Origin of the sequence: Luteimonas changyuni (assembly GCF_039548395.1) — a bacterium.
Classification (GTDB): domain Bacteria; phylum Pseudomonadota; class Gammaproteobacteria; order Xanthomonadales; family Xanthomonadaceae; genus Luteimonas.
Genome location: NZ_JBCLUZ010000028.1, coordinates 1 through 57,671 on the forward strand (window position 1 = coordinate 1; position 57,671 = coordinate 57,671).

Here is a 57,671-nt window from a genome sequence, read left to right on the forward strand (position 1 = left end):
CGAACGCGAGCGATAACGCGGGCTTTGGCGATCGGGTCACGTAGTGCCTTAAGCCAAGCGTCGAACTCGGATGTGCGGAGAAACGTGATCATGGCGCACTGTATCCGATAGGATACATCACTGTCAAGTCACCGAGCAGCCTGGGAGGCAGGCCTAACGCCTAAGTTAAGCCGAGACGCGTAGTGGAGCGAAGCACATGGCAAGCTGTATCTGCCATGTGCTTTGCGGAACGAAGCGGCTTCGGCTTGAACGCATTGTTAGGCACCCAGATGCTAAGCAGAACGATGGTCTTCTGCAGTTCCAAAAAGCCGCTTTGCGAGCTCTAGCCCGCGCTCCACTCCCTCTTCCGTAAGCTGCACCGACTTCTGCTTGCCCACGGGATTGAACAGATATCCGGCGTCATGAAGGCGGTTCATGACATCGAAGTCATACCCCTTCCAGGAACTGTTCGTGTCGAAGAGGTGGGCGGCAAGGAGCGCCAAGACTGCCTCATCAATTCGGGACTGATCGTAAGCCATGTTCCAACACTAAGCCTGCATCAAAGGGCGCGCAACGTCTGCGGCCTAACGCCCGAATTAAGCCGAGCCGCGAAGCGGCTTCGGCTTGAATGAATTGTTAGGCCGCTCCCCGCGATGCTTCATGGCTCAATCCTCTTCGCTTCTTGGTCCCGCCCACCTTGATGAAGCACAAGGGCAACAACAGCTCCCTCTTCATCCCTGAGAAAAGTAATCTGGGCGTCGACGATCTCGAAAAAGAACTTTGACGCCGACTCAGGGAAGGCTGGGAAACGAGGCTGGCTACCCAGCTGGATTTCTAGATGGCCCCCAGACTGCTTCACATCAAACACCATCCCGGGAGATAACTCGTAGCGACCGACGTAACTAGCGAGAAGATGTTCCTTGATTTCTACTCGCGCGCGTCCGGCATCAATTATGTCCGATTCACGTCGCCCAGTCTGGCCATATAACTGGAGTAGCAGCTCCGCACCTTCACCATCGAAGCTGGCGCGTACTGCGGTATCAGGGTGGATGAACTCGCGCGGTCGACCTTGTATGGGCGTCATGGCATAACGGTCCCCGTTTTGAAATAGTAGGGCCAACGCTTGGTTCTCGTAGATCACGGAGACCTTCCATTCCTGTTCCGCAAATACATATTGGCCGGTCAGAGACTGCAAAACGTCGACCGGTTGCGTCGCGCGCGTAACCTGTACTTCGCGGAAGGTCGGCCAGTTATATGCGCGGGAGACTGCGCTGAAGAATTCGACGCCGAGGTTTGCTCCATTATCAGAATTGGTCAGGTACACCGCGCCATCACCGGTAAGCAAGTTTAACGTCATGCCTGCCCTGTAACCGACAGTGCCGCCATAGTGGGTAACAAAGACTTGATCGCCTTCACCAATTAATCTAAAGCCGTAAGCATGATCATCGATGGGCTTGGCAAGCATCTCGCGGACGCTGGCTTGGCTGAAGACGTTGCTCTTGCCCTCGTAGCCCTTACGAATTTCGAGAAGGAACATTGCCAAGTCGGTGGCCGTTGCCCACAGGCCGGCTGAGGCCTGATCGGGATGGTTACGCCAGCCCCCTGGCACGATAGTGCCGTCGACTTGATATCCGCGAGCGGTATATGGGTGGCTGGATGTGGGTAATGGCATGGTGAAATCAGCCTGCTTCATACCGGCCGGAGCGAGTAGCCACTCGCGCATGATTCTATCGAAAGGCTTGTTCAGTTGATCCTGCAGAGCGATCTCTATGATGGTGTAACCGTCGCCAGAATAAGCGAGCGATGCCCCCGGTGCGTCCACAACCTCTACCCTGCGTGAATTGCTCGGTGCTTCGCCGCGCACGGTCTGTTGGTCGGTTGGCATCGGTTGGTTCTGTGCATACCCGACGTGCCCCCCTGGCGTGACGCCTGCGGTATGTGTGAGCAGGTTGCGGAACGTGACCGGATTGGCGTCGGTTTGCCGGCCAGCCGGTAGGTGGTAGGACGACAGATAAGTTTCGATGTTCTTATCGAAATCGATCAGTCCTGCTGTCTTCATACGCATCGCAGCGAGCAAAGTTACTGGCTTGGCGATGGAGCCCGCTTGAAACAGGCTGTCACAATCGGCATCTGTGCCATCTGTTTGCAGCCGTCCCCAAGCTGCGCTCCAATCCAGTTTGCCGTTGTGAATTACTGCGACAGACAGCGCAGGCGTCTTGTAGGTGGCCATGCGTGACTCGACGCTAACGGATTTGCTTTCGCCAGCAAACACCACGCGGGGCAGCATGTCGTGCTCAACTTGCTGTTTTCGCGTTTGTGCGTCACTCGCTGTATAGCAACTCCAGTGTTGCTGCAGTTCAGCCTGCTTGCTGTCCCCGATCGTCGACATCTGCGATGTGCCGGCAATCGCTGAGCCGACGATGCCAATAAACAGCGGCACAAACATCACGAATCTGGACATGTATCGTTCCCGTAGTTTGTTGCTTGTTTTCGGTCAGCGGATGAAATTGAGAGCGGCCTAACACCAGAGTTAAGCCGTGCCGCGAAGCGGCATCGGCTTGAACGACTCGTTAGGCCGCCGTTCCCTGGCACCTGCGCCCGACGTGCGACAGCCCAACCCCTGAGGCGAACAGTACAACAAGCGCCGTGTTTGGTGCTGCCGAAGCGCACCACGCGCGCGGCCAAGAACTCTCACCGCGCACTGACCGAAGCCGATTCGGAAGGTCGAATCTTGCGAAGGGTCGCGCCTGTCCGAAGCCGAGGTGCTGCAGGGCTGACTGCCGATGCCTGCACCGCGCGTGCAAGGTGCAAAAACTGCGGGCAAGCGAGGCGTTACCGATTGCCTAGAACCAGGCAACAACAGTGCGGGAAACAAGGCCTAACACCAGAATTAAGCCGTGCCGCGAAGCGGCATCGGCTTGAATGACTCGTTAGGCCGCCGATTACTGGCACCTGGCCCAACCCCTGAGCCGAACACTACAGCAACTTGCCGAGCCTTGGCCGTGCCTGGGGCGGAGCTCAGGGCCGCAATGCGCGCGGCCAAGAAGCCTCAACGCCAACTATAACGAGGCCGACTCAGGATGATCATACTTGTGCCGAAGCTACGTCTGTCCGGAGCCGAGGTGCCTCAGGAATTACTGCCGATGCCTGTCATCGCGCGTGCGAGGTGCCGACGGCAACAGGCGAGCAGGATGCACCACGCAACCGAAAGTGCTGCCGCGACAGTGCGGGAAACAAGGCCTAACACCAGAATTAAGCCGTGCCGCGAAGCGGCATCGGCTTGAATGACTCGTTAGGCCGCCGATACCTGGCAACTGGCCCAACCCCTGAGCCGAACACTACAGCAACTTGCCAAGTCTTGGCCGTGCCTGGGCCGGAGCTGAGGGCCGCCATGCGCGTGGCCAAGAAGCCTCAGCGCCCACCGCGACGGAGCCGACTCAGGATGATCGTACTTGTACCGAGGTTGCGTCTGTCCGGAGCCGAGGTGCCACAGGAACTACTGCCGATGACATCACCGCGCGTGCGAGGAGCCAACAGCTACGGAAGAGCCGTACTTCGCAGGCGACGAACAGCCCTGCTCCGACGTGCGGAAAAACTAGGCCTAACACCAGAATTAAGCCGCGTCGCGAAGCGACGTCGGCTTGAATGACTCGTTAGGCCGCATAGCTCCGGCCGGATGCTCTCGTACCAGTCTGCCCGAGACAAGAAGGTTCTTTGCTGGAACGACCAAGCCTGACTCGAATGGGGTAAACAGAACCGTCATGATGATCATTGGAACGATCCCGATGGTCTTAGCGCTCGGGTCAATCGCTCGGCAAGTGCGGTGTACCGCCGCTGCGTAAGCGATGACTGGCGGAACCGTGATGAGCGCCAAGAAGATGGAACTGGCGACCACCGCTCTGGATGAATGTGTGATTGCGGTGACGATCATGGTGGCGAACCACGCAACGTGAACCAGGTAGCTTTGTAGCAGCCGCCGCCTTTGCTTGATCAGCTTGGGGATCAGAGATTCGTCCATTGCGGCCTAACACCTAAGTTAAGCCGCGCCGCAGCGGGGCGTGAGGCACATGGCAAGCTGCACCTGCCATGTGGTTTGCGCCCCGATGCGGTGTCGGCTTGAACGCATTGTTAGGCACTTCCGCGATCATGATTGCTCCCCTAGTTCCGGAGCTCTGCGTAGCGGCTGCGAAATGCCACCAGCAGAACGACCAGGGAAAAGGCCAAGCCAATTGCAGCGAATGCCCAAGCTACATACCACGGCCAGACGATGCCTGGATAAAGCCACGTTGCTACCCAAGCGAGGCTAAACCACAGCACGCACTTGAGCAAAGTCTTCACCAGCACCCGGCGTGAGATTGCGCCGAGCTGCTCGGATGGTGCGACTACGAGCTTCTCGTAATCAGACATGAGCGCCTAACACCAGAGTTAAGCCGCGCCGCGAAGCGGTGTCGGCTTGAACGAATCGTTAGGCCGCCGCGATGCCTGACAACTGTGCCCCGCCCGACGGCCCAACCCCTGAGCCGAACACTACAACAACTGGGCGGCGCTGGGCGGTACCTGCCGCAGCCGCAGCCGAGAGCCAAGGACGCGCAGCCTGGAACCCGCACCGCCAACCAGCACGAGGCCGATTCAGGGCGATCGTACTTGCGTTGAAGCTGCGTGTGTCCGGAGCCGAGGTGCGCCAGGCGCTGCTGCCGATGCCGCCACCGCGCGTGCGAAGAGCCAAACCACTGCTCCGGCTAAGCGGGAAACAACCCGCTTACGACGCTGCAGCTACAACGGTGCCGGGACTGCGGCCTAACACCAGAATTAAGCCGCGCCGCGAAGCGGCGTCGGCTTGAATGAATCGTTAGGCGCCAACTGTGTTACCGGAGACGCCACGGACCTGACTCAGAAACGCGCTCAACCTTACCTTCAGCCTCAAGCTCTCGGACCAAGGCAACCACCCAATACTGTTGGTTGGAAGACGTTGCCTTTGGGTAATCACCCCAGTCAAGACCGCAGTCTCGACTGATTCGCGCGAGCCTCATCCCCTCAGCACCCGGCTGGCAAACGTCGGAGGACTGCATGAAACCCAGGACAAGCTCCTTGGCATTGTTGCGGATGTTGCGACCGTCATCGACGAACTGCGACATGTCTTCTCCCCAATTGCGATGTGCCTGGTGTGGCGCCTAACACCAAGTAGGCCCCAAAAATGAGGCGGTAAAGTCCACTGGTCGGATTACAGCGCAGAAATGCACCGGTAATGCATACCGCCCCAAAAATGCCGGTATGCACCGCATCACGCCGATGCCGTCCCCTGCAGCCCCGCTCCGACCTCTTACCGTCGAATATCCCGCAACTCCACCTCGAACACCAGCGAGGCGCCAGGCGGTATCGCGCCGCCTGCACCCTTGGTGCCATATCCCAGGTCCGCCGGGATCAGCAGCTCCCGCTTTCCGCCGACCCGCATTCCGGCCACGCCCTCATCCCAGCCGCGGATCACCCGGCCCGCGCCCAGCATGAAGACAAACGGCTGCCCGCGATCCACCGAGCTGTCGAATTTTTCCCCGCGCCTGTCTGCGGCCGCCTGGTCGTACAGCCAGCCGGTGTAGTGCACGCTGACCTCGTCGCCGGCCTTGGCAACGTCGCCGCTGCCTTCGATGACATCGATGCGCTGGAACTCGCCAACGTCGCCCCCGGTATACGGCGGCGGGGTATTCCCGCAGGCGGCGATCAGGATCAGGGCGAAGAGGGCCGCGGCGGCGCGGCTGGGTCGGATCGGCATGCGGAGTGGCTCCGTGTGGACAATGCGTTGCGGCCGCGGGCGGCGTCGGCGGGTTCAGCGCTTGAGCGCGGCGGGGGGCACGTCCAGTTCGATCGACAGCGCCAGGTGGTCCGAGAACGCCGCCGGGAAGGCCTGCATGTCGCGGCAGCCCAGGCCGTCGCTCACCAGGATGTGGTCGATCGCCTTCTGCGGCTTCCAGCTGGGGAAGGTGTGCACCATGCACGCCGGCGGCTGCAGGCGGGTCTGGCGGAACAGCGCGGCCATCTCGGGCTGGTCTACGGTGCAGTTGAAGTCGCCCATCAGCACTGCGTGTGGGGTGTCGGCCAGCAGTTCTGCGATGAACGACAGCTGCGAGGCCCGCGACTGCGCGCCCAGCGAGAGGTGCGCCACTGCGATGGTCAGGCCGTCGTCGCCTTCGCCGAACCGCGCCACCAGCACGCCGCGGCCGGTGATGCGGCCGGGCAGCGCGTGCACGGCGATGTCGAGCGGCTCGAACTTGCTCAGCAGGCCGTTGGCGCTGGAGGCGAACTGGCCCACGCGCCGGTTGGGCTGGTGGGTCCAGTAGTCGAAGCCGCCGCGCTCGGCCAGGTAGTGGGTCTGGTTGGTGAAGCCGGAGCGCCAGCTGCCGGGGTCGGCTTCCTGCAGGCCCACGATGTCGTGGCGGCCGGCCAGCTTGGCGATGGTGTCGAGCATGCCGCGCTTGTTGCCCATCGGCAGCACGTGCGACCAGCTGCGGGTGGCGTAGTCGCTGTAGCGGCGTGTGCTGGAGCCCGCCTGGATGTTGGCGCTGAGCAGCTTGAGCCGCTGCGGTCCGGAAGAGGCTTCCGGCTCGCCCTCGGCGCCCGACGCTGCATCGGGCACCGGTGGAGTCTGGCTGGCGATGTCAGTCCGAGCCACCGGCCCGGGTCGCCGCGCGTTCGCGCGCGATCAGCTGGTCGGTGATGCGCAGGACGTCTTCAAGGCTGCGACCGCGAACGCGGTACTTGCCGTTCACCACCACGGTGGGCGTGGAGTCGATGCCGCTGCGGACGATGAACTGCTTGGTGCGCGCGACCTTTGCGTTCACGGCAAAGCTGTCGACGGTGCCCTTCAGCTGGCCCGCGTCGGCGCCCTGCTTGGCCATCCAGGCGATGATGTCGTCGCTGCTGGCGTCCGGACGCAGGCTGCGCTCGATGTGCATGGCGTTGAACAGCTTCGAGTGCACGCGGTCCAGCACGCCCACGGACTCGGCCGCGAAGAACGCCTTCGGGAAGTTGTCCTGTTCGTAGAACACGGCCGGGAGGTAGGTGAAGCGGACGTCGCCGGGCAGGCGCTTCTTCCATGCCCCCACCAGCGGGTCGAAGGCGGCGCAGTGGGCGCAGGAGTAGGCGAAGACCTCGACCACTTCAATCTTGCCCTCCAGCGGGGCGAAGGGCTGGCCGCCGGGGATCTCGATGTAGTCGGTGCCCGGGACCAGGGCCGGGCCCTGCGTGGCCGCCTGTGTCGCCGCGGCCACGGCGGCGTCTGCCGCGGGGTCGGCGGAGGTGGTGTCGGCGGGCGGGTTGGCGCCGGTGTCCGCGGGCGCGTCGGCGGCGGCGGCGGACGGGTCGACCGCCGGTTCGTCGGTGATCGCGGACTCGCCGGCGGCGGGCGCCGTGGCCTCGGCGGGCGTGGTCACGGCGGCATCGGCGGGTGCGGGCGTCTCTCCGCCGCCGCAGGCGACGAGCAGCACGCTCAGGAGCAGGGGGGCGAACAGCAGGCGCTTGTTGGTCATGGTGTGGACTCGTCTGTTGCGGAAACGCTGGGATTGGATGCGGCCGCGCGCTCGCGCGCGACCAGCAGGTCGGTGATGCGCAGCATGTCGCCGAAGTTGCGGCCAAGCACGCGGTAGCGGCCGTTGACGATCATCGACGGCGTGCCCTGGATCCCCGTGGCGATGATGAAATCGCGCGAAGACTGCATGCCGGCATCGGCTTCGGGCGACCGCATCGCGGCAGTGGCCGCGCTGCGGTCGAGGCCGAGCTCACCCAGCAGCGTGGCGAACTCGTCCAGCGATGCGCCGCGCTGCGGCAGGGCCTGATCAACGTGGATGGCACGGAAGATGGCTTCATGCGTCCCTGCGGGCGCGTCCAGCGAGTCCAGGGCGAAGTATGCGCGGGCATAGGGGTCGCCGGACGTGAACGCGGCAGGCAGGTAGCGGAAGGCGACGTCGTCGGCAAGCGTGCGCTGCCAGCGGCTCACGTGCGGCTGGAAGTCGTTGCAGACGTGGCACCAGTAGGCGAACACCTCCACCACTTCGACCTTGCCGGGCTCGCTCCGGAGCGGCTGGCCGTTGCCGATGGCGACGTAGTCGCGGCCTTCGACCAGGCCGTCATCCGCGCGTGCGGTGGAGGGAAGCACCGTGCCGACGGCAAGCGCCAGCATGAGCAGGACGGGAGTCAGGCGTTCGATCATCGACATGGGTCCTCGAAACGGAAAGCGCCGGCACAGGGGCCTGGCCGGCGCTGGAACTCACCCGTGGCAGGCGCCGCTGGACCGCGACGGCCGGCCGGCGTCACGACGACTGCTGGACGTCCGTGGCGCTCGCTTCGGTCGCCTGGCCGGCGTCTTCGCCTTCGGTCGGCGCGCTGGCGTCCGCGCCCGCGTCCTCGGCCGGGACTGCTTCACCTTCCGCCGGGGCGGCGGGTGCGGCGTCGGCGGCCGCGGCCGGTGCCGGCGCCGGCATGTTCGCGATCGCCGCCAGGGTGGCCGCGTCGGGGCGGGTGTGCAGGCCCTGCATGTAGCTCGACAGCGCGCTGATCTCTTCGTCGCTCAGTTCGGCGGCGATCGACGCCATGATGTCGAACATGTCGGTTTCGCGCTGGTTGGTGGTGCCGGCGCGGTATTCCTCGAGGCGACGCGCCGTATACCAGGCCTGTTGGCCGCCGACGTGCGGGTAGGCCGGGCCCGGGTTGCCGGCGCCCGACGGGCCATGGCAGGCCATGCAGGCCGGGATGCCGCGCTCGAAGTCGCCGCGGCGGAACAGCTGCTGGCCGACCTCGTAGAACTTCATGCCCTCGTAGGGGCCTTCGGTGACCACGGTGTCGTCGGCGATGCCGGCCGAGGACCCCTGGCTGGCGTAATGGGCGCCGACATCGCGCATGTCCTGCGCCGAAAGCATCGAGGCGAAGGGCTGCATGATCGCGCTGGTGCGCTCGCCGCTCTTGAACAGCGCCAGCTGGCGGGCCATGTAGCGCTCGCTCTGGCCGCCGATGTTGGGGTAGATCTCGCCGATGGTGGCCTTGCCGTCCAGGCCGTGGCACGCGGCGCAGGTGCCGGCGAGCGTGGCGCCGTTCTGGGCGTTGCCGGGCGTGGTCGTGGCCAGTTCGGCCAGGGCGTTCACCGACTCCAGCGGCAGGGTCTCCACCGGCTCGGCCTCCTCCAGCGGGGCGACCGTGGTCTGGGCGAAAGCGACGGCACCGACCGCAAGGGCGGCGAATCCGGCGAGGAGGTAGCGGCGGGCGTGACGCATCTGGCTGGACTCCGGGAATCAGGATTGCGGGCAGCGGAAGCCCGCGGTCGCAAGGCCGGTCATTATCCAGTCGCCGGAGCAGGGTGGTCAAACCCGCCCTGGTCGCCCGCTCGTGCGATCCTGTGTCCCATGGCCAATCCCCTCGCTCGCGCCGAATACATGATGTCGGCGCATACCCCCCGCCAACTGCCTCCCGAGGGCGGTTTCGAAGTCGCGTTCGCCGGCCGTTCCAACGCCGGAAAATCCAGCGCGCTCAATGCCCTGTGCCAGCAGAACGCGCTGGCGCGGGTGTCCAAGACGCCCGGGCGCACCCAGCAGCTGGTGTTCTTCAACCTGCCCCAGTACGAGGGCAAGTACCTGGTGGACCTGCCCGGCTACGGCTACGCCAAGGTGCCCAAGGACCTGCAGGCCCACTGGCAGGCCTTCCTCGACGTCTACTTCAAGAAGCGCGAGGCCCTGCGCGGCCTGGTGGTGGTGATGGACATCCGCCACCCGCTGAAGGACTACGACCGCAACATGCTGGCCTATGCCGTGGGCCGCGGCCTGCCGGCGCATGCGCTGCTGACCAAGGCCGACAAGCTTTCGCGCAGCGCGGTCGGCAACGCGATGCAGGCCGTGAAGCGCGACCTGGCCAAGGAGTTCGGCGATAGCGTGGGCGTGCAGGCGTTTTCGGGCGAATCCAAGCTCGGCGTCGACCAGGCCCGCGGCGTGATCTGCAGCTGGCTGGAGATTCCGGCCAACTGAGGCCCGGCGCGACGGTATCCGGGAGGCGGCGCGGCGCGGCACCCCGGCTCGATTGCGTCGATGGCGGCGACGCTGCAATCCGGCAGCGGCCGCGGATGTTCGCGGGCCAGGGGATATAGTGGCTCACTCCGCGCATGACCGTGAACGGTCGCGCTGCCAACCAGCGTCGATGGGCCCGCCACGTGACCGATCCGAACCCAGCACCTCCCGCCGCGCCGATCCGCTCGCGCGATGAACTCGTCGCCTACCTTGCCGCCGGCAGCAAGCCGGCCGAGGCCTGGCGCATCGGCACCGAGCACGAGAAGTTCGGCTTCCGCCTGGACGACCTGCGCCCGCCGGCCTACGAGGGCGATCGCGGCATCGGCGTGCTGCTGGAGGGCCTGACCCGCTACGGCTGGGAGCGCGTGGAGGAGCACGGCAAGGTGGTCGCGCTGCTCAAGGACGGCGCTTCGGTCACGCTGGAGCCCGCCGGGCAGCTGGAACTCTCGGGTGCGCCGCTGGAAAGCATCCACGACACCTGCCGCGAAGTGGGCAGCCATCTGTTCGAGGTCAAGGCGGTGGCCGACGAGCTGCGCGTGGGTTTCCTCGGCATGGGCTTCCAGCCGAAGTGGACGCGCGCGGACATGTCCTGGATGCCCAAGGACCGCTACAAGATCATGCGCGCCTACATGCCCAAGGTCGGCGACCTCGGCCTGGACATGATGACGCGCACCTGCACGGTGCAGGTCAATCTGGACTACGCCAGCGAAGCCGACATGGTGAAGAAGTTCCGCGTGTCGCTGGCGCTGCAGCCCATCGCGACCGCGCTGTTCGCGGATTCGCCGTTCACCGAGGGCAAGCCCAACGGCTACCTCAGCTACCGCTCGCACATCTGGACCGACACCGATCCCGACCGCACCGGCATGCTCGACTTCGTGTTCGAGGACGGCTTCGGCTTCGAGCGCTACGTCGACTACCTGCTCGACGTGCCGATGTACTTCAGCTACCGCGACGGCGTGTACCACGACGCCAGCGGCCAGTCCTTCCGCGACTTCATGGAGGGCAGGCTGCCGGCCCTGCCGGGTGCGCTGCCGACCATGCGCGACTGGACCGACCACATGACCACCTCGTTCCCGGAGGTGCGCCTGAAGCAGTTCCTGGAGATGCGCGGCGCCGACTCGGGGCCGTGGAACCGCATCTGCGCGCTGCCGGCGTTCTGGGTCGGGCTGCTGTACGACGATGCGTCGCTGGACGCCGCCTGGGACCTGGTGAAGGACTTCAGCCTGGCCGAGCGCCACGCCCTGCGCGACGGCGTGCCCAGGCAGGCGTTCAAGCTGCCCTTCCGCAACGGCACCGTGCGCGACCTGGCGCTGCGCGCGCTGGAGATCTCCGCCGCGGGCCTCTCCCGCCGCGCACGGCACAACGAGCAGGGCCAGGACGAACTCCACTTCCTCGACCCGCTGGTCGAATTCGCCCAGGCCAACGAGACCCCGGCCGAACGCAAGCTCGCGCTGTACCACGGCGAGTGGGGCGGCGACATCGACCGCGTCTTCCGCGAGTTCGCCTACTGAGTCGCCACGCCTGGCGGTGTAGCCTTCAGGCATGAACATCCCTTCCGGAAGTCCCGACGTGCCGCTGCGCGAGCAGCTCGATTTCGCCGACACCGACGCGCTGCTGCGCGACGACGTGCGCCGCCTTGGGGCGATGGTCGGCGACATGCTGGGCGAGCAGGTCTCGCCGGCGCTGCTGGAGCAGGTGGAAGCGGTTCGACGCGCGGCGATTTCGCGGCGCGAGAACGGCGAGCCGGTGGATGCGCTGGCCGCGGAGCTGGCGCGGGTGTCGCCCGACAGTGCCGATGCGCTGGTGCGTGCCTTCTCGGCCTGGTTCGGCGCGATCAACCTGGCCGAGCGGGTGCACCGCATCCGCCGCCGCCGCGACCACCAGCGCAGCGAGGACGGGCCGCAGCCTGGCGGTCTGGAAGCGGTGCTTGGCGCGCTGCACGCCGACGGCGTGACCCTGGACGAGCTGGAAGCGCTGCTGCCCGGGCTTTGGGTGGAACCGGTGTTCACCGCCCATCCGACCGAAGCCGTGCGCCGCGCGCTGCTGGCCAAGGAGCGCGTGATCGTGGAGCGCCTGGTGGCCGACATCGATCGCACGCGCACGCCGGAGGAGCGCCTGAGCGACGAGTCGCGCATCCGCCAGGCCCTGGCCACGACCTGGCAGACCTCGGAGGCGCCGCCGCTGAAGCCGACGGTGACCGACGAGGTCGACCACATCGGCCACTACCTGGGCAGCGTGCTGTTCCGGGTGCTGCCGGCGTTCTACGAAGTGTTCGCCGATGCCGTGGAAGCAGCCTGGGGCAAGCGCATCGAGCTGCCCAACGTGCTGCGCTTCGGCACCTGGGTGGGCGGCGACATGGACGGCAACCCGAACGTCGGCGCCGCGACCATCGAGGCCGCGCTGGCCGCGCAGCGCGCGCAGGTGCTGGAGCAGTACCGGGACGAGCTGCGAGCGCTGGGCCAGGTGCTGACCCAGACCCGCGACCGCGCCGGCGTGGACGCCGCGGTGGAGGCGCGGCTGGCCGAGTACAGGGACTTGATGCCCGGTGCCGCGTCGAAGCTCCGCGCGCGCCAGGCCGACATGCCCTACCGGCAGCTGATGGAGCTGATGTCGGCGCGGCTGGCGGCGACCGTGGATGAAGGCGCCGGCGCGGCCTACGACGGCGTCGAAGGCTTCCTCGGCGATCTCGAACTGATCGATGCCAGCCTCGCCCGCAACCGCGGCGACCGCGCCGGCCGCTTCGCGCTGGGGCGCCTGCTGAGGCGCGTGCGCAGCTTCGGCTTCCACCTGGCCGCGCTCGACCTGCGCCAGGACTCCGCCGCCCACGATGCCGCGCTGGCGGCGCTGCAGGGCGATGACGACTGGGGCGAGCAGCCACTGGACGCGCGGCTGGCGCAGCTGCACGCGCTGATCGAAACGCCCACGCCGCCGCGGCCCGGTGCGGACGCCGCGGCGCAGGCTCTGGACGTGTTCCGCACCGTGAAGTCCGCGCGCGCCCGCTACGGCGCCGACGCCTTCGGCCCCTACATCGTCAGCATGAGCCGCAGCGCCGCGGACGCACTGGCGGTTCTGGCGCTGGCGCGCATTGCCGGCTGCGTCGAAGACGACCATGTGCCGCTTGACGTCGCGCCGCTGTTCGAAACCGTCGACGATCTCGACGCCGCCGCCGGCGTGATGCGCGCGCTGTTCGACGACCCGGTGTATCGCCGCCACGTCGCCGCCCGCGGCGACCGCCAGGTCGTGATGCTCGGCTACTCCGACAGCGCAAAGGACAGTGGCCTGGTGGCTTCGCGCTGGGCGCTGCAGCGCGCGCAGGTGGACCTGATGCGGCTGGCGCGCGAGGCCGGCGTGCGCCTGGTGTTCTTCCACGGCCGCGGCGGCTCGGTCAGCCGCGGCGGCGGCAAGACCGAGCGCGCGATCATCGCCGCGCCGCGCGGCACCGTCGGCGGCCGCCTGCGCGTGACCGAGCAGGGCGAGGTGATCCACCGCAAGTACGGCATCCGCGCGCTGGCGCTGCGCAACCTCGAGCAGATGACCGGCGCCGTGCTGCGCGCGAGCCTGCGGCCGCGGCCGCAGGATGCGCGCGTGCGCGAGTGGCGCGCCGTCGCCGACGGCCTGTCCGCCGACGCGCGCGCCTGCTACCGCGCACTGGTGCACGAAGACCCCGGCTTCAACGCCTACTTCCGCACCGCCACGCCGGTGGACGTGATCGAGCGCCTGCAGATCGGCTCGCGCCCCTCGCGCCGTCGCGACGGCGGCATCGCCAACCTGCGCGCCATCCCCTGGGTGTTCGCCTGGTCGCAGAACCGCTCCGGCCTGACCGGCTGGTACGGCGTCGGGCATGCGCTGGAGGCCGGCATCGCCGCGCACGGCCTCGATGCCATGGCCGCCATGGCCCGCGATTGGCCCTTCTTCGCCGCCATGCTCGACGACGTCGAGATGCTGCTGGCCAAGTCCGACCTCGACATCTTCGAACGCTACTCGCGCCTGGCCGGGGACGCGCACGACGCGTTCTTCCCCGGCATCGCCGCCGAGTTCACCCGCACCCGCGACGCCATCCTCGCGATCAAGGGCGAGGACGAGCTGCTGGCCACCGACTACCGCCTGCGCCTGTCGATCCGCCTGCGCAACCCCTACGTTGATCCGATCAGCCTGCTGCAGGTCGAGCTGCTGCGCCGCTGGCGCGAGGGCGGCAGCGCAGACGACGAGCTGCTGCGGGCGCTGTTTGCTACCGTCAACGGCATCGCCGCCGGCATCCAGAACACCGGCTGATCCCGTACCGCATGGAACCCAGGAATCCGCCATGACCAGCGAACTCGTCTTCCACACCAACCCGATGTCGCGCGGCAGGATCGTGCGCTGGATGCTCGAAGAGCTCGGCGTCGAGTATCGCGAGGTGGTGCAGGAGTACGGCAAACGCATGAAGTCGCCCGGATACATGGCGATCAATCCGATGGGCAAAGTGCCGGCGCTGCAGCACCGCGGCGTGGTGGTGACCGAGGCGGCCGCGATCTGCGCCTACCTGGCCGACGCCTTCCCCGATGCCGGGCTCGCGCCCGCGCTCGACGATCCGCTGCGCGGTACCTACCTGCGCTGGATGTTCTTCGCCGCGGGTCCGGTCGAAGCCGCGGTGTCGGCAAATGCGCTGGGCCAGCTGGCGCCGCCGGAAAAGACCGCCTTCGTCGGCTATGGCAGCTACGGGCAGACGATGGACGTGCTGGAACAGGCGGCCGGTGCCGCGTCGCCCTGGCTGCTGGGCGATCGCTTCAGCGCCGCCGACGTCTACGTCGGCGGCCAGGTCGACTTCGGCCTGGCCTTCAAATCGATTCCCGATCGTCCGGCGTTCGCCGCCTGGGCGGAGCGCCTGCGCGCGCGCCCGGCCTACCAGCGGGCCAAGGCGCTGGACGACGCGCTGATGCCGGCGCGGGCCTAAGCGGACGGCGCGCTACGGCGCGGGACAGGACTGCGCGAGCAGCGCGGCGAAGCCCGTGCCCGTGCAGAAGTCGCTGAAGCGCAGGTCGTCGAAGCGCACCTGGTGCACGACCTTGCCGGCCACCGGCAGGTTGAAGCGCGCATCCAGCGCCGCCATCACGTCGCTGCGGATCAGCAGCGGGTGATTGCCTTCGGCCAGCCGCGCGATCGGCGCGATGGGGCGCGGCAGCGGCGGTGCCTGGCGCAGGATGCGGATGAGCGGCGCGGCCTCTTCCATCGCCGCCTGCGCCGCGCTGCGCCGCGGCTCGGGAATGGTGTCCACCGGCGGCAGTTCGAGCGCGAAGCTGGCCAGCGGGATCCTGCCCACCACGTTCACCGCCTGCCAGTCGTGCAGCACGCCGGCGGGGGTGTGCAGCGCCACCGGCACCGCCTGCAGGTTGTCGGCCCCGCGCTCGCGCAGGAAGGCGATGACATCGCGATGGAACAGCGGCGTCAGCGCGCGGACGAGCAGCAGCGGCGATGCGGTTCCGCAGCGTGCCTGGATCGGCCCTTCAGGCAGGCGCTCCAGCGGCAGGCCGGCATGCCAGCCGTCGTGCGCGCCAAGTTCCAGCGTGTGGATGAATTTTGGGAGCAGCAGGTCGTACATGTGGAGCTTGTCCTGGTTGGGACGAAGCACGCTAGGGCGATGCCGGTGGAGCCTGGTCACGGAACAGCCACAGCATCGCGCGCCGGTACGCCTCGCCAATGCTGGCGGCGTGCGTGCCTTCGGGCAGGGTGATCAGCTGCACCTGCCACGGCGCATCGTCGCGCCCGCCCCAGGCCGTGCTCCATTGCGCGGCGTTGCGTACCCGCTCCGCGGTGTCGCGCGCGCCGTTGGCGACGACCACGGCGAGGTCGTCGCGTCGGTGCGGACCGGGCGCGGCGAAGAGCTGCCCGCGCGCCGGCGCCAAGGACGGATTGCTGGCGATACGCCCCCGGAACAGGTCCGGGTCCTTCAGCGCCGACCAGAGCACGAAATAGCCGCCGCGGGACTGGCCGACCAGCACCCGACGCGCGGGATCGGCCCGGTACCGGCTTTCGACCTCGGGCAGCAGCTGGTCACGCAGGAAGTCGTGAAATTGTTCCGCGCCGCCCTGTCCGGGTGCCGTGTCCGCGGCTTGGCCGGTGAAATCGACGTCGCGTTTGTTGATCGCCGGATCGAAGCTGCCGTAGGCGATGCCGACGATGATGGCTTCGGGGAGTTTCTCGTCGTAACCGAGGAACAGGTGGGTGGGCGCGAGGAGCGGGAAAAGGCTGTCGCCGTCGAGCAGGTAGACCACCGGCCAGGTCTGTGCGCCTGTGGCGTCGTAGCCTTCGGGGGTGCGCACGTAGACGTGGTACATGCGGCCGTTGGCCCTGGAAGCGAGCGGGAAATAGCCGCCCTTCAGCGCCGGGAGGTGATCGAGCGGGACGGGGGCGTCGGCGGCGGTCGGGACGCCGGGCGAATGCGGCTGTGCCGTCGCCGCGCCGCACAGCAGGACGGCGAGCAGGAACGCCGTCAGGGGCCGAAGGGTCTGCATGCTGCAGCGGAGTCTAGCGCGCCGGTGCCGCGCGCATCCACGCTGCCGGCGCCCCGATGGACAGCCGTCCCGGCCGCGTTGCTATACTGCCCCCCACTATCCATCGAGTCCGCGCATTGCCCCATTCGCCCGAAGAAAAGCGCAAGGTCCTGGCGCGCATCCGTCGCATCCGCGGCCAGTGCGAGGGCCTGGAGCGCGCGCTGGAATCCGGCGCCGACTGCGGCCCGGTGCTGCAGCAGATCGCGGCCATCCGCGGTGCGGTGAACGGGCTGATGAGCGAGGTGCTTGAATCGCATCTGCGCGAGCAGTTCGGGCAGCCGGCGGCCGACGCGTCCGATCGCGAGGCGCGCGTCGCCGAAATGACCGGGCTGATCCGTTCCTATCTGAAATGACCCATACGCAGCCGCCACGGCGCCACCGCGCCGCGGCCGCCGACCACGCCATTGCATTGCAGGAGTTGAAACCATGAAGACCCGCGCCGCCGTTGCCTTCGAAGCCGGAAAGCCGCTGCAGATCGTCGAGCTCGACCTCGAAGGCCCGAAGAAGGGCGAGGTGCTGGTGAAGATCACCCACACCGCGCTTTGCCATACCGACGCCTTCACGCTGTCCGGCGAGGATCCGGAAGGCGTGTTCCCGGCGGTGCTGGGCCATGAAGGCGCCGGCATCGTGGTGGAGGTGGGCGAGGGCGTGACCTCGGTGAAGCCCGGCGACCATGTGATCCCGCTCTACACCGCCGAGTGCGGCGAGTGCCTGTTCTGCAAGAGCGGCAAGACCAACCTCTGCGTGGCCGTGCGCGCCACCCAGGGCAAGGGCGTGATGCCCGACGGCACCACGCGCTTCAGCTACAACGGCCAGCCGGTCTACCACTACATGGGCTGCTCGACCTTCGCCGAACACACCGTGGTCGCCGAGGTCTCGCTGGCCAAGGTGAACCCGGAGGCCAACCCTGAGCACACCTGCCTGCTCGGCTGCGGCGTGACCACCGGCATCGGCGCGGTGCACAACACCGCCAAGGTGGCCGAGGGCGACAGCGTGGCGGTGTTCGGCCTCGGCGCGATCGGCCTGGCGGTGATCCAGGGCGCGAAGCAGGCAAGGGCCGGCCGCATCATCGCCATCGACACCAATCCGTCGAAGTTCGAGCTCGCACGGCAGATGGGCGCGACCGAGTGCGTGAACCCGAAGGACCACGACAAGCCGATCCAGCAGGTGATCGTGGAGATGACCGGCTGGGGCGTGGACCACAGCTTCGAGTGCATCGGCAATGTGGAGGTGATGCGCGCGGCGCTGGAGTGCGCGCACCGGGGCTGGGGCCAGAGCGTGATCATCGGCGTGGCCGGCGCGGGCAAGGAGATCTCGACGCGCCCGTTCCAGCTGGTGACCGGCCGCAAGTGGCTGGGCACGGCCTTCGGCGGGGTGAAGGGCCGCAGCGAGCTGCCGGGCATGGTGGAGGACGCGATGCGCGGCGACATCCAGCTGGCACCGTTCGTGACCCACACGCTGCCGCTGGAGCGGATCAACGAGGCCTTCGACCTGATGCATGAAGGCAAGTCGATCCGCACCGTCATCCGCTACTGAGCCGGCGACGTGAACGAAGGCGGCGCGAGGGACACGGCTACTGCCACGGACACGGACACGGGCACGCGCACGCGACGCGTCCTGGTGGCCGGCGCCAGCGGCCTGGTCGGGCGCGCACTGGTCGCGCGCCTGTGCGCCGATCCCGGCGTGGCCGAAGTGCATGCGCTGCTGCGCCGCCCGCTGCCGCTGTCGTCGCCAAGGCTGCAGCTGCATGTGGTCGATTTCAGCCGCCTGCCGCCGCTGCCGCCGCTGGACGAAGCCTTCCTCGCGCTCGGCACCACGATCCGCGTCGCCGGCAGCCGGGCGGCCTTTCGCGCGGTCGATGTCGATGCCAACCTCGCCGTGGCCCGCGCGGCGCTGGCCGCGGGTGCCGCGCGGATCGGCCTGGTCAGCGCGATGGGCGCGGACTCCGGCTCGCGCGTGTTCTACAGCCGCAGCAAGGGCGAGCTCGAGGACGCGCTCTCGGCGCTGCCGCTGGACGGGCTGGTGATTGCGCGGCCCTCGCTGCTGCTCGGCGACCGCGACGCACTGGACCAACCGCGGCGCCGCGGCGAACACCTGGCCGCCGGCCTGGACCGCTGGCTGCGGCCGCTGCTGCCGGCGCGCCTGCGCGGCATCGCCGCGGAGGATGTCGCCGCCGCGCTGGCCGACGCCCTGCCACAGGCGCGCGGACGCAGGATGCTGGAGTCCGCCGACATGCAGGGCGCGGCGCGTCGCTGAATCGCCGCCGCGACCACCCTTCCGTACCCATCCACAGATCTTCCGGAGAATCACCATGGAACGCATCGAACACCGCGCCAGCTTCGGCGGCTGGCAGGACGTCTACCGCCACCGCTCCGAGGTCCTCGGCTGCGACATGACCGTGGGCGTGTACTTCCCGCCGCAGGCCGCCGACGGCCCGTGCCCGGTGCTGTACTGGCTCTCGGGCCTGACCTGCAACGAACAGAACTTCATCACCAAGGCCGGCGCGCAGCGCTATGCCGCCGAGCACGGAATCATCATCGTCGCGCCCGACACCAGCCCGCGCGGCAATGACGTTGCCGATGCGGAAGGCTACGACCTCGGAAAGGGCGCCGGCTTCTACGTCAACGCCACGCAGGATCCGTGGGCACGGCAGTACCGCATGTACGACTACATCGTCGACGAGCTGCCGGCGTGGGTCGAAGCCGATCCCTCGGCAAGCGACCGCCGCGCGATCAGCGGGCATTCAATGGGCGGCCACGGCGCGCTCGCGATCGCACTGAAGAATCCCGGTCGCTACCGCAGCGTCTCGGCGTTCTCGCCGATCGTGGCGCCGTCGCAGGTGCCGTGGGGCGAGAAGGCCTTCGGCGCCTACCTCGGCGACGACCGCGAGGCGTGGAAGCAGTACGACGCGGTCGAGCTGGTGAAAACCGCGAAGGAAAGGCTGCCGCTGCTGGTCGACCAGGGCGACGCCGACGAGTTCCTCGACAACCAGCTCCGGCCGCAGCTGCTGCAGGCCGCCTGCGAGGCAGCCGGCCATCCGCTGACCCTGCGCATGCAGCCCGGCTACGACCACAGCTACTACTTCATCGCCAGCTTCATCGGCGACCATGTCGCGCACCATGCGGCGGCGCTTCGGGACTGACAGGCAGGAAGTCCGTGTACGCGAAGCGGCCATCGCGCAGCACGGTGTCGCCGCGCTCAAGCGCGAGCGGGGCGCTGAACATCGGGCCGTCGCTGACGCAGGTGTGGAATTCGCCGTTCTCGCCGCAGGGGTCGACGTCGGCGGGCAAGGCGTCGAGCAGGGCCGCGTCGAAGTTCCGGCCGGCGAACGCAGCGTCGAGCAGCTGCGTGTCGACGCAGCACAGCGCCGCGCGCAGGCCGCCGGCCGCCATCTCGCGCGCGAGCACGCCAGTGTCGCGGCCGAAGAGCGGGAAAACCGCCGTCCAGCCCAGCCGCGTGCACAGCGCTTCGCGCCAGGCGCGGATGTCGGCCAGCAGCAGGTCGCCGAAGGCGATGCGGGTGATGACCGGCCAGCGCGTGCGGGCGGCGTCCAGCGCCGCCGCGAAGGCCGCTTCGTAGCACGCGTTGTCGCAGGCTTGGGGAATTCGCGATTCGATCAGCGGCAAGCCCGCCGCCGCGGCCTGCGCGCGCAGCACGTCCACGCGGACGCCCTGCATGGACGCACGCTCGTGGCCTTCGGTGATCGTGCAGAGCAGGCCGAGGACGTCGACCCCGTCGCGCCGCATCGCATGCAGCGCCCAGGCCGAGTCCTTGCCGCCGCTCCATGCGAGCAGCACGGGCCGGCGATCCACGGTCAGCCGGCGCGGACGTCGCGCAGTTCCCAGGCGGAGCCGGCCAGCAGGCGCATGCGGTGCTTGAAGACGTCCCCACGCAGGCTGGTATTGGCCACCAGCTCGATCCGCTTCTCGCGCTGGACGCCCTCCACGGTGGCCGCGGGATCGGTGGCGCCGAGCAGCGGGTCGACCTCGTCCGGTTCGTCCTGGGTGGCTCGCCAGCGTTCGAACAGCTGGTCGCCGCGCAGCGCCTCCTGCAGGTCGCGGGCGAAGCCCTCGGCACCGTGCGCGGTGAAGGCAAGTTCGCCCGCTGTGCGCGCGGCGGCCGGGTCGGGGATGGCGATAAAGTAGCGGGTGGCCATGGCGGCGTCCGTGGTGTGGCGATCGGCCAAGCTTAGCGACCCGCCGTTAACCTCGCGTTGCGCGGCCTCACGCGAAGGCGTGGTCCCCGGCCGCGAAGCCCACCACCACGGCGCCACGGCCGACGTTGACCATGCCGGTGGTGCTCATCACGCTCTCGAACACGTCCACGTTCTGGTCGCGAGGGGCTTTTGGTTGATTGTTCCGGGTGATTGCTCCGGGAGGGTGCGCGCTGCCCGCCGTCGAGGCAGGGGGGATGCCCAGCCGGAATATGCGCATCCTGCTCCCAGTTCCGGCCGCCGGCCATCCATGGCCGGCTCTGGGCATCCCCCCTGCCTCCACGGCGGGCCCGGACCTTTTGCGCGGTGGTGGACGGGGGCAACGTCGACGCAGATGTCGCAACCGGGCGGTCGTCACCGGATCAGGCGGCACAGCCACGCCAGGGCGACCCCTACGAGCGCGAGCGCGCGCCCGCTCTTGATCTTCGACCCGAAGCAAGAAAACTCCATGGCCCGTCCCGTGCACAGGGGGTGTGCGGAGAGCCGGCCATGGATGGCCGGCGCCCGGCCGCTGGGAGCAGGACGCGGAGACGGCCGGCGCAGCACACCCCCTGTGCGCGGGACGGGCAGCGCGGGCTACAACGGAGAAATGCACGGAACGGGCAGCGCGGACCAGAACGGAGCAGCTCCCGGTGCGATACCACCCACTAGGCCGGGCCGGCCAATAGGCCTCTCCCTGCCGATGCGCACGGTAACGGGCAGCAGCTCGTCGCACACTATCGGGGCGTTCGCCGGGCGCGTGCCCCGGCTCAGCGGTTCGGGGTCGGCTCGCCCCGGCGCCGGGCCTCCTCGGCTTCGAGGCGTTCGCGGTGGCGGATGAACAGCGGTACGCCGATGCCGATGCCGATCATGATCAGCGTGCCGGCGATCAGCATCCAGCCGACAGGGCGGGCGATGATTTCGACCAGGACAGGATGCATTGCGGGTCTCCCGAGGGGTTCGGGGCGATGATCGGCCGCGGCGTGCCGAGGCGTATTGACCGTGGTCAATGCTCAGTCCAGGGCGTCCAGCACCCCGTCGGCGACCCGTCGCGACGCGCGCGGGCCGAGGTGGCCGTAGTCCCAGGTGGTGAGTTCGCCGGGATCGTCGACGTAGACCAGGCAGCCGCGCAGGTCGCACAGCCGGTCCAGCGCGGAAACATGGGTGACGCCGGTGCGCCCGGCCAGCGCGGTGGCCAGCGCCCGGTCGAGGACGCCGGGTTCGGGCAGGGTCTCACCGCGCAGGCGCTGCGGCACGCGCAGGAAGGGAGCGGCGTCGTAGCGCCGGACCAGCAGCTTCGGCAGCCACTCGCGCCAGCGCGGCGCGGGACCGACCACCACGACCTGGCGCACGCCGGCGTCCTGCATCGCGACGATGGTTTCATCGAGGTTGCGCAGGACCTGGGCGGGGTCGACGTAGTCGTTGGCGGTCCAGTAGCTGAAGAGCACCGCGTACTCCGGCTGCAGCTCGGCGATGCGTGCGATCACCCAGGCATTGCTCTCGCGGCAGAACGGCTTGGTGGATGACAGGTACGGCCTGCAGCCGCTGCGCGTGAACTGGGCCAGGCGCAGGCGATCGCCCGCGGCCTCGCGCAGGCCCGGATAAAGCAGTGCCGCGTGGGAGTCGCCCCAGATGGCCACCAGCGGCCGCGCCGCCGGACCGGGCGGGTCGACGCACTCGGGCAGGAACATCGCCGGCTCGCCGCTGGCGCCGGTCAGCGAACAGCGGCCCTCGCGACTGGGTTCGCGCCAGTCGTAGCCATAGTTCGCGTAGGCGCGGACCGGCTCTCCGGCGCGCGACTCGATGCCGCGCAGGCCCCACACCGCAAGCGATGCCAGCAGCACCACGGACATCGTCGGCAGCAGCACCAGCAGCGCCGCGCGTGCGCGCATGCGTCGGCGCAGCGGCCGCTCCACCAGCCACCAGGTCAGCCCCGCGAACGCGAAGGCCAGCGCAACCAGCGCCAGGCGCAGCAGCGGCGCGACTTCGCCCGCAGCATGGATGCGGGCGAAGGACAGCAGCGGCCAGTGCCACAGGTAGAGCGGGTAGCTGACCAGTCCGATCCAGACCAGGGCGGGACGTGACAGCAGCCAGCGCATCCACCGCGCGGCGGGGGTTGCGGTCAGCATCAGCACGCAGCCGATGACCGGCAACAGCGCACGCCAGCCGGGGAACGCCGCCTGGTCGTCGAGGATGAAGCAGGCCGCCAGCACCATGGCGAGGCCGACCACGGCAGCCATCTCTGCAAGTGCGCGCCGACGCGGTGGCGCCGCAGCCGTTCCGACCGGACTCCGCAGCGCCAGCCATGCGCCGGCCAGCAGTTCCCAGAACCGGGTGAAGGGGAGGAAGAAGGCCGCGCTGGGGTCCTTCGGAGTCAGCATCAGGCAGGCGGCCAGCGACAGGACGCCTGCCAGTACCGCGAGTCCGCGCAGCCCGACGCCCATGCGCGCGGCCAGCACCAGCAGCAGCGGCCAGGCCAGGTAGAACTGCTCCTCCACGCCCAGCGACCAGAGGTGCAGCAGCGGCAGGGTGTCCGCGGCGGGTGAGAAATAGTCGGCGTCGAACCAGAAGACGAGGTTGGCGATGAAGCCGGCGGACGCGGCGGCATGCCGGCCAAGCGTGGCGTAGTCGGACGGAACCAGGAGCCACCAGCCGGCCACCAGGCATGCCGCCAACACCAGGCCGAGGGCAGGGAACAGCCGCCGGATACGCCGCACATAGAAGGCGCCAAGCCGGATCCGCTGCCTGGAAGCGAGTTCGTCGCGCAGCAGGGAGGTGATCAGGTAGCCGGAGATGACGAAGAAGACGTCGACGCCGACGAAGCCGCCGGGCACCAGGCCCGGGAATGCGTGATAGCCGATCACCGCGAGGACGGCGATGGCGCGAAGGCCATCGATGTCCGCGCGGTACGCCAGCCCCTGCGGGTGGCTGGCGGCGGTGGTCACCGTTGGCCGGCGGCCGGATACGCCCGCGGCAGTTCGCCGCGCGCGGCGTCGGGTTCGGCGCGCAGGTAGCGGTCGCGGAGCTCGGTCTGGCGCGAGCGCATGTCGATGGCGCGGCCGTCGAACCACACCCGCTGCGCAAGGCTGGCGACGTCCAGCGGGTCGCCGTCCCAGAGCACCAGGTCGGCGCGCAGGCCGGGGGCGATCGCGCCGATGTCGCCGTCGACGCCAAACGCGCGCGCCGGCACCCGGGTCAGTCCGGCGAGGCCGTCTTCCCAGGGCAGGCCGTGGGCGACGGCGTTGCCGGCCAGCTGGCGCATCTTGCGCGCGTTGTGCGAGGCGTCGCCGGCCTGGGTGAAGCCCACCTCGACCCCGGCCGCGCGCAGCACCGCGGCGCTGCGCAGGCTGGCGTGGATGCGGTCGAAATTGGCCGGCAGGTTGTCGAGCGGGTCGACGAACACCGGCACCTTCGCCGCGGCCAGTTCACCGGCCACGCGCCAGGCCTCGCCGCCGCCGCGGATCGCGATGCGCACGCCGTGCTTCTTCGCCCAGCGCAGCAGCTGGCGGATGTCGGCGGCGCGGTCCACCGCAACCACCAGCGGGCGATCGCCGTCCATGTGGCGGCGCAGGGTGTCGCGTCCGGCCGGCGTCAGCAGCGCGGCGTGCGAGCCGGCATCGATACGCCCGCGCGCCTCGTCCACCAGCTGGTCGAGCAGCATCCACTGCGCCGCGCGCGAGCCGCCGCTGAGGCCGGAGGCGCGGCTGCCGAGGTCGATGAAGAGTAGCTTCGGGCCGGTCGGCTGGTCGCCGCCGTCCAGGCGCATGGCCGCGCCCTGGCCGCCGATGATCGAGCCGCCGGCGCCGGTGCCCGCGGACAGCAGGTTGAAGCCGATGCCTTCCACGCGCGCCACCGGCAGCAGCAGCGAGTCCGGGTTGTAGGCCAGGGTGACGTCGAACTCGGGGCGCACCACCATGTCGTGCGCGCTGCCGCCGAGCGCGAGCGTGCCGTCGGTGGTCGCGTCCTCGCCCGACACCTCCTCGATGCCGATGCCGGTGATGCCGCCGAACAGCGTGGGCGTGACCGGCCTGCCGCCGGCTTCGACCACGGTGGCGCCGCCGGCATCCAGGCCGGTGCCGACCGCGGCGATGCGGCCGTTGCGCACCAGCACGTCGGCGCCCTGCAGGGTGCCGCGCTCGGTGGCGGTATGCACGGTGGCGTTGCGGATCAGCAGGTCCTGGGAAACGGCGGTAGCCGAGGCGGCAAGCATCGTCGCCAGCGCGATCCCCTGTAGGAGCAGCCATGGCTGCGACCGGGCGGAGCGTCGAGTCTGGTCGCCGCCATAGCGGCTCCTACAGGATGCGTCGCGTGGGAGCGGCCATGGCCGCGATCGGTGTGGCGGGGAATCGAGACCCGGCCTGTTGCCGCATCGTGTCTGCGAGTCGCGGCTGTAGCCGCTCCCACGGGAGAGGCTCATCGGGCGCCTCCCGCGGCGGCGCCGCGGCCGAGCATGAAGTCCGAGCGCGGCTGGCGCGCGGGGTCGTGGCGGTCGTAGACGGTCGCGCCTTCGATCCAGACCTGTTCGGCCAGCGCGTACGAGCTGAAGGGGTTGCCGTTCCACAGCACCACGTCGGCCATCTTGCCCGGCTCCAGGGTGCCGGTGCGGTCGGCGATGCCCATGGCTTTCGCCGGATTGCGGCTCAGCCAGGTCATTGCGTGTTCGGGGGTGATGTCGATGCCCACGCGGCGCGCGTTGGCGATCACCTTCGCGGTTTCCTGGTTGAGGCGCTGGATGCCCTCGTCGGAGTCGGAATGCACGATCGCGCAGCCGCCCGGCGCGCGGTCGACGATGGCGATGTTTTCCTGGATGCCGTCGAAGGCCTCCATCTTGAAGCCCCACCAGTCGGCCCAGAGCGCGCCGCAGACGCCGTCGCGGCCCAGGCGGTCGGCGATCTTGTAGGCCTCCACGGCGTGGTGGAAGGCGGCGATCTTGAAGCCGAACTCGTCGGACAGGTCGAGCATGGTCACCATCTCGTCGGCGCGGTAGCAGTGGACGTGGATGAGGATCTCGCCGTCCATCGCGCCGGCCAGGGTCTCGAGCTTGAGGTCGCGCTTGCCGTCCTTGCCTCCGTCCTTCGCGCGCTTGTCGCGGTAGTCGGCGGCGTCGATGAAGGCGGCGCGGTAGCCGGCGACGTTGCCCATGCGCGTGGCCGGGCCGCCCTTCTGGCCGTAGACGCGCTTGGGGTTCTCGCCGCAGGCCATCTTCAGGCCGTGCGGAGCGCCGGGGAACTTCATGCCCTGGTAGCTGGTGGCCGGAACGTTGCGCAGCGTCACGCCGCGGCCGCCGACCAGGTTGGCCGAGCCGGGCAGGATCTGCAGCGTGGTGACGCCACCGGCAAGCGCGGCGTGGAAGCCGGGGTCCTGCGGCCACACCGAATGCTCGGCCCAGACCGCGGCGGTGACCGGCGAGGTCATCTCGTTGCCGTCGCTGTGCGAGCGCGTGCCCGGGCTCGGGTACACGCCAAGGTGCGAGTGAATGTCGATGATGCCGGGCGTGACCCACTTGCCGCTGCCGTCGACGCGGATCGCATCCGCCGGCACATCCAGGCCGTTGCCGACGGCGACGATGACGCCGTCGCGCATCAGCACGTCGGCGCCGTCCAGCCGCGCGCCGGCACCGTCGAGCACGGTGGCACCGCCGATCAGCACCGGCGCGCTGGCGATGCGCCGGTAGGTGCTGGGATAGGCGTCGCCGGGCGAACCGGACGAGGCGGATGCGACGGTGGCGGAGGTCGAGCGGCTGCCGCTGTCGCCGCTGTCTCCCGCCGCACTGGTGGTCGCACAGCCGGTGGCCAGCGCGATCGCGAGCGCCGCGGCAAGCGCGGCGGGTGTCCTGAGTCTCATGCGGTGTTCCCCGTGGTTCGCCGCCCACCGTATCCGGGCGGCGTGGCCGCAGGCAATGGGCGGAAGGTCAGGGATCGCGGCCATGGCCGCTCCCACAGGAGCTGTGGCGGGCTCCGGCGTGCGTGACCCCGGGGGCTTTTGTGGGAGCCGCTATAGCGGCGATGACGGCCATGCCAGAATCAACCGAAACGGAGGATTCAATGAAAGAGAAGGAACAGATCGTCGAAAACTGGCTGCCGCGCTACACCGGCGTGCCGCTCGACGGCTTCGGCGAGCACATCCTGCTGACCAACTTCGGCGGCTACCTGGGCCACTTCGCGCGCCTCACCGGCGCCGAGGTGGTCGGCATGGACCGCCCGATGCCGAGCGCCACCGCCGACGGCATCACCATGATCAACTTCGGCATGGGCAGCCCCAACGCGGCCACCCTGATGGACCTGCTGTCGGCGATCGCGCCCAAGGCTGTGCTGTTCCTGGGCAAGTGCGGCGGGCTGAAGAAGAAGAACCAGCTCGGCGACCTGGTGCTGCCGATCGCCGCCATCCGCGGCGAGGGCACCAGCGACGACTACCTGCCGCCGCAGGTCCCGGCGCTGCCGGCGTTCGCGCTGCAGCGCGCGGTCTCGACCTCGATCCGCGACGCTGGCCTCGACTACTGGACCGGCACCGTCTACACCACCAACCGCCGCGTCTGGGAGCACGATGCCGCGTTCAAGGAGCGCCTGCGCACCATGCGTTGCATGGCCATCGACATGGAGACCGCGACCATCTTCGCCGCCGGCTTCGCCAATCGCATTCCAAGCGGCGCGCTGCTGCTGGTCAGCGACCAGCCGATGATCCCCGAGGGCGTCAAGACCGAGGCCTCCGACGCACAGGTGAGCACGCGCTTCGTCGAGGGACACATCCAGACCGGCATCGAGGCGCTGCGCCTGATCCGCCGCCACGGCAAGTCCGTGCGCCACCTGAGGTTCGACGAATGAACGATGCAACTGCGCTGCCCACGGCGGGCGAGGTGGTCGGTTTCTGGCGCGAGGCCGGCTACGAGAAGTGGTTCCGCGGCGGCGACGCCTTCGACGAAGAGGTGCGCCGGTACCTGGAGGCCGCTCACTTCACCGCCGCGCGCCGCGAACTGGAAGCCTGGATGGACGACGCCGAAGGCGCGCTTGCCCTGCAGATCCTGCTCGACCAGGTGCCGCGCAACATCTTCCGCGGCAGCGCGCATTCCTACGCCACCGATCCGCTGGCCCTGCACTACGCGCGGCGGATGATCGAAGCCGGGCTGGACCAGGAGGTCGAAGAAGGCCTGCGGATGTTCTGCTACCTGCCCTTCGAGCATTCCGAGCGCATCGCCGACCAGGAAGACGCGGTAGCGCTGATGCGCGACCTGGGCGAGATGGCGCTCGACTATGCGGTGCGCCACTTCGACGTCATCGAGCGCTTCGGCCGCTTCCCGCACCGCAACCACGCCCTGGGCCGCGCCAACACCGCCGAGGAACAGGCCTGGCTGGACGCCGGCGGCGGCTTCTGAATCCGTGTGGGAGCGGCCATGGCCGCGATCGCCGCTGTAGCGGCTCCCACATGGACATCAGTAGCGCGGGATGCTGCCGTCGACGTGCTCGGACCAGGCGTCGATGCCACCTTCGACGCTGTAGACCTCGCGGAAACCGAGCCGGCGGAAATGCTCCGCCGCCTGCGCGCTGCGGCCGCCGTGGTGGCAGACGAAGGCCAGCACGGTGTCTTTCGGAAGGTCTTCCAGCGCGCCGGGGCCGTCGTCGAGGGTTGAATGCGGCACCGGCACGGTGGCCTGCGCGCGCTCGTCGGCCGGGCGCACGTCGACCAGGCGCAGGCTGCCGTTGGAGGCGCGCGCCTGGGCGTCCACCGGCGCCAGCGCGCGCACCGCGGGCGGCGCGTTCGGGTTCTCGATCACCAGACCCTTGCCGCGGGCGTCGTCGGCCCAGTCGACGATCAGGCCGTCGGCGCGACGCGCGGCGGCAACGTCCACCTGCACCGGGATCCCGTTGCAGTCCACGGTGATGGCGTTGGCATTGCGGCTGGCCAGCGCCAGCCGCGTGCGGAAGTTCGGGTCGATGTCGATCTGCACGGCCAAGTCGCCGCCGGCATCGTCGATGGCCTTGCGCAGCATCGGATGCGCGGCCGGGGTGATGGTGATGGCCGGCGGCGTGCGGTCCGGCGGCGGCAGGCCGACGGCGGCGTGCAGCTCGCCCGAGTTCGCCATCTGCTCGATGATGTCGCTGCCGCCGACCAGCTCGCCGCCGATGTAGAGCTGCGGGATGGTCGGCCAGTTGCCATAGGCCTTGATGCCCTCGCGGATCTCGCCGTCGGCGAGCACGTTGACGTGCGCGTAGGGCACGTCCAGCGACGTCAGCGCGGCCACCGCCTTGGACGAGAAGCCGCACTGCGGCGCCTGTGGATCGCCCTTCATGAACAGCACGATGCGATTGGCCTGGAGCAGGTCGTCGATGCGCTGGCGGAGTTCGGGGGCAAGGGACATGGCGTGCACCGCGGTGTTGTGTGTGGGCCGCATAGGGTACTCCCCGCGCCGCCGCGCAGCCTTGACCGGCATCATCGACACGCGACCCGGCCGGGTTTTTGTGGGAGCCGCTACAGCGGCGAATGCGGCAAGCCACCACAGCCGTGGTTCCCATGCCACCATCCCCCGATGCCTCGAAATTCCCGCGATTCCGGCGCTTCCCCGCTGCACGCCGTTCCCCGCCATCCCCATGCCTGGGCCTGGGTCGTGCTGCTGCTGCACGCCGCCGTGGCGCTGGCCTGGTGGCAGCTTGGCTGGCGCTGGGGCCTGCCGCTGCTGCTCGTGCTTCACCTCGGCTTCGTCTGGGGCACGTTGCGGCCCGGATCGAGGCTCTTCGGCCCGGTCGCGACCCGCTTCGACACCGCCGCGCCGGAGGTCTGGCTGACCATCGACGACGGCCCGTCGCCGGACACGGCGGCGATCCTCGACCTGCTCGATGCCCACGGCGCGAAGGCGACCTTCTTCCTCGTCGGCGAACGCGCACGGGCGCGACCGGAGCTGGTGCGCGACATCGCCGCCCGCGGCCACGGCATCGGCAACCACAGCCACACCCACCCGCAGGCCCGCTTCTGGGCGCTGGGCCCCGGCGCGATGCGCCGCGAGATCCTCGACTGCCAGCAGGCGTTGAGCGCGATCACCGGCGCCGCGCCGCGCTGGTTCCGGGCCGTGGTCGGCCACGCCAATCCCTTCGTGCACGCGCCCCTGCGCGAGGCCGGCCTGGCCCGCCTGGCCTGGAGCGCCCGCGGCTACGACGCCGTCGAATCCGACCCCGCGCGTGTCACCGGGCGCATCGCCTGCGACCTCGCACCTGGCGCGATCGTCCTGCTCCACGAAGGTGCCCCGCACGGCCGCAGCGTCGAGATCATCGCCGCGGTGCTTGGCGAGGTGCAGCGTGGGGGCTGGCGGGTGGTGGTTCCGGAGGGGTGAGGGCGCTTGATCCGGCAGCCCCGATCCCACGACCCGGCCGTCAGTCCCGTTCCGCCACGATCAGCCAGTTGTTGAACGGGGTGCTCCCGTACAGCGGGCGGAATGCAGCGCGCAGTCCCGCGCCACCCAGCCGCGATTCCAGCTCCGCGCGCGTCGGATAGCGCTTCGGCACCTCCTGCATCCAGCCGGCGAGGTGCGCCAGGCGATCGGTGATGCGCGTGGTGCGGCCGCGGCGCGTGTCGTCGCCCAGCCCGCTGCGGATCACCAGCCGCGCGCCGGGCGTCAGCATCGCCGCCGCGTCGGCCAGCAGCGCGCCCTGGGCCTCGGCGTCGAGGTACTGCAAGACGTCGAGGATCGCCACGCTGCCCGCATGCGGCGGCCAGCCGTCGGCCAGGTCGGCGACGTCGAAGCGCGCGCCTTCGGCCAGGCCGCTGCGCGCGGCGATCGCCCGGCCGCGACGGATCTTGTCGGCGTCGATGTCCACCCCGTGCCAGGGCATCGACTGCCCGTCCATGCGCAGCGCGTGCAGCAGCAGGCCCAGCCCGCAGCCGAGGTCGAGGACCGGCGCCGTAGTGCCGCGCAGCGCATCGAGCACGCCGGGATACAGCGGGTCGGTGCGCAGCTTGGACAGCGCGTAGAAATAGTCGTAGCGGTTGCCGAAGAAGCGCGGCGGCAGGAAGGCGCGCGCGATCGTGCGCGCCTCGCCGGGCGGGAATGGGGCGTCGGCGGAGCGTGCGGTCATGGCGTCGTCGTCCTTGGCGGCTGCAGCAGGCGGCGGGCGACCGGCAGGGCCAGGCGCGCCCATTCGGCATACAGGGTGGCGGAAGGATGCAGGCCGTCATCGGCCAGCATCGCGGGCTCGGCGCCGCGCGTGCGGCTGACCGGCGCGATGTCGACGAAGGCGACGCCGCGCGTCTGGCAGAGGGCGTGCGCGGCGGCGTTGTAGGCATCGAGTTCGCGCGCGATCGCGCCGCGGTCGCGCCCGGACGCGGCGCCGAACGGGGTCACGCCCCAGTCGGGGATCGACAGCGCCAGCACGCGTCCGCTGCGACCTCCGGCAAGGCCGATGCTGCGCTCGAGCAGCGCGGTGAACCCGCGCGCGTAGTCGTCGACATCGCGTCCGCGGTACTGGTTGTTGACGCCGGCCAGCAGGCTGGCGAAATCGAACGGACCCGGCGGGTCGGCGGCATCGATGGCAGCGTCGAGTTCGTCGGTGGTCCAGCCGGTGGCGGCGATGGTCAGCGGGTCTTCGAGCGCGATGCCTTCGGAACGCAGTGCGCGGGCGAGCTGGTGCGGCCAGCGGCCAGCGGGCTCGACGCCTTCGCCGATGGTGTAGGAGTCGCCGAGGGCAAGATAGGAGAGCGGCATCCCTGTCAGGCCGTCGCGGGATTGATCGCGGCTGTAGCCGCTCCCACAGGTGCCGCCTTCGTGGCGGCGCGGCGCGCCAGCACACGGTCGATGCGGCGGAACACTTCGCGCAGCTGCTCCGGTTCGGGCAGCAGGGTGACGCGGAAGTGGTTGCGGTAGGGGACGTTGAAGCTCGACCCGGGCACCACCAGCACGTGCTCGGACTCAAGCAGTTCGAGCGCGAAACCGTGGTCGTCGAAGCCCTGCGCCGCGGCACCGACCACGGCCGGGAACGCGTACAGCGCGCCTGCGGGCACGCGCAGCTCCAGGTGCGGGCTGGCCGCGCAGGCCTCGGCCACGATGCGCCGCGCCTCGTGCAGGCGGCCGCCGGGCGCGACCAGCGGACCGATGGTGTCCAGGCCGGACAGCGCGGCCGGCACCGCGAACTGCCCCGGCACGTTGGCGCACAGGCGCAGCGCGCCCAGCAGGTCGATGGCCTGGCGGTAGCCGCGTGTGGCGTTGGCATCACCCGACAGCAGCGCCCAGCCGATGCGCCAGCCGCAGGCGCGGTGCACCTTGCTCAGGCCGCCGAACGACAGGCAGGGCACGTCGCCGGCGATCGGCGCCAGCGGCTCGAAGCGCGCATCGTCGTAGGTGATGCCGTCGTAGATCTCATCGGCCATCAGCAGCAGGTCGTGGCGGCGGGCGATCGCGGCGATGCGCTCCAGCAGCGCGCGCGGATAGCTCGCGCCGGTGGGGTTGTTGGGGTTGATCAGCACGATCGCGCGCGTGCGCGGCGACACCAGCGCCTCGATCTCGTCGGGGTCGGGCAGGAAGCCGTTTTCCACCCGGCAGCGGTAGTACACCGGGCGGCCGTCGTTGAGGATGGTCGAGGCCGACCACAGCGGATAGTCGGGCGAGGGCAGCAGCACCTCGTCGCCGGGATTGAGCAGGGCGCGCAGGCTGATGTCGATCAGTTCGCTGACGCCATTGCCGATGAAGACATTGTCGGCCGAGGCGCCGGGGGTGCCGCGCGCGGCGTGGTGCAGGGCGATGGCCTCGCGCGCCGCCGGCAGGCCCTGCTGGTGCGCGTAGGGATCGGTGTCGTGGATGTGGTCGGCGATCGCGCGCTGCATGTGCTCCGGCGCGCGGAAGCCGAAGGCGCCGGGGTTGCCGATGTTGAGCTTGATCAGCACGTGGCCTTCGGCCTCGAGCTCGCGGGCGCGGCGCGCGAGCTCGCCGCGGATCTCGTAGCGCACCTCGGTCAGGCGTTCACGGGTGGCGAGCGGCGGCTTGGACATGCGGGACGGTCAACGCGGGCGGACGGCAGAGACTAGCGGAATTGCCGATGTGAGTCGCCGACGCCGAAGTGCGGGCATTCCGGGACGGCCGTGGGCGGCTGCGGCTCCAGCAGCAGGGCCATCAGGCTTTGCGCCGCGTGGCGGGCGGCCTTGTCCAGCTCCGCGGCGGGCGTGGTATCGCCCACCTCGTAGGTCACCGTTGGCGCGCCTAGGCGGCAGAACGCCCAGTTCTTGAACACCGGCGAGCGGGCGGTGGATGGCTTTTCCTCGATGTCGAAACCGGCCTGCATGGCCGTGATCCACGCGTGCAGCACGCCGCCCGGCGCGCGCGATGGATCCTCGGTCACGGTGTAGAACACGTCGCGGAAGGTGGAGTGGAAATCGATGGCGAAGGCCACGCGGCCGGCGTCGATGCCGCGGGCGTCCAACAGGTCGCGCAGCGCGCGCGTTTCCGGCTGCGCGAATGGCCCCCAGTCGCGGTTGAGGTCGACGCCGTTGGCGTTGCCGCGCCAGTGGCCCTCGACCACGCCGTCCGGGTTCAGCAGCGGCACCACGAGCACGCGCACCCGTTCGCGAAACGTGCGTGCCTGCGGCGTGTCCGCGGCCAGGGACTCTATGAATCCGGTCAGCGCCTGGGTCCCGGTGTTCTCGGGTGGATGCTGGCGCCCGAGCACCAGCAGCACCGGTGCGTCGGTGTCGGCAACGGCGCCGAACTCGAAAACATGCAGCGGGCGGCCCTGGACCGAACTGCCGAAGGTGCGTGGCTCGACACCGAGCCGCGCGGCGACGTCTGCCGACCACGCCTCGAAGTCCCCGGGCAGGAACGGCGGCTGTGCCGACACGTGCAGCGCGCCCGTTTCGAGCTGCAGCTGCAGATGGGCGACGCCGTCGTCATCGACCCGGTACTCGTCGCCACCGGCCTCGCGCCACTCCTGGCCGTCGGCGCTGAGCTTGGGCACGTAGCGGTGGCGATGGCCGTGGGCATAGGCGAAGCGCAGCTCCAGCGTGCGCGGCGAGTCGGCGTGGATGCGGAAGCCATACCAGGCGCTGGGATTGACCGGCTCCGTTTCCGGGGCGATGTCGATGCGGTAGCGGCCTTCACCCAGGCGCTCCACGCCGGACAGCCGCGCCGCGGGCAGCAGGTTGTCGAAGCGGATGCCGTCCGCGTCGAAGCGCCAGGCCTTTCGGACCTGGACCGCCACCTGCGGTACGTCCGCCGGAGCGGCGGCGGGCGGCACGGAGGCCGCCGCCTCCGGCGGATCGATCGGCTGGTGCGACGCACAGCCGGCCACGAGCAACGCCAGCGCGGCGGGCAGCCAGCGGGCGGCGCGCGTGGCCGCGTGGCCGCAGCGGTGCCGGCGATCTTCGGTGGAAGGCGTCATCTGGAATCCAGTCGGGGGCAGTGACGCGCGATGGTCGCAGGCGCACCAAGGGCTGCCAAGCCGGCAGCGCTGGCGGGCGCTAGAATCGCGGCCATGATCTTCCATCGCCCCAGCGTTTGAATCCCGCCCCCGCCGCCGAACTGCAGGCCATCGGCTGGCGGGCCGGCATCGATCCGCGCTGGCAGGAGGCGATGGACGCGCATCCGCAGGCGCGTCCTGCGCGGGTGGTCGAGCAGCATCGCTCGGGCTACGTGGTGGCCACCGGTCCCGACGACGGCGTCGCGGTGGAGTCGCTGCCCGAGTGGCAGCGGCCGGTCGGATACCGCAAGGGCACGGTGGCGCCGGAAGACCGACCCGCAGTCGGAGACTGGGTGCTGGTCGAGGACGGCAAGCGCATCGTCGCCCTGCTGCCGCGCCGCAGCGCGATCAAGCGCGGCGCCGCCGGCGAGCACTACCGGCAGCAGCTGATCGCCGCCAACGTCGACGTGGCCTTCGTGGTCTGCGGGCTGGACGGGGACTTCAATCCGCGCCGCATCGAGCGCTACCTGCTGCTGGTGCAGGGCAGCGGCGCGCAGCCGGTGGTGGTGCTGACCAAGGCCGACCTGCCGGGTGCCGACCCGGCCGCGGCGCACGCTGCGCTGGCCGCCATCGAGGCCCTGGGCGTGCCTGCGGTGGCAGTGAACGCGAAGGACGCGGCGGCGGTCGCGGCGCTGTCGCCCTGGCTGCGTCCGGGCGACACCGCCGTGCTGGTCGGAAGCTCCGGCGCCGGCAAGTCCACGCTGACCAACACCCTGCTCGGCAGCGACCGGATGAAGACCGCCGCTGTGCGCGAGCACGATGCCCGCGGCCGCCACACCACCACCCATCGCGCGCTGCTCCCGCTGGCCACCGGCGCCTGCCTGATCGACACGCCCGGCATGCGCGAACTCAAGCCCACCGGCGAGGAAGAACTCGCCGACGGCGGCTTCGCCGACATCGAGGCGCTGGCGGCGCAATGCCGGTTCCGCGACTGCGCGCACGGCCGCGAGCCCGGCTGCGCGGTGCGCGCCGCGATCGCCAGCGGGGCGCTCGACGAAGGCCGCTTCCTCAACTACCTGAAGCTTGGCGGCGAACTCGCCGCCGCCTCGGACCGCCTGGCCTCGCGCCTGGCCGACCGGCAGGTCGCGAAGCTGCCATCGCGCACTCCACAGAAACGGCCGGACGACCGGTCCGGCAAGCGCTGAGGCGTGGACGCCCGGTCGCCCGAGCTCGCAGGCCACGCCGCGCTCGACGCGCGCATGGTCGCGGCGGCGCGCGGGATCCGGGTGCTGACCTTGGCAAGCTGGCCTGCGACGGTGCAGCAGGAGTTCCTTGCCGGCCTTGCGCAGGGCCGGCTGCGGCTGCCGCGGGTCGGCTATCCCCGCCATGACTTCAGCGATGCCCGCCGCGAACTGCAGGCGATCGTGGATGCCGCCGACCCCGCGCATCCGCTCGGTCGCTACCTGGTGGACTCGGCGCGGCAGTGGGACGTGGCCGCGCGCATGCTCGAAGCGCTGGGCACGCCCGCGGCCGGTGCGCTGTCGGTGGCGCTGTACGGCCGGCCGGACGACCCGCTGCCTGGCGGCGGGCCGAGCACGCGCGAGGCCGCGCGCCATTTCATCGCCATCGCCAACGAGCTCGACCGCGAACTGCTGGCGCCGGAGGAGCAGGTCGCGATCTCCGCCACCGCGCTGCAGCTGCAGCTGCAGAACGCGCTCGACGCCTTCTTCGGCGGGCGCGTGGTGGCGGTGGAGCTGGACCCGGACATGATCGCCAAGGCTGCGGCCGGCGCCTACCGCATCCGCCTGCGCACCGGCGCCGCCTACACCGACTACGACCGCCGCCAGCTGCTGCACCACGAGGCGCTGGTGCATTCGCTGACCGCGCTCAACGGCCGCTCGCAGCCGCTGCTGCCGAGTCTGGCGATGTCCTCGCCGCGCATCACCGCCACCCAGGAGGGCCTGGCGGTGCTGGCCGAACAGATCACCGGCAGCATCGACATCGAACGCATGAAGCGCATCAGCCTGCGAACCGAGGCCATCGCGATGGCGATGGAGGGCGCGGACTTTCTGCAGGTGTTCGGCTACTTCCGCGACGCCGGCCAGGACGCTGCGGAAAGCTTCTCCTCGGCCCAGCGCGTGTTCCGCGGCGTGCCGGTGACCGGCGGCGCGGCCTTCGCCAAGGACACGGTCTACCTGCGCGGGCTGGTGGAGGTGCACACCTTCTTCCGCCACGCGCTGCGCGACGGCCGCCTGCGCCAGTGCCGGCGCCTGTTCGCCGGCAAGATGACGCTTGACGACGTGCAGGCCTTCGATCCGCTGTTCGATGCCGGGGTGTTGGCGCCGCCGCGCTGGCTGCCCGACTGGGTGGCGCGCGCGAACGGCCTGGCCGGACAGCTGGCGTTCTCGCTGTTCGCAAACCGGATCCGGCTGGACCGGCTGTCCGGTGTCGCCGCGCCGGGCAGCGCTGCCTAGGCCCCGCCCGGGCGCGTGTCGCGCAGGGCCTTTGCAAACACCACCAGGAAGCGGCGCGCGGCCTCCGATGGCGGGCGGTCCTCGAGGTGCACGCACTGCACCTTGAAGCGCAGCGGCGGCGAGAACGGCCGGTGCGAGGTGGCGGGGCCCGTGGCTGCGCGCGCGGTGAACTCGTCCACCACCGCCACGCCCACGCCGTGGCGCGCCAGTTCGGCGGCGATGTAGAAGGTCTGGTTGGAAACCACTTCGTTGACCGTGATGTCCTGGCGCTGGAGCTCGCGGTTGAGCAGTTCGCCCACCGGCCCGCCCGTGGTCAGGCCCACCAGGTCCTGGCCGTCGAGGATCCGCAGCGGCACGTGCTCGTCGACGCCGGGAAGGGCCGCAGTCTGGAATAACAGCATCAGCTCCCCGGTGTCGATGTCGCGACGTTTCATTCGTGGGTGCATGGGCGGGTCGTAGGCGATGGCGATGTCGCAGCTGCGTTCGTACAGTGCCTGGAACAGCGCATCGTGGTGCAGCGTCTGTACGTCGAAGGTGACGTCCGGGTGGCGCGCACGGAAACGCGCAATCGCCAGCGGCGCGACGTGCAGCCCCAGCGAAGGCACGACCGCCAGGCGGATGCGGCCGCCGGCGAAGCTGCGCAGGTTGCCGACCGTCTTCTGCAACGAAGTCAGCCGGTTGAAGACCTCGGAAACTTCGACGAACAGCTCGTGTGCCTGGTCGGTGGCGACCAGCCGCCCGCGCACCAGGCGAAACAGCTCCAGCCCCAGCTGCTGCTGGGTGTGCTGCAGCACCTTGCTGACCGAGGGCTGCGAGACGTGCAGCGCGCGCGCGGCGGCGCTGATGGAGCCGGAGGTATAGACGGCGTGGAAGACTTCGATCTGGCGAAAGCGCATTGTCGGCCGGCACTCCAGGGTGGCACCGTCATGATCGCCGCCGGTTGCCCGTATGTCGCGTGACTAAGGTTGTGCAACGACGCCTTCGCGACGCGGGTCGGCGGCGCCCTGCAGGACGCCGTCGGTCCAGGCCACGCCGTGCAGGCCCGAGTCCTCCCCGGCGCCCGCGACGATGTCGATGCCGCGCCCGGACAGCGCCGCGCGCAGCGCCGGGGAAAAAGCGCCGGCCTCACCGTTGAAGCGTTCGCCGCGCGCGACCAGGTTGGGCAGCGCGACCGCCTGTTGCAGCGGCAGGTCCCAATAGAGCCATCCGACCAGGGCCTTGGCGACGTAGGCGGGAATCGCGTTGCCGCCCGGCGAGCCGATCGCGCCGACGAAACCGCCGTCGCGGTCGAGCACGATCACAGGCGACATCGATGAGCGCGGGCGCTTGCCGGGTGCGATCGCGTTGGCGGCAGTCGTGCCCGGACCCCAGGAGAAGTCGGTCAGCTGGTTGTTGAGCAGCATGCCGCCGACCACGCGCCCGGAGCCGAAATAGGATTCGATGGTGGTGGTCATCGACACCGCGTTGCCCGCGGCGTCGACGACGACGAAGTGGCTGGTGCCGGCGGGCTCGTGGGTGGCGTCGGCCCCGTGCGCGGTCGCGGCGGGCGGCTGGCCATGCGCGGGCCGGCCGGTGGCGGCATGCGCGCCGATCAGCGCGCGGCGCGCAGCGACATAGTCCGGATCAAGCAGGCCCGCTACCGGCACCTGCGTGAAGCGCGGGTCGCCGACGTAGTGGTCGCGGTCGGCGTACATCAGGCGGCTGGCTTCGGCGAAGAGGAACCAGGCCTGTGGATCGTCGGGGCCGCGTTCGGCGATGTCGGTGCCGTCGAGCAGCAACATGAGCTGCAGCAGGCCGACGCCGCTGGCGGGCGGCGGTGCCGCGCAGATCACCCAGGCGCGCAGGGGACGGCAGATGGCGTCGCTGCGTTCGGCGCTGCCTTCGCGCAGGTCCGCCAGCGTCATGCGCGCGCCGTGCGGCGGCTGCGCGACGCGCGCCACCAGTGCGTCGGCCAGCGGCCCCGAGCGCAGGGCATCGGCGCCGCGCACGGCTATCGTGCGCAGGCTGGCGGCATAGGCCGGATTGTGGAAGGTGTCGCCGACGCGTAGCGGGGTGCCGTCCGCTGCGGCGAACAGCGCCACCACGTCGGATGCCCCTGCCTGCGGAAACGTGCCGGCGATGTGGCGATGCAGGCGCGGCGTCACCGCGAAGCCCTGCTCGGCCCGCGCCGCCGTGGATTCGAACAGCGTGGACCAGTCCAGCAGGCCGTGCGCGGCGTGTGCGAGCTCCAGCGCGTGCAGCGCGCCGGGTACGCCGGTGGCGTGTCCGCTCAGCATCGCGTCGGCGCGCACCAACATGTGCCCGTTGCCGTCGGTGAACATGCCGGGCACGGCGGCCGCTGGCGCGCGCTCGCGGCCGATCCAGCTGTCCACCCGGCCCGAGTCCGCGTCGTAATGCAGCACGATCGCGCCGCCCAGCAGGCCCGAGCTCTGCGGCTCGACCAGGCCCAGCATGGCCTGCACGGCGATGGCGGCATCGATCGCGCTGCCGCCACGGCGCAGCACGTCCACGCCGGCTTCGGTGGCGAGCGGGTGCGCGCTGCTGACCAGGCCTGCCGCGGGCGTGTCCGCCACGGCGGCCGGCGGTGGGGGCGCGGGTGTGCCGGCGCCTGCGCCGGTGCCGCAGGCGACCAGGCAGAGCACGGACAGCGAGGCAAGCGCGCGGTATGCCGTGGAGAGCGATGCGTGCAGCAGGGACGAGGTCAAGGGCAGGTTCCTGCGGAGGCCGGCGACGGGTGCGTCGCCGGCGGGAGGAGGTCCCGAGGCTATCGCGATCGCACGCCGGGCGCCCCACGCTTTGCGGAGGTGTCCGATAACGCCAGGTTATGGCCGCGCCCATAGCCCCGCCGCATACCCGTCCGCAGGAAAGCTGGGCGACAGCCGGGCCGGCCTCGGGCAGTGTCGAAGCGCTGCCCCGCCGACAAGGAGACCACCACATGCGCAGGCAATCCAGGCTGTTCCGCGTGGCGCTGTTCGCGCTCTGCCTGGCCGCCGGCTCGGCGGCGCCAGCGCAGACGCGGCAGTTGCTCAACTACGAACAGATCCACAAGCCCGTGGTCGCCGAGGGCGGCATGGTCGTCAGCCAGAGCGCGCATGCCAGCAGAATCGGGGCGCAGGTGTTGCGCGATGGCGGCAACGCGGTCGACGCCAGCGTGGCGATGGCCTTTGCCATGGCCGTGACCCTTCCGCGCGCCGGCAACATCGGCGGCGACGGCTACATGCTGGTCCATCCCGCGGGAGGGGCCGCCGCGGTCGCGATCGACTTCCGCTCGATGGCGCCCGCGCTGGCCACGCTCGATGCCTACATCGATGGGGACGGAACCCTGAAGGGCCACTCGGCCGGCATCCGCGCCGCGGGCGTGCCGGGCACCGTGGCGGGTCTGGCGCTGGCGCACGAAGCGCACGGCCGCCTGCCCTGGAAGCAGTTGCTGCAGCCCGCGATCCGACTGGCTGCGGATGGGATGGTGCTCAGCCGCGACGAGGCCTTTGCGCTGGACTGGGGCCGGGAGCGACTGGCGCGCAGCACTGCGGGCGCGAAGGTCTTCCTGCACCCGGACGGATCCGCGCTGCGCGCGGGCGAGCGCCTGGTGCAGGCCGACCTGGCCTGGTCCCTGCGCCAGATCGCCGAACACGGCGCTGATGCGTTCTATCGCGGCGCGATCGCCGAGCGGATCGACGCCGGCATGCGCGCCCACGGTGGGCTGCTGCGCAAGGCCGACCTGGCCGCGTATCGCGCCATCGCGCGCGAGCCGCTGCGCGGCAGCTACCGCGGCTATGCGCTGCTGACCATGCCGCCGTCCAGTGGCGGCGGGCCGGGGATCGCGATGACGCTCAATATCCTGGAGCACTTCGACCTGGCGACGATGGGAGCAGGCTCCGCCGATGCGCTGCACGTGCTGGCCGAGGCGACCAAGCGCGCCTGGCGCGACCGTCGGGCCCACGCCAACGATCCGGCGGCGTCACCCGTGCCGCTGCAGGGCTTTGTTTCAAAGGCCTATGGCGCGGCGCGGGCGACGGAGATCGCGATGGACCGGGCGACGCCTGCGGCCGCGGTCGACGCGGGCGACATCTGGGCCCATGAAGGACCGGACACCACCCATTTCTCGGTGGTCGACGACGAGGGCAACGCGGTCAGCACCACTTACACCATCGGCGCCGACTTCGGCTCAGGGGTGATGCTTGAAGGCACGGGTTTCCTGCTAGGCAACCTGATCGGCAACTTCTCGCTGCAGGCGCAACTCGATGCCGCCCGCGAGGGCCGCGAGCCGCCGGCGAACGCATTGCGGCCGGGCAGCCGCCCGGTGTCGAGCATGTCGCCGACGATGCTGCTGCGCGATGGCCGGCCGTGGCTTGTGACCGGCAGTCCGGGCGGCAACACCATCCCGGGCACGATCGTGCAGATGATCGTCAACGTCGTCGACTTCGACATGAACATCGCGGAGGCGACGTCGTTCCCGCGCATCCACCAGCAGGTCACCGCGCGTGGCGAGCTCGACATCGAGCGCGGGTTCAGTCCGGACACGCTGCGCATCCTGCGCGAGCGCGGCCACGAGCCGGAGCAGGGACAGACCATCGGCAGCACGCAGACGCTGCTGTTGGAGGCGTCCCACGTGGAAGGCGCGGCCGATCCCCGGCGCCCGGGCGCGGCTGCCTTCGCGCAGTAGGCGCGCAGGCATAACCTCCCGCTATGGGATGGGGCAGAAAAACGAGGGCTGGCGAAACGGCAACGCCGCTAAAGTCGAATAAGGGGAGCGCGCCTGCGCGCCGGTTTGATGTCTTCGGAGGGAACACCACATGCACCATCGCCTGACCAAGCCGACGCTGCTCAGCGTCATCCTCGGCGCGACGCTCCAGAGCATGGCGTTTGCACAGCAGCAGGATGTCGCGGAGCCGGATACGCCGCCGCTGCAGACAACCGCCACCGCCACTGCCACCGCAAAGGAGCTGGACGCCGTCGTGGTCGTGGGCAGCCGGCTTGCGAGCACGCGCACCGAGGGGCCGTCGCCGGTCCTGATAATGGACGAGGAGAAGATCGAGGCGACCGGCGCGATCTCCGGCGACGAGCTGCTGCAGTCGATCCCGCAGGTCGGCGACATGATGTTCAACAACGCCGACACCTCGGCCAACCTCAACGCCGCGCGCGGCGATGTCGGCTCGATCAACCTGCGCAACCTCGGCACCGGCAACACCCTGCTGATGGTGAACGGGCGGCGCATGGTCCCGCATCCGGGCACGCAGACCGAGGCGCTGGTGCCGCGGCAGACCGCCAACATGAACGCGATTCCGCTGTTCGGCACCCGCCGGGTGGAGACCCTGCTCGGCGGTGCGTCCGCGCTGTACGGATCCGATGCGGTGGCCGGCGTGGTCAACGTGGTGCTGGACACCCACTACCAGGGCTTCCAGGTGCAGGGCCAGTACGGCGGCTCCGAAGACGTGGACTTCCGCCAGGGCAACATCAACTTCAAGGCCGGCAAATGGTTCAACGATGGCCGCACGCGGGCCACGGTAGTCGGCGGCTGGACGCACCGCACCGATCTCCCGGCCACCGAGCGCGACTACAGCGCCAACATGGACCGCCGCGCGCAGATGGACGGCACCGACTTCGAGGGCGTCACCGCCTTCGACGACCGCATCACCGGCACCGCATGGGGCGTGTTCCAGACCATCGACGGCGTGCGCGTGTACGATGCCGACAACGGTTCGATCACCAGCGCCAGCGGCTATTTCCACATCGACCCTGTGGGCCACCACGGCTGTACCGCGCAGATCACCGACGATGTCTGCGTCAATTCCGGCGCGCAGAGCACCGACGCCGACCGGCCTCTGCGCTTCAGCCCGAACCACCAGCGCAACATCCTGGGCGAGGTCGACCGCATGAACGTGTTCGGCACGCTCGAACACGATCTGGACGACAACTTCGTCGCCTTCGCGGAGCTGGCGTACTACGAGTCCCGCTACAAGGGCATGCGCGAGCAGGCGGCGGCGCTGGGCGCGGCGCCGATCATCGTGTCGAAGACCAACTACTGGAACCCGTTCGGCGCCATGTACCTGCCCGACGGTTCGCTCAATCCCAACCGCCTGGCCGGCATCGACGCGCCGGAGGAGGGGCTGGACGTGCGCATGACCAGCTTCCGCGCCACCGACACCACGCGCCCGTACACGGTCGATGACGACCAGTACCGGTTCCTGGCCGGCGTCCGCGGCATGGTGGGCGGCTTCGACTGGGAAGGCGCGGTGCTGTACTCGGAGGCCAACACCACCGACACCCAGCACGGCTCGATCAGCAGCACGCTGTTCACCGAGGCCCTGGCGTGGAGCACGCCCGATGCCTACAACCCCTTCCACGGCGGCAACCTCGCCGACTGGGGCGCGCCGCCGGATTCCGCGCGCAACCAGGCGGCGATCGACCACTTCACGGTTCCCGTGGTCCGCAAGAGCAAGGCGACGCTGTTCCAGGTCGATACCCGCTTCATCCGCGAGGACCTGTTCGCGCTGCCCGCCGGCCACGTCGGGGTCGCCTTCGGCGCCGAGTGGCGCCGGGAAACCCTGAAGGACGACCGCGACCCGCGCTTCGACGGCACCATCACCTATACCAACCCGATGAACGGTGCGATCACCAGCGACGTGCTCGGCGCCAGCCCGTCGGGCGACAACTCCGGTGACCGCGACGTCGGTTCGCTGTACGCCGAGTTCGCGATCCCGCTGGTGTCGCCGTCGATGGGCGTGCCGCTGGTGCGCGCGCTGGACCTGCAGGTCGCCGGGCGCCACGAGCGCTACTCGGACTTCGGCGGCGTCACCAAGCCCAAGGTCTCGCTGGCCTGGGACATCGTCGACGGCCTGATGGTCCGCGGCAACTGGTCGGAGAGCTTCCTCGCGCCCAACATCCTGCAGCTGTACGCCGAAGGCACCACGGTCAGCAACAGCCGCACCGACTACTACGTCTGCGAGGCCGACATCCGCAACGGCACCATCGACGGCGTGCACCGCTGCGGCCGCAGCTACAGCACCATGGCGATCCGCAGCGGCAACCGCGACCTGCAGCCGGAGACGGCGGAAACCTGGTCGGCCGGCGTCGTGTTCCAGCCGCGCTTCCTGCCCGAATCCACCCGGATGACGTTCACCGCCGACTACTTCGAGATCCAGCAGGAAGACGTGATCGGCATCCTGGGCGAGGCCACCCAGCTGGCGCTGGACTACCTGCTGCGCATGGAGGGCTCGTACAACCCGGCGGTGGTGCGGCTGGAGCCCGACCAGGCCCGGATCGACCTGTTCGACGGCACCGGGCTGGCGCCGGTGGGCATGGTCGACTACGTGGATGACGTCTACATCAACCGACTGCCGCGGACCACGCGCGGCATCGACTTCGGCGTCGACTGGCGCCTGCGCACGGACAATGCCGGCACCTTCTACTCCAGCCTCAACGCGACCCGCCTGATCGAGATGTCGCAGGACCCGACCGAGGACGAGCTGCGCATCATCGCCGCCCAGGAAGCCGGGGTCATCGATGACAACTTCGACATCCGCAACGCCGGCAACCTGCTGGGCGTGAACGGCAAGCCGGAGTGGCGCGCCACCTTCAGCGCCTCGTGGCGCAAGGGCGGCTGGGGCCTGGGCACCTTCGTCAACCACACCGACGCCTTCGAATCGACCGGCGCGGTCTCCAACCTCGGCAATTACTACCCGGTGCCGAGCTGGACGACGACCAACCTCTGGGCCGAGCATCGCTTCAGCGGAACCGAGGGCTTCCTCGATGGCACCCGCATCCGCCTGACGGTGCGCAACATCGGCGATCGCCAGCCGCCGCTGACGCCGAGCGCGCTGGGCTATTCTTCGCTGCACAATGCGCTCGGGCGCGGTTACTACCTGACGGTGACCAAGTCCTTCGACTGATCGCCGTCCACGCGCGCGCCGCCGCCATGGATGGCGATGGCCTGGCGCACGGTCCCGGAATCCCCTCGGAGGCACCATGAAGCAACGCAGCAGGGCCGGTCGCGCCCTGGCACTGTTCGCCGTCGTCCTGGCCTGCTGCGCCTGGCTGCCGTCCGCGGCGGCCGGGGGCATCGAGGACCGGCTGCGCGGGCTGATGGACGAGCACGGCACGGTAGGCCTGGCGGTGGTGGTGGTCCGCGACAACGCCATCGTCTACAGCGGCAGCCTGGGCTGGAAGGACCTGGAGCGGCAGGTTCCCCTTGAACAGAATGACGCCTTCCGCATCGCCTCCATCTCCAAGTCCTTCGTGGCCACCTCCATCCTGCAGCTGGTGGAGCAGGGCCGCCTGTCGCTGGACGACGAGGTTGGCGGCCTGATCGGCTTCCCGGTGCGCAACCCGGCGTTCCCGGAGCGCCCGGTCACGCTGCGGATGCTGCTCAACCACACCTCGTCGATCACCGACGGCGAGCAGTACGGCAGCCTCGATGCCATCGATCCCGGAGCAGGCGGCGCGTGGCGGGAGCGCTATGCCGACCGCGCGCCCGGTGAGCGCTACGAATATTCCAACCTCGGCTACAACATGGCCGGCGCGATCGTGGAACGCGTGTCCGGCGAGCGCTTCGACGCCTACGTCCGCAAGCACGTGCTCCAACCGCTCGGCCTCTGCGGTGGCCACCTGGTGGACGCTTTGGACCGGAACCGTATCGCCTGGATCTACCGCTGGCGTGAGGGCGATGGCTTCGTGCGTTCGGAGGCGGCCTACGCGCCGCTGGCCGAACGCCTGCAGGGCTATGCCATGGGCCGCGACGCCCCCCTGTTCTCGCCCACGGGCGGGCTGAAGATCCCGGCACCGGACCTGGCGAAGTACATGCTGATGCACATGAACCACGGCCAGTGGAACGGCGTGCGCATCATCAGCCCGGCGAGCGCGGTGGCGATGCAGACGCCCACCGTCGCCATCGACGGCGGCAGCGGCGGCTACGGCCTGGCCATGCGCACCGACCGGACCCTGGTGCCCGGGGTGGTGCTGACCGGCCACACCGGATCGGCCTACGGCCTGTACAGCTCGATGTTCTTCGATGCGGAGAGGAAGTACGGCTTCGTCGTGATCACCAACGGCAGCCGCGGCGAGGAGGCGTTGCGGACGGCGGTCAACCGGGCGCTGCACGAGCACTTCATCGCCGGCCTTGAGGAGACGCCGGCCGCGCCCGTCGTCTCCGGCGCGGCCACGATGGACGCGGCGGGCATGGTCGACATCCGCAGCCTGGTGCCGGACATGTCGCAGGCGATCGCCTATGCCGGCAGCGACAACTTCGTCGGCGCGCCGGTGGACGGCTACGAAGCGCCGCGCTGCTGGCTCAAGCGCGAGGCGGCCGAGGCGCTGGCGCGGGTTGAGGCCTCGCTGCGCGAGCGGGACATGCGCCTGCACATCTTCGACTGCTACCGCCCGGTGCGCGCGGTGACGCACTTCATGCGCTGGGTCGGCGATGCCGGCGACGTCGCCACCAAGGCCACCCATTACCCGGACCTGGACAAGCAGCAGCTGCTCGACGGCTACATCGCGGAGGTTTCGGGCCACAGCCGCGGCCACACCGTCGACCTCACCGTGCTGCGCTGCGACGATCGCGGCCTGGACTGCGCGCCGCTGGACATGGGCACCGGCTTCGACTTCTTCGGCACCCGCGCCAATACCGATTCGCCGGAGGCCAGCGCGGAGCAGCGCGCCAACCGCCACCTGCTGCGCGACGCGATGGCCGCCGGCGGCTTCGCCAACTATCCGATGGAATGGTGGCACTACAGCTTCCAGACCGGCATTGTGCCGGGGCCGCTGTACGACGTGCCGGTCAACTGAAGAAGTTGATGAACCCGGTGATGATCAGCGCGTTGCTGAAGTCGATGAAAAACGCGCCCACCAGCGGCGCGACCAGGAACGCGCGCGGCGCCGCGCCGTAGCGCTCGACCAGGGTGCGCATCACCGCCATCGCGTTCGCTGTGGTGCCGAGCATGAAGCCGATGAAGCCGCCACCCATCACCGCGGCGTCGTAGTCGCGACCCATCATCCGGAACACCACCAGGCAGAACGCCGCCACCATCGCCACCTGCAGGCCCAGGTTGACCAGCAGCGGCATCGCCAGGCCGGCCAGTTCCCACAGCTTGAGGTTCATCAACGCCACCGACAGGAACAGCGCCAGGCTCACGTTGCCGATGAGGTCGGTGGTCGGCACCGACATGCCGATCCAGCCGGTGGCGTCGTCGATGTTGCGGATCACCGCGCCGACCAGCATCGCGCCGACGTAGGCGGGCAGGGTGATGCCGGTGGTCGAGATCAGGTCGCTGACCCAGCTGCCCAGCCACATCGCCACCAGGATCACCACAATGCTCTTCAGCGCGCCGTATTCGCGCTGGGCTTCGGTCAGCGGCGGGCCGGCGGCCTGGAGGTCCTCGGGCGAGGTGTGGTCCTGCGGCCGCGAGGACACCAGTTTGAAGCGCCGGATCAGCACCGTGATCACTGGCCCGCCGATCAGTCCGCCCAGCACGATCCCGGACATCGCCGCGGCCACCGCGATCGATTCCGCGCCTTCCACGCCGGCCGCTTCGAACAGCGGCGCGAACGCCAGCCCGGTCGCCGGGCCGCCGGTCAGCGTGGTCGAGCCTGCGAGGACGCCGAAGAGCGGGTGCAGGTCGAAGCCCATCGCCACCGCCATGCCGAGCAGGTTCTGCGCCACCGCGAACACGGTGGCCAGGGCCAGGAACACCATCACCTGCTTGCCGCTGATCTTCAGCAGGCGCAGGCTGGCGTTGAGGCCGATGGTGGTGAAGAACGCGATCATCAAAGGGCTCTGCAGCCCGGTGTCGAGCACGAACAGCGTCGTGCCGCGGTCATGGGCGATCCAGGCCGCGATCGCGAACACCAGTCCGCCGATGACCGGCGGCGGCAGGTTGTAACGACCGAGCACGGGGATCACGCGGCACAGCGCATAGCCAATGAACAGCGCGATGCCGGCGAGGGCGAGGGTCTGGACGGCGTCGAGTTGCAGCATGGCTTCCTTCTCGGTCTCAGGCCGCCCGCGGGTGGCGGGCGGTGCTCAGGGGCAGGTGCCCGGAGGCGGACGATGCTGGAGCATGCGGCCCGGCAGGGCATGTGCCGCATGGCCCTCGTCGATCACCGGTATTCCGTTGACGAACAGGTGCACGACGCCCGTAGACAGCACGTCCGGCCGGATGTAGTCGGCCTTCGGCGCGTAGGCCTCCGGGTCGAACACCAGCACGTCTGCGAATTGCCCGGCGCGCAGGAAGCCGCGATCGGCGATGCCGAACGTGGTCGCGGTCAGCCCGGTGGAGCGGTGGATGAAAGCGGCCAGGTCGATCACACCCTCACCCACGACGAAGCGCGCGTACTTCTCGGGAAAGGTCGCGTACTGGCGCGGATGGCCATCGCCGCCGTCGGAGGCGGTCAGCACCCAGGCTTGGCGCATGAGCAGGTCGACGTCATCGCGGCGCATGTTGAACGAGGCGATGCGCTGCGCCGAGCCGGTGCGCCCGGTGCCGCCTTCGCGGATGATGCGCAGCGCGGCTTCGACAGGGTCGAGGCCGGCCTCGACGGCGAACTGCTGCAGCGTGCGCGCACTCCACGGCCAGCCGGTGCCGGTCATCAGGATCGCGTCGGCACCGCCGCGGCGCTTGAGGTTGTCGCGGATGCCGTCGCGGATGCGGGCGGCAGTGACCGGGTCGTCGAGCCGCTCGAACAGCGCCGGACGCCCGCCGTCCACCGCCCAGCGCGGCAGCAGCGCGGCGCCAAGGCTGGTGGAGGAGGCCAGCCACGGATACTGGTCGGCGGTCACGCGCTGGCCTTCGGCGCGCGCGCGCTCGATGCGCGCGACGATGTCGCCTGCGCTGCCGTGGACGTCCGCGCCCAGCGCCTTGATGTGCGCGATGTGCACCGGAAGCCGTGCGCGCCGGCCGATTTCCAGCACTTCCTCGATCGAGCCCATCAGGCCCAGCGAGTAGCTCGATTCGTCGCGCTGGTGGGTGTCGTAGATCCCGCCGCGGACGCCGGCTTCGTGCGCGAGCGCGACCACCTCGTCGGTCGAAGCGAAGCTTTGCGGCGCGTAGAACAGGCCGGCGGAGAGGCCGAAGGCGCCCTCGCACATCGCGTTCGCGACCAGGCCGCGCATGCGCGCCAGCTCGGCGTCGTCGGGTGCGCGTGCATCGTGCCCGAGCACGCGTCGGCGCACGGGGCCGAGGCCGACGTAGGCGGCGACGTTGGTGCCGGTGCCCGCGGCTTCCAGCGCCGCGCGCTCGGCGGCGATGTCCGGTGTGCCGCCGCCGTCGATGCCGATGAAGATCGTGCTCACGCCCTGGTGCAGCCAGGGCAGGAGGCGCCGCATCGCCGGATCCTGCGAGCGCAGGTAGGTGTCGGGATGGGTATGCGGGTCGATCAGCCCCGGCGACACCACGTGGCCGCTGGCGTCGATCTCGCGCGCCGCGCGGTAGCGCCGTCGCAGGCCGGGTCCGACTTCGAGGATGCGGTCGCCGCGGATCGCGATGTCGGCGCTCCGGCCGGGCCCGTCGCCACCGTCGAACAGCAGGCCGCCGTGGATCAGGGTGTCAGCTTCATTCCTGGCCTCGACTGCGGACGGCTGCTGCGGCTGCGGCCGACTGGCGCATCCGGCGAGCAGCAGCAGGCAGGCAACCATCAGGCCGCGGGCGGCCCTCATGCGGCGTGCGCGTCCCTGGCGCGAGTGCCGCCACCCCACAGCGCCGGTGCCGCGGGCTGCAGCAGGCCGTCGCGCATGGCCACGCCGCCGGCGTGGTCGTCTTTCAGCCACAGCGGCCCGTCGAGGTCGACGAATTCGGCGTGGCGCGCGATGTGCCACGCCGGCGCGATCGCAAGCGAGGAGCTGATCATGCAGCCGACCATGATCTCGAAGCCCTGCACGCGCGCCGCATCCAGGAGTTCCAGCGCGCCGGTGAGGCCGCCGGTCTTGTCGAGCTTGATGTTGACCACCTGGTAGCGCCCGCGCAGGCGCGCCAGGTCGTCGGCGGTGTGGCAGGACTCGTCGGCGCACAGGCGCGTGACCGGTACGAATCCGAGCAGGGCGTCGTCCTCGCCGGCAGGGAGCGGCTGCTCGACCAGGTCGATGCGGGCCTCCGCAAGCACCGCCTGCATCGCCTGCAGCAGTTCGAAGGACCAGCTTTCGTTGGGATCGACGATCAGGCGTGCACGGGGCAGCACGTCGCGCACGGCGCGGATCTGTGCGGCGGGATCGGTGGCATCGACCTTGATCTTCACCAGGTCGAGGTGGGCGAGCGCGCGCGCCGCCTCGGCCATGCGTTCCGGCGTGTCGAGGCCCACGGTCTGCGCGCAGACCAGGGGCGGGACATCGGGCTGGCCCAGCAGCGACGCGACCGCGGCCGCCTGCTGCTGCGACTCGAGGTCCCAGAGCGCGCAGTCCAGGGCATTGCGCGCTGCGCCCGGGGACAGCAGTTCGCACAGTCCGCGCCGGTCCAGGCCGCCGGCGATGGCCGGGGCCAGCAGCGACGCCTGGTCGATCACCGAGGCCACGCTTTCGCCGTAGCGCGCGTAGGGCATCGACTCCCCGCGGCCGGTGCATCCGCCGCGGCTGACCGTCGCCACCACCACTTCGGCCGAGGTGCGCGTGCCGCGCGAGATCCGGAAGGGCGTTGCCAGCATGTGGCTGGCATGCGCCAGGCTCAGCACGGCACCGATTCCAGCAGCCGGTCGACGATCCGCGCCACGCCGCCGCGCATCGGGTCCTGTGCCGGCAGTCCGAGCAGGTCCTCGGCCTCGCGGCAGGCGCGCTCGGCACCGGCCGGGTCGAGCTTCGAGGTGTTGAGTGCCAGGCCGACCGCGACCACGCCGGGACTGGTCAGCCGCGCCGCGGCGAGGTTTGCTTCCAGCGTGGCGGCCAGGCCGGGCAGCGGGTAGTGGCGGAGGCCGCGCATGTGCGGGCGGCCGGGTTCGTGGCACAGCACCAGTGCGTCGGGCTGGGCGCCGTGCAGGAGGCCCAGCGACACACCCGCGTACGAGGGATGGAACAGCGACCCCTGGCCTTCGATCAGGTCCCAGCCGCCATCGTGGCGCTCGGGCGACAGCCATTCGATGCCGCCTGAAATGAAGTCGGCGACCACCGCGTCGATCGGGATCCCGCGCCCGGCCACGAAGATGCCGGTCTGGCCGGTGGCGCGGAAATCGGCGGCCAGGCCGCGGCCGCGCATCTCGGTTTCCAGCGCCAGCGTGGTGTACATCTTGCCGGTGGAACAGTCGGTGCCGACGGTCAGCAGCCGGCGCCCGGCGCGCTTCGCGCCGTTGCCGACCGGCGTGGCCGGCGGGGTGCGGGCGTCGAACAGGTGGCGACCGTTGCGGCGCGCGGCCTCGACGATCTCCGGGTGCGAGACCAGCCGTTCGTGCAGGCCCGAGGCGACGTTCATGCCGGCATCCAGCGCCGCGATGATGTCCGCGACCGAGTCCGCGCCCAGCCGCCCGCCGGCATTGGCCACGCCAACGATCATGGTGTTGGCGCCGGCGGCGCGGGCCTGGGCGAAGTCCATGTCCGGCACGTGCACGCTGGTCCTGCATTCCGGCCCGCGGAACTGGCCCACGCACCATTCGGGCCGGAACTGCACCAGCCCGCGCGCGGTTTTGGCGGCAAGGTCGTCCGCCGCGTTGCCCAGGTACAGCAGGAACGGCGGCGGCCAGCGCGATGCGTCCGTGGCGGCGGTGGATGAGGCGGAAACGGTGGCGGGCATGGCCTGGTGCGTCCTGTGCGGCCCGGCTGGGCAGGGGGAGTTCCATCTTCGGTCCTGGGCATATGTCCCGCCATTGAAAAGATGCCGGCCGCGCATAACCCGGGGTTATGGCATCGCCGGGCCGCACCGGCCCGGGGAGCTAGAATGGACGGCCCGCCAGGACCACAGCCACGCCATGACCGAACAGCCGCCAGCCAGCCCGTCGTCCACCGAAGAGTTCAAGCAGGCGGCGCTCGACTACCACCGGGTCAGTCCGCACGGCAAGATCAAGGTGGTCCCGACCAAGGCCCTGGTGACGCAGCGCGAACTGGCCCTGGCGTACTCGCCTGGCGTGGCCTACGCCTGCGAGGCGATCGTGGCCGAGCCCGACGAGGCCAGCACGCTCACCGCCCGCGGCAACCTGGTGGCGGTGATCACCAACGGCACCGCGGTGCTGGGCCTGGGCGACATCGGCCCGCTGGCGAGCAAGCCGGTGATGGAAGGCAAGGGCGTGCTGTTCCAGAAGTTTGCCGGCATCGACGTGTTCGACATTGAAGTCGACGAGCGCGATCCCGACCGGCTGGTCGACATCATCGCCAGCCTCGAACCGACCTTCGGCGGCATCAACCTCGAGGACATCAAGGCGCCGGAGTGCTTCATCGTCGAGCGCAAGCTGCGCGAGCGGCTGAAGATCCCGGTGTTCCACGACGACCAGCACGGCACCGCGATCATCGTCGGCGCGGCGCTGATCAACGCCCTGGAGATCGCCGGCAAGCGCATCGACGAAGTGAAGATCGCGCATTCCGGCGCCGGTGCGGCCGGCATCGCCTGCCTGGACATGCTGGTGGCGCTGGGCGCGACGCCGGCCAACATCCTCGCCGCCGACCGCGACGGCGTGATCCACACCGGGCGCGAAGGCATGGATCCGGACCGCGCGCGCTACGCCCGCGACACCACAAAGCGCAGCCTGGGCGAGATCGTGGAGGGCGCCGACGTGTTCCTGGGCCTCTCCGCCGGCGGCGTGCTGACGCCCGACATGGTCACGACCATGGCCGCGCGCCCGGTGATCCTGGCCCTGGCCAACCCCCATCCCGAGATCCTGCCCGATGCCGCGCGCGCCGCGCGCCCGGACAGCATCATCGCCACCGGCCGCTCCGACTATCCGAACCAGGTCAACAACGTCCTCTGCTTCCCCTACATCTTCCGCGGCGCGCTCGACGTCGGCGCGACCGAGATCAACGAGCGCATGAAGCTCGCCTGCGTGCATGCGATCGCGGACCTGGCGCGGCGGGAATCATCCGACCTCGGCGCCGCGTACGGCGGCGACGTGCTGTCCTTCGGCGCCGACTACTTCATCCCCCGGCCCTTCGACCCGCGCCTGCTGATGACCCTCGCGCCCGCGGTCGCGCAGGCGGCCATGGAGTCGGGCGTGGCGCGCCGGCCGCTGGCCGACGTCGATGCCTATCGCGAGAAGCTGGGCCAGTTCGTGCACCGCACCGGCCTGGTCATGAAGCCGGTCTACGAGCGCGCGCGCGCCGACGTGAAGCGCATCGTCTACGCGGAAGGCGAAGAGGAAACGGTGCTGCGCGCGGTGCAGTCGGTGGCCGACGAGCAGCTTGCGCGGCCGATCCTGATCGGCCGGCCCGAGGTCATCGCACAGCGCATCGAGCGCCTGGGCCTGCGCCTGGAGGAAGGCCGCGACTTCGAACTCACCAACATCCACGACGACCCGCGCTTTGGCGACTACTGGCGCCAGTACCACGCGCTCACCGAACGCCGCGGCGTGACCCCGGACGCAGCCAAGAACCTGGTGCGCTCGCGCGCCACCCTGATCGCGGCGCTGATGGTCCAGCGCGGCGAGGCCGACGGCATGATCTGCGGCCTGGTCGGCCGCTACCACAAGAAGCTCGGCTACCTGCGCACCGTGTTCGGGCTCGACCGCGGGGTGGCCGGCACCTCGGCCATGACCGGCGTGATCAACGACCGCGGCGTGTGGTTCTTCCTCGACACCCACGTGCAGGTCGATCCCACGGCCGAACAGATCGCCGAGGCCACGCTGCAGGGCGCCTACCGGCTCAAGCTGTTCGGCATCGAGCCGCGGGTGGCGCTGCTGTCGCATTCGAACTTCGGCAGCCACGACAACCCGAGCGCGGCGAAGATGCGTCGGGTGCGCGAGATCCTGGTGAAGCGCGCGCCGCGCCTGGACATGGACGGCGAGATGCAGGGCGACACCGCATGGGACGCGGTGCTGCGCGAGCGCATGTGTCCGAACACCACCCTCACCGGCCGCGCCAACATGTACGTGCTGCCCAATATCGACTCGGCCAACATCGCCTACAACCTGGTGCGGGTGATGACCGACGGCGTGGCGCTCGGACCGATCCTGATGGGCGTCGACCATCCTGCGCACGTGCTGACCGCGGGCAGCACGCCGCGGCGCGTGGTCAACATGACCGCGATCACCGCGGTGGAAGCGCAGATCCGCGCCGTGCGTCGCAGCAGCAGCGGCGGCGGGTCCGCGGAAGCGGACGGCGTCTAGGCGCGAACGAGTCCGCGCGCCAGTTCGACCAGGCGCGCGGGGTCGTCCTTCAGCACCACCGCGTGGGCGTCGGGCAGCTCGCCGGCGCCCTGCGGCGGCTCGGCACCGGTCAGGATCACGTAGCAGGCCTCCGGCGCATGCCGCCGCGCCGCCGCCAGAACCTCCGCGCAGGACCAGCCGGGGAGGTTGAGGTCGCAGAGCACCAGATCCGGGACGAAGCCCTCGCAGGCCGCGGGCAGCGCGCTTTCGCGCTGGACGCTGCGGCATTCGATCACGATCCGGGCCTCGCGCAGCGCGAATTCCGTCAGCTCGGCGTCGTCGCGCGAATCATCCACGATCAGCACGCGGAGCACGGCGACGTCAGCCTTCGCCCGGGGACTCGTTGAGCACCGCCCAGAACTTGCCCAGCGTGCGCACGGCCTCGAAGAACTGGTCGACATCGACCGGCTTCACCACGTAGGCATTGACGCCGAGGTCCCAGCTGCGCGCAAGGTCGTTCTCTTCGCGCGAGGACGACAGGATCACCACCGGCATGCGCTTGAGGCTCTCGTGCTTGCGCAGCTCGGTGAGGACCTCCAGGCCGTCCATGCGCGGCATCTTGATGTCGAGCAGCAGCACGGCCGGGTCGCCCTCGGGACGGTCGACGAACTTGCCGCGGCGGAACAGGTAGTCGAGCGCCTCCACGCCGTCCTCGACGTGGACGATGGGGTTGGCGAGGTGGGCGTCCCTCAAAGCGTCGACGGCCATCTCGGCGTCGTGCGGGCTGTCCTCGGCGAGGAGGATCGTGCGGATGGCGGTCATGCGGTCTGACTCCGTTGGCTCAGGTCGAGGTTGGCTGGGAGAGTGAAATGGAAAGTAGCGCCCTTGCCGGGCTCGGCTTCGGCCCAGATGCGGCCATTGTGCCGGGTGACCACGCGCTTTGCGCTGGCCAGGCCGATGCCGGTGCCGCTGAATTCGCTGGGGGCATGCAGGCGCTGGAACACGCCGAACAGCTTGCCGGCGTAGGCCATGTCGAAGCCGGCGCCGTTGTCGCGGACGCTGAAGACGTGCTCGCCGTCGGCGCCCAGGGCGTGCTCGACGGTGATGGCAGCCGGCTCGCTCTGCATGCTGTACTTGACCGCGTTGCCCATCAGGTTGCCCCAGAGCTGGCGCAGCATGTTCTCGTCGGCCACCAGCACCGGCATCGGCCCGATGCGCCACTGCACGTGGTGCCCGGGTGCCTCGGTGGCGACGTTGCTGTCGAGCATCGCCCGGGTTTCCTCGACCAGCGACTGGATGTCCACTGCCTGCAGGCGCAGCGCGCTGCGGCCCAGGCGCGAATAGACCAGCAGGTCGTCGATCAGCTCCGACATGCGCTTGGCCGAGCCGCCGATCACGCCGATGTAGTGGGCGCCCTTTTCGTCGATGTCTTCGCCCAGATGGCGGCGCAGCTTGTCGGCGAAGCCGGCGATGTGGCGCAGCGGGGCGCGCAGGTCGTGCGAAACCGAATAGCTGAAGGCCTCGAGCTCGCGGTTGACGTCGGACACCTGCTCGACCTTGCCTTCCAGCTGGCGGTTCAGGTCGCGGATGTGCTCTTCGCTGGCCTTCTGCAGGCTGATGTCGCTGGCAGTCACCAGGGCGACGGTGTCGTCGCTGTCGGGAAGCTCCATCAGGCGTGCGTTGACCAGCATCACCCGCTGCATGGAGTCGGCGGTGCGCTGCGTCAGCTCGTAGTCCCAGAGTTCACGGTCGCGGCCGCAGACGTCGCGCAGCCGGCGCAGCGTTTCCTCGTCGTTCCAGGCGCCGGAGCCGACCTCGGACAGCAGCTGCCCGCGGCCATCCTCCCCGAGTCCGAACAGCTCGCTGAAGGCGGCGTTGTGCATCACGATGCGCAGCGACTTGTCGAGCAGCACGATCGGCTCGCGCACGGTGTCCAGCACGGCCGCGGCGCGCAGGTTGGCGCGCTGCGAGGCGACTTCCGCGAGGCCGCGCCGGTCGGAGTCGCGGGCGGCCAGCGTGGCCAGGCCAACCAGCAGCAGGATCTGCGCGAACAGGGTGCCGCCGGACAGCCAGGACGCCTGGCTGCGCGCGCGTTCCGCGACCGCGGTGCGTTCGGCGAGCAGCATGCGCTCGGCGTTCACCATTTCCGCGATCGGCGCCTGCACCGGGAACTGTTCCGCCAGTCGCTGCAGCTCCGCCTGGTCGACTCCGCCGCCGGGCGCGACCAGGCGCTCGATCTGGTCCAGGCGCTGGCTGATGCTCTCGCGGAGCCGGCCGATGCGCACCTGCTGATCGGCCGAGTCGCGGGTGAGCTCCTCGATGGTGTCCAGCGTCGGCTTGATCACCGTGAGGCTGTAGTCCATGCGCTCCTCGAGAATCGGCGCGTCGGCGCCGAGCAGGCGTTCCAGCGTGACCGCCTCGATGTTGCGCACCGCGGCGCTGACGACCTGCAGGGCGGCCTCGACCTGCAGCGTGTGCGCCACCATGGTCTCGGCGTCGCGGTTGCGCTCCTCGGCCATGCGCAGCAGCAGGAACGGCGCGACCACGATCACGAGCACGGCCAGGACCAGCAGCGGAATGCGCCAGCGGGAGGCGACCAGTGGCGTGGCGGCGGAGGGCATCGGCGACGGGTTCCCCTGGGTGGATCGGTGCGCCGGCGCGCAGGAGCGCCGGCCAGCCGCAGGATCATCGTCCAAGCGGGTGCCATCAGGCAAACGCGCTCGCCGGCCCTGGCGGCGGCGCTGGTAGAATCGGGGGTCCCAAGACCCACGACAGACGCGGCCGGTGTGCCGTTGCGGAGCAGAGCATGAACAGCTGGCTGAACGACGTCCTCGAGAACGATCCGGATCCAACCGAGTCCCGCGAGTGGCTGGAGTCCCTGAAGGCGGTCATCGATGCCGAAGGCACCGGGCGCGCCCACCAGCTGCTGGAAGGCATGGTCGAACTGACCCGCCGCGCCGGCGCCCACCTGCCGTTCGCGCCGACCACCGAATACATCAACACCATTCCGCCGCACCTGGAGCCGAAGATCCCCGGCGACCAGACCATGGAATGGCGCATCCGCTCGATCATCCGCTGGAACGCGATGGCGATGGTGGTGCGCGCCAACCGCAAGCCCGGCGACCTCGGCGGCCACATCGCCAGCTTCGCCTCCAGCGCGACGCTGTACGACGTCGGCTTCAACCACTTCTGGCGCGCGCCTTCCGAAGACCACCCCGGCGACCTGCTCTACATCCAGGGCCATTCCTCGCCGGGCATCTATGCGCGCTCCTTCCTCGAGGGCCGCATCAGCGAGTCGCAGATCGACAACCTGCGCATGGAGGTCGACGGCCGCGGCATTTCCTCCTATCCGCACCCCTGGCTGATGCCCGACTACTGGCAGACGCCCACGGTTTCGATGGGCCTGGGCCCGATCGCTGCGATCTACCAGGCGCGCAACTGGAAGTACCTCGAGGCGCGCGGCCTGATGCCGAAGTCCGACCGCAAGGTCTGGTGCTTCCTCGGCGACGGCGAGACTGACGAGCCGGAGAGCCTGGGCGCGATCTCGATCGCCGGCCGCGAGGGCCTGGACAACCTGGTCTTCGTCATCAACTGCAACCTGCAGCGCCTGGACGGCCCGGTGCGCGGCAACGGCAAGATCATCCAGGAGCTGGAAGGCAACTTCCGCGGCGCCGGCTGGAACGTCCTCAAGACCATCTGGGGCAGCTACTGGGATCCACTCCTGGCCCGCGACAAGGACGGCATCCTGCGCAAGCTGATGATGGAAACCGTCGACGGCGAGTACCAGAACTGCAAGGCCTTTGGCGGCAAGTACACGCGCGACAACTTCTTCGGCAAGTATCCCGAGACCGCGGCCATGGTCGCCAACCTGTCCGATGACGACATCTGGCGCC

At 69.8% G+C, this 57,671-nt stretch carries 46 protein-coding genes and 2 pseudogenes (1 of these 48 running past the window's edge); 18 read left to right on the top strand and 30 right to left on the bottom strand.

Annotated features, from left to right (window positions below; all coding sequences use genetic code 11):
* Positions 1-272: 272 nt before the first annotated feature.
* From WCD84_RS10605 to WCD84_RS10635, 7 genes and pseudogenes are all read right to left on the bottom strand, one after another.
* Positions 273-518 carry a DUF6429 family protein gene (locus WCD84_RS10605; protein WP_199363390.1) on the bottom strand — a complete coding sequence of 82 codons (246 nt, stop codon included), beginning with the start codon at positions 516-518 and terminating at the stop codon, positions 273-275.
* Positions 519-637: 119 nt separating this feature from the next.
* Positions 638-2,440, bottom strand: a complete 1,803-nt coding sequence (locus WCD84_RS10610) for a serine hydrolase (RefSeq protein ID WP_343281345.1) — start codon at positions 2,438-2,440, stop codon at positions 638-640.
* Positions 2,441-5,299: 2,859 nt separating this feature from the next.
* A complete protein-coding gene (locus WCD84_RS10615; RefSeq protein ID WP_343279656.1) occupies positions 5,300-5,746 on the bottom strand; it encodes an FKBP-type peptidyl-prolyl cis-trans isomerase in 447 nt (148 codons plus the stop codon).
* Between the two features lie 54 nt (positions 5,747-5,800).
* Positions 5,801-6,541, bottom strand: coding sequence for an endonuclease/exonuclease/phosphatase family protein (locus WCD84_RS10620; RefSeq protein ID WP_449280104.1), 741 nt, complete (start codon positions 6,539-6,541; stop codon positions 5,801-5,803).
* An 88-nt stretch (positions 6,542-6,629) separates the two neighbouring features.
* Positions 6,630-7,499 (bottom strand): thiol:disulfide interchange protein DsbA/DsbL, encoded by an 870-nt coding sequence (locus tag WCD84_RS10625; RefSeq protein WP_343281347.1) that lies wholly within the window; start codon positions 7,497-7,499, stop codon positions 6,630-6,632.
* The gene (locus WCD84_RS10630; protein WP_343256145.1) at positions 7,496-8,179 is read right to left on the bottom strand and encodes a thiol:disulfide interchange protein DsbA/DsbL; all 684 of its coding nucleotides are present in this window, start codon (positions 8,177-8,179) and stop codon (positions 7,496-7,498) included. The genes WCD84_RS10625 and WCD84_RS10630 overlap by 4 nt, the downstream gene beginning before the upstream one ends.
* Positions 8,180-8,423: 244 nt before the next feature.
* Positions 8,424-9,236, bottom strand: a pseudogene (locus tag WCD84_RS10635) (c-type cytochrome); the annotation flags it as partial.
* Between the two features lie 129 nt (positions 9,237-9,365).
* Between WCD84_RS10635 and yihA the strand changes: the two are divergent.
* The 4 genes from yihA to WCD84_RS10655 all read left to right on the top strand — a co-directional run bounded on the left by yihA (position 9,366) and on the right by WCD84_RS10655 (position 14,952).
* Positions 9,366-9,980, top strand: coding sequence for a ribosome biogenesis GTP-binding protein YihA/YsxC (yihA, locus tag WCD84_RS10640; protein ID WP_343256146.1), 615 nt, complete (start codon positions 9,366-9,368; stop codon positions 9,978-9,980).
* Between the two features lie 134 nt (positions 9,981-10,114).
* The gene (locus tag WCD84_RS10645) at positions 10,115-11,530 is read left to right on the top strand and encodes a glutamate--cysteine ligase (protein WP_343281348.1); all 1,416 of its coding nucleotides are present in this window, start codon (positions 10,115-10,117) and stop codon (positions 11,528-11,530) included.
* Positions 11,531-11,561: 31 nt separating this feature from the next.
* A complete protein-coding gene (gene ppc / locus WCD84_RS10650) occupies positions 11,562-14,291 on the top strand; it encodes a phosphoenolpyruvate carboxylase (protein WP_343281349.1) in 2,730 nt (909 codons plus the stop codon).
* 31 nt (positions 14,292-14,322) lie between these two features.
* Positions 14,323-14,952, top strand: coding sequence for a glutathione S-transferase family protein (locus tag WCD84_RS10655; protein WP_343281350.1), 630 nt, complete (start codon positions 14,323-14,325; stop codon positions 14,950-14,952).
* A gap of 12 nt (positions 14,953-14,964) precedes the next feature.
* Here WCD84_RS10655 and WCD84_RS10660 read toward each other — a convergent pair whose 3' ends face one another.
* Together WCD84_RS10660 and WCD84_RS10665 are read right to left on the bottom strand one after the other, a co-directional pair.
* Positions 14,965-15,627: a hypothetical protein gene (locus WCD84_RS10660; protein WP_343281351.1), complete on the bottom strand. Its 663-nt coding sequence runs from the start codon at positions 15,625-15,627 to the stop codon at positions 14,965-14,967.
* Position 15,628: 1 nt separating this feature from the next.
* A complete protein-coding gene (locus WCD84_RS10665) occupies positions 15,629-16,510 on the bottom strand; it encodes an alpha/beta hydrolase (protein WP_343281352.1) in 882 nt (293 codons plus the stop codon).
* Between the two features lie 116 nt (positions 16,511-16,626).
* Between WCD84_RS10665 and WCD84_RS10670 the strand changes: the two genes are divergently transcribed.
* The 4 genes from WCD84_RS10670 (at position 16,627) to fghA (ending at position 19,691) form a co-directional block, all read left to right on the top strand.
* Positions 16,627-16,902, top strand: coding sequence for a metal/formaldehyde-sensitive transcriptional repressor (locus tag WCD84_RS10670; protein WP_343256151.1), 276 nt, complete (start codon positions 16,627-16,629; stop codon positions 16,900-16,902).
* 73 nt (positions 16,903-16,975) lie between these two features.
* Positions 16,976-18,085, top strand: coding sequence for an S-(hydroxymethyl)glutathione dehydrogenase/class III alcohol dehydrogenase (locus tag WCD84_RS10675; protein ID WP_343281353.1), 1,110 nt, complete (start codon positions 16,976-16,978; stop codon positions 18,083-18,085).
* Positions 18,086-18,094: 9 nt separating this feature from the next.
* Positions 18,095-18,805 carry an NAD(P)H-binding protein gene (locus WCD84_RS10680; RefSeq protein WP_343281354.1) on the top strand — a complete coding sequence of 237 codons (711 nt, stop codon included), beginning with the start codon at positions 18,095-18,097 and terminating at the stop codon, positions 18,803-18,805.
* Between the two features lie 55 nt (positions 18,806-18,860).
* Entirely contained in the window at positions 18,861-19,691 is an 831-nt protein-coding gene (gene fghA / locus WCD84_RS10685) for an S-formylglutathione hydrolase (protein WP_343256154.1), read from the top strand.
* Here the strand turns inward: fghA and WCD84_RS10690 are convergent.
* The 7 genes and pseudogenes from WCD84_RS10690 to WCD84_RS10720 all read right to left on the bottom strand — a co-directional run bounded on the left by WCD84_RS10690 (position 19,645) and on the right by WCD84_RS10720 (position 26,585).
* A complete protein-coding gene (locus WCD84_RS10690; RefSeq protein WP_343281355.1) occupies positions 19,645-20,361 on the bottom strand; it encodes a Dph6-related ATP pyrophosphatase in 717 nt (238 codons plus the stop codon). The genes fghA and WCD84_RS10690 overlap by 47 nt on opposite strands.
* 2 nt (positions 20,362-20,363) lie before the next feature.
* A complete protein-coding gene (locus WCD84_RS10695) occupies positions 20,364-20,705 on the bottom strand; it encodes a hypothetical protein (protein WP_343256156.1) in 342 nt (113 codons plus the stop codon).
* Positions 20,706-20,772: 67 nt separating this feature from the next.
* Positions 20,773-20,868: pseudogene (locus tag WCD84_RS10700) on the bottom strand (DegV family protein); the annotation flags it as partial.
* Between the two features lie 643 nt (positions 20,869-21,511).
* Positions 21,512-21,682, bottom strand: a complete 171-nt coding sequence (locus WCD84_RS10705) for a hypothetical protein (protein ID WP_343255924.1) — start codon at positions 21,680-21,682, stop codon at positions 21,512-21,514.
* Between the two features lie 72 nt (positions 21,683-21,754).
* Entirely contained in the window at positions 21,755-23,686 is a 1,932-nt protein-coding gene (locus WCD84_RS10710) for an acyltransferase family protein (RefSeq protein WP_343281356.1), read from the bottom strand.
* Positions 23,683-24,951, bottom strand: coding sequence for an amidohydrolase family protein (locus WCD84_RS10715; protein ID WP_343281357.1), 1,269 nt, complete (start codon positions 24,949-24,951; stop codon positions 23,683-23,685). Before WCD84_RS10715 ends, WCD84_RS10710 begins: the two co-directional genes overlap by 4 nt.
* A gap of 203 nt (positions 24,952-25,154) precedes the next feature.
* Positions 25,155-26,585: an amidohydrolase gene (locus WCD84_RS10720; protein ID WP_343281358.1), complete on the bottom strand. Its 1,431-nt coding sequence runs from the start codon at positions 26,583-26,585 to the stop codon at positions 25,155-25,157.
* A gap of 200 nt (positions 26,586-26,785) precedes the next feature.
* Between WCD84_RS10720 and WCD84_RS10725 the strand changes: the two genes are divergently transcribed.
* Together WCD84_RS10725 and WCD84_RS10730 are read left to right on the top strand one after the other, a co-directional pair.
* Complete coding sequence (locus WCD84_RS10725; RefSeq protein ID WP_343255920.1) at positions 26,786-27,562, top strand: AMP nucleosidase; 777 nt, start codon at positions 26,786-26,788, stop codon at positions 27,560-27,562.
* Positions 27,559-28,110, top strand: a complete 552-nt coding sequence (locus tag WCD84_RS10730) for a DUF924 family protein (RefSeq protein ID WP_343255919.1) — start codon at positions 27,559-27,561, stop codon at positions 28,108-28,110. Before WCD84_RS10725 ends, WCD84_RS10730 begins: the two co-directional genes overlap by 4 nt.
* Positions 28,111-28,167: 57 nt before the next feature.
* On the opposite strand, the gene grxD is transcribed toward WCD84_RS10730, so the two are convergent.
* The gene (gene grxD / locus WCD84_RS10735; RefSeq protein WP_343281359.1) at positions 28,168-29,094 is read right to left on the bottom strand and encodes a Grx4 family monothiol glutaredoxin; all 927 of its coding nucleotides are present in this window, start codon (positions 29,092-29,094) and stop codon (positions 28,168-28,170) included.
* Between the two features lie 168 nt (positions 29,095-29,262).
* Between grxD and WCD84_RS10740 the strand changes: the two genes are divergently transcribed.
* Complete coding sequence (locus tag WCD84_RS10740; protein WP_343281360.1) at positions 29,263-30,060, top strand: polysaccharide deacetylase family protein; 798 nt, start codon at positions 29,263-29,265, stop codon at positions 30,058-30,060.
* A 40-nt stretch (positions 30,061-30,100) separates the two neighbouring features.
* Here the strand turns inward: WCD84_RS10740 and WCD84_RS10745 are convergent, their stop codons facing one another.
* The 4 genes from WCD84_RS10745 to WCD84_RS10760 are packed head-to-tail and all read right to left on the bottom strand — an operon-like array spanning position 30,101 to position 34,090.
* A complete protein-coding gene (locus tag WCD84_RS10745; protein ID WP_343281361.1) occupies positions 30,101-30,802 on the bottom strand; it encodes a methyltransferase domain-containing protein in 702 nt (233 codons plus the stop codon).
* Positions 30,799-31,428, bottom strand: coding sequence for an SGNH/GDSL hydrolase family protein (locus WCD84_RS10750; RefSeq protein ID WP_343281362.1), 630 nt, complete (start codon positions 31,426-31,428; stop codon positions 30,799-30,801). The genes WCD84_RS10745 and WCD84_RS10750 overlap by 4 nt, the downstream gene beginning before the upstream one ends.
* 5 nt (positions 31,429-31,433) lie before the next feature.
* Positions 31,434-32,708: an aminotransferase class I/II-fold pyridoxal phosphate-dependent enzyme gene (locus WCD84_RS10755; protein ID WP_343281363.1), complete on the bottom strand. Its 1,275-nt coding sequence runs from the start codon at positions 32,706-32,708 to the stop codon at positions 31,434-31,436.
* Between the two features lie 32 nt (positions 32,709-32,740).
* Positions 32,741-34,090 carry a M14 family metallopeptidase gene (locus tag WCD84_RS10760; protein WP_343281364.1) on the bottom strand — a complete coding sequence of 450 codons (1,350 nt, stop codon included), beginning with the start codon at positions 34,088-34,090 and terminating at the stop codon, positions 32,741-32,743.
* A gap of 116 nt (positions 34,091-34,206) precedes the next feature.
* On the opposite strand from WCD84_RS10760, the gene rsgA reads away from it, so the two are divergent.
* Positions 34,207-35,313, top strand: a complete 1,107-nt coding sequence (rsgA, locus tag WCD84_RS10765; RefSeq protein ID WP_449280103.1) for a ribosome small subunit-dependent GTPase A — start codon at positions 34,207-34,209, stop codon at positions 35,311-35,313.
* Between the two features lie 54 nt (positions 35,314-35,367).
* Positions 35,368-36,582 (top strand): flavohemoglobin expression-modulating QEGLA motif protein, encoded by a 1,215-nt coding sequence (locus WCD84_RS10770; RefSeq protein WP_343281375.1) that lies wholly within the window; start codon positions 35,368-35,370, stop codon positions 36,580-36,582.
* Here the strand turns inward: WCD84_RS10770 and WCD84_RS10775 are convergent.
* Both WCD84_RS10775 and WCD84_RS10780 read right to left on the bottom strand, forming a co-directional pair.
* Positions 36,579-37,478, bottom strand: a complete 900-nt coding sequence (locus tag WCD84_RS10775; protein ID WP_343277248.1) for a LysR family transcriptional regulator — start codon at positions 37,476-37,478, stop codon at positions 36,579-36,581. The two genes, WCD84_RS10770 and WCD84_RS10775, sit on opposite strands and share 4 nt — an antisense overlap.
* Before the next feature lie 63 nt (positions 37,479-37,541).
* Positions 37,542-39,287 (bottom strand): gamma-glutamyltransferase family protein, encoded by a 1,746-nt coding sequence (locus WCD84_RS10780; RefSeq protein ID WP_343281365.1) that lies wholly within the window; start codon positions 39,285-39,287, stop codon positions 37,542-37,544.
* A gap of 230 nt (positions 39,288-39,517) precedes the next feature.
* Between WCD84_RS10780 and ggt the strand changes: the two genes are divergently transcribed.
* The 3 genes from ggt to WCD84_RS10795 all read left to right on the top strand — a co-directional run bounded on the left by ggt (position 39,518) and on the right by WCD84_RS10795 (position 46,362).
* Positions 39,518-41,245, top strand: coding sequence for a gamma-glutamyltransferase (gene ggt, locus WCD84_RS10785; RefSeq protein ID WP_343277250.1), 1,728 nt, complete (start codon positions 39,518-39,520; stop codon positions 41,243-41,245).
* 130 nt (positions 41,246-41,375) lie between these two features.
* Positions 41,376-44,471 (top strand): TonB-dependent receptor domain-containing protein, encoded by a 3,096-nt coding sequence (locus tag WCD84_RS10790; protein WP_343255909.1) that lies wholly within the window; start codon positions 41,376-41,378, stop codon positions 44,469-44,471.
* A gap of 76 nt (positions 44,472-44,547) precedes the next feature.
* Entirely contained in the window at positions 44,548-46,362 is a 1,815-nt protein-coding gene (locus WCD84_RS10795) for a serine hydrolase (protein ID WP_343281366.1), read from the top strand.
* Here WCD84_RS10795 and gltS read toward each other — a convergent pair.
* From gltS to dgcN, 4 genes are read right to left on the bottom strand one after another with little or no spacing between them, the layout of a single operon-like run.
* Positions 46,355-47,551, bottom strand: coding sequence for a sodium/glutamate symporter (gene gltS, locus WCD84_RS10800; protein ID WP_343277252.1), 1,197 nt, complete (start codon positions 47,549-47,551; stop codon positions 46,355-46,357). The genes WCD84_RS10795 and gltS overlap by 8 nt on opposite strands.
* Positions 47,552-47,596: 45 nt before the next feature.
* Positions 47,597-49,228, bottom strand: a complete 1,632-nt coding sequence (locus tag WCD84_RS10805) for an N-acyl-D-amino-acid deacylase family protein (protein ID WP_343281367.1) — start codon at positions 49,226-49,228, stop codon at positions 47,597-47,599.
* Positions 49,225-50,232: an N-acetyl-D-Glu racemase DgcA gene (dgcA, locus tag WCD84_RS10810; protein ID WP_343279622.1), complete on the bottom strand. Its 1,008-nt coding sequence runs from the start codon at positions 50,230-50,232 to the stop codon at positions 49,225-49,227. The genes WCD84_RS10805 and dgcA overlap by 4 nt, the downstream gene beginning before the upstream one ends.
* Positions 50,226-51,281 (bottom strand): N-acetyltransferase DgcN, encoded by a 1,056-nt coding sequence (dgcN, locus tag WCD84_RS10815; protein WP_343281368.1) that lies wholly within the window; start codon positions 51,279-51,281, stop codon positions 50,226-50,228. Before dgcN ends, dgcA begins: the two co-directional genes overlap by 7 nt.
* A gap of 175 nt (positions 51,282-51,456) precedes the next feature.
* Here dgcN and WCD84_RS10820 point away from each other — a divergent pair, with 175 nt between their 5' ends.
* On the top strand, positions 51,457-53,799 hold the full coding sequence (locus WCD84_RS10820; RefSeq protein WP_343281369.1) for an NADP-dependent malic enzyme: 2,343 nt from the start codon (positions 51,457-51,459) through the stop codon (positions 53,797-53,799).
* Here WCD84_RS10820 and WCD84_RS10825 read toward each other — a convergent pair.
* From WCD84_RS10825 to WCD84_RS10835, 3 genes are read right to left on the bottom strand one after another with little or no spacing between them, the layout of a single operon-like run.
* A complete protein-coding gene (locus WCD84_RS10825) occupies positions 53,796-54,152 on the bottom strand; it encodes a response regulator (protein WP_343279619.1) in 357 nt (118 codons plus the stop codon). The two genes, WCD84_RS10820 and WCD84_RS10825, sit on opposite strands and share 4 nt — an antisense overlap.
* Positions 54,153-54,159: 7 nt before the next feature.
* On the bottom strand, positions 54,160-54,600 hold the full coding sequence (locus tag WCD84_RS10830) for a response regulator (protein ID WP_343281370.1): 441 nt from the start codon (positions 54,598-54,600) through the stop codon (positions 54,160-54,162).
* Positions 54,597-56,399 carry an ATP-binding protein gene (locus WCD84_RS10835; protein WP_343281371.1) on the bottom strand — a complete coding sequence of 601 codons (1,803 nt, stop codon included), beginning with the start codon at positions 56,397-56,399 and terminating at the stop codon, positions 54,597-54,599. The genes WCD84_RS10830 and WCD84_RS10835 overlap by 4 nt, the downstream gene beginning before the upstream one ends.
* A 185-nt stretch (positions 56,400-56,584) precedes the next feature.
* Between WCD84_RS10835 and aceE the strand changes: the two genes are divergently transcribed.
* On the top strand, positions 56,585-57,671 hold the start of the coding sequence (gene aceE, locus WCD84_RS10840; RefSeq protein ID WP_343281372.1) for a pyruvate dehydrogenase (acetyl-transferring), homodimeric type. Its footprint extends 1,607 nt past the window's final position; the window shows 1,087 of its 2,694 coding nt (coding positions 1-1,087); the start codon lies at positions 56,585-56,587; the stop codon falls past the right edge of the window.

What these genes read in the sequence shown, in the direction of transcription:
- WCD84_RS10605 (WP_199363390.1), bottom strand. Translation starts at nt 518, where the DNA reads ATGGCTTACGATCAGTCCCGAATTGATGAGGCAGTCTTGGCGCTCCTT.
- WCD84_RS10610 (WP_343281345.1), bottom strand. Translation starts at nt 2,440, where the DNA reads ATGTCCAGATTCGTGATGTTTGTGCCGCTGTTTATTGGCATCGTCGGC.
- WCD84_RS10615 (WP_343279656.1), bottom strand. Translation starts at nt 5,746, where the DNA reads ATGCCGATCCGACCCAGCCGCGCCGCCGCGGCCCTCTTCGCCCTGATC.
- WCD84_RS10625 (WP_343281347.1), bottom strand. Translation starts at nt 7,499, where the DNA reads ATGACCAACAAGCGCCTGCTGTTCGCCCCCCTGCTCCTGAGCGTGCTG.
- WCD84_RS10630 (WP_343256145.1), bottom strand. Translation starts at nt 8,179, where the DNA reads ATGATCGAACGCCTGACTCCCGTCCTGCTCATGCTGGCGCTTGCCGTC.
- yihA (WP_343256146.1), top strand. Translation starts at nt 9,366, where the DNA reads ATGGCCAATCCCCTCGCTCGCGCCGAATACATGATGTCGGCGCATACC.
- WCD84_RS10645 (WP_343281348.1), top strand. Translation starts at nt 10,115, where the DNA reads ATGACCGTGAACGGTCGCGCTGCCAACCAGCGTCGATGGGCCCGCCAC.
- ppc (WP_343281349.1), top strand. Translation starts at nt 11,562, where the DNA reads ATGAACATCCCTTCCGGAAGTCCCGACGTGCCGCTGCGCGAGCAGCTC.
- WCD84_RS10655 (WP_343281350.1), top strand. Translation starts at nt 14,323, where the DNA reads ATGACCAGCGAACTCGTCTTCCACACCAACCCGATGTCGCGCGGCAGG.
- WCD84_RS10665 (WP_343281352.1), bottom strand. Translation starts at nt 16,510, where the DNA reads ATGCAGACCCTTCGGCCCCTGACGGCGTTCCTGCTCGCCGTCCTGCTG.
- WCD84_RS10675 (WP_343281353.1), top strand. Translation starts at nt 16,976, where the DNA reads ATGAAGACCCGCGCCGCCGTTGCCTTCGAAGCCGGAAAGCCGCTGCAG.
- fghA (WP_343256154.1), top strand. Translation starts at nt 18,861, where the DNA reads ATGGAACGCATCGAACACCGCGCCAGCTTCGGCGGCTGGCAGGACGTC.
- WCD84_RS10695 (WP_343256156.1), bottom strand. Translation starts at nt 20,705, where the DNA reads ATGGCCACCCGCTACTTTATCGCCATCCCCGACCCGGCCGCCGCGCGC.
- WCD84_RS10705 (WP_343255924.1), bottom strand. Translation starts at nt 21,682, where the DNA reads ATGCATCCTGTCCTGGTCGAAATCATCGCCCGCCCTGTCGGCTGGATG.
- WCD84_RS10715 (WP_343281357.1), bottom strand. Translation starts at nt 24,951, where the DNA reads ATGCTTGCCGCCTCGGCTACCGCCGTTTCCCAGGACCTGCTGATCCGC.
- WCD84_RS10720 (WP_343281358.1), bottom strand. Translation starts at nt 26,585, where the DNA reads ATGAGACTCAGGACACCCGCCGCGCTTGCCGCGGCGCTCGCGATCGCG.
- WCD84_RS10725 (WP_343255920.1), top strand. Translation starts at nt 26,786, where the DNA reads ATGAAAGAGAAGGAACAGATCGTCGAAAACTGGCTGCCGCGCTACACC.
- WCD84_RS10730 (WP_343255919.1), top strand. Translation starts at nt 27,559, where the DNA reads ATGAACGATGCAACTGCGCTGCCCACGGCGGGCGAGGTGGTCGGTTTC.
- grxD (WP_343281359.1), bottom strand. Translation starts at nt 29,094, where the DNA reads ATGTCCCTTGCCCCCGAACTCCGCCAGCGCATCGACGACCTGCTCCAG.
- WCD84_RS10740 (WP_343281360.1), top strand. Translation starts at nt 29,263, where the DNA reads ATGCCTCGAAATTCCCGCGATTCCGGCGCTTCCCCGCTGCACGCCGTT.
- WCD84_RS10745 (WP_343281361.1), bottom strand. Translation starts at nt 30,802, where the DNA reads ATGACCGCACGCTCCGCCGACGCCCCATTCCCGCCCGGCGAGGCGCGC.
- WCD84_RS10750 (WP_343281362.1), bottom strand. Translation starts at nt 31,428, where the DNA reads ATGCCGCTCTCCTATCTTGCCCTCGGCGACTCCTACACCATCGGCGAA.
- WCD84_RS10755 (WP_343281363.1), bottom strand. Translation starts at nt 32,708, where the DNA reads ATGTCCAAGCCGCCGCTCGCCACCCGTGAACGCCTGACCGAGGTGCGC.
- WCD84_RS10760 (WP_343281364.1), bottom strand. Translation starts at nt 34,090, where the DNA reads ATGACGCCTTCCACCGAAGATCGCCGGCACCGCTGCGGCCACGCGGCC.
- WCD84_RS10770 (WP_343281375.1), top strand. Translation starts at nt 35,368, where the DNA reads ATGGTCGCGGCGGCGCGCGGGATCCGGGTGCTGACCTTGGCAAGCTGG.
- WCD84_RS10775 (WP_343277248.1), bottom strand. Translation starts at nt 37,478, where the DNA reads ATGCGCTTTCGCCAGATCGAAGTCTTCCACGCCGTCTATACCTCCGGC.
- ggt (WP_343277250.1), top strand. Translation starts at nt 39,518, where the DNA reads ATGCGCAGGCAATCCAGGCTGTTCCGCGTGGCGCTGTTCGCGCTCTGC.
- WCD84_RS10790 (WP_343255909.1), top strand. Translation starts at nt 41,376, where the DNA reads ATGCACCATCGCCTGACCAAGCCGACGCTGCTCAGCGTCATCCTCGGC.
- WCD84_RS10795 (WP_343281366.1), top strand. Translation starts at nt 44,548, where the DNA reads ATGAAGCAACGCAGCAGGGCCGGTCGCGCCCTGGCACTGTTCGCCGTC.
- gltS (WP_343277252.1), bottom strand. Translation starts at nt 47,551, where the DNA reads ATGCTGCAACTCGACGCCGTCCAGACCCTCGCCCTCGCCGGCATCGCG.
- WCD84_RS10805 (WP_343281367.1), bottom strand. Translation starts at nt 49,228, where the DNA reads ATGAGGGCCGCCCGCGGCCTGATGGTTGCCTGCCTGCTGCTGCTCGCC.
- dgcN (WP_343281368.1), bottom strand. Translation starts at nt 51,281, where the DNA reads ATGCCCGCCACCGTTTCCGCCTCATCCACCGCCGCCACGGACGCATCG.
- WCD84_RS10820 (WP_343281369.1), top strand. Translation starts at nt 51,457, where the DNA reads ATGACCGAACAGCCGCCAGCCAGCCCGTCGTCCACCGAAGAGTTCAAG.
- WCD84_RS10830 (WP_343281370.1), bottom strand. Translation starts at nt 54,600, where the DNA reads ATGACCGCCATCCGCACGATCCTCCTCGCCGAGGACAGCCCGCACGAC.
- WCD84_RS10835 (WP_343281371.1), bottom strand. Translation starts at nt 56,399, where the DNA reads ATGCCCTCCGCCGCCACGCCACTGGTCGCCTCCCGCTGGCGCATTCCG.